53 protein-coding genes (2 of these 53 running past the window's edge) are annotated in these 57,671 nt (G+C 34.9%); 33 read left to right on the top strand and 20 right to left on the bottom strand.

The genetic code is table 11. The features are described from left to right. A protein-coding gene (locus RTY06_RS06215; RefSeq protein WP_312823594.1) for a T9SS type A sorting domain-containing protein crosses the window boundary here: on the top strand, window positions 1-157 show its 3' end. Its footprint begins 530 nt before the window's first position; 157 of the gene's 687 nt are visible here — the last part of the coding sequence; the start codon falls outside the window, past its left edge; it ends in the stop codon at window positions 155-157. 90 nt (window positions 158-247) lie between these two features. Next, entirely contained in the window at window positions 248-1,252 is a 1,005-nt protein-coding gene (locus RTY06_RS06210) for a bifunctional oligoribonuclease/PAP phosphatase NrnA (protein ID WP_312823593.1), read from the top strand. Window positions 1,253-1,491: 239 nt separating this feature from the next. Here the strand turns inward: RTY06_RS06210 and RTY06_RS06205 are convergent, their stop codons facing one another. The 7 genes from RTY06_RS06205 to tilS all read right to left on the bottom strand — a co-directional run bounded on the left by RTY06_RS06205 (window position 1,492) and on the right by tilS (window position 7,806). Beyond that, entirely contained in the window at window positions 1,492-1,854 is a 363-nt protein-coding gene (locus tag RTY06_RS06205; RefSeq protein WP_312823592.1) for a DUF1304 domain-containing protein, read from the bottom strand. 1 nt (window position 1,855) lies between these two features. Further along, complete coding sequence (locus RTY06_RS06200; RefSeq protein WP_312823591.1) at window positions 1,856-2,638, bottom strand: alpha/beta fold hydrolase; 783 nt, start codon at window positions 2,636-2,638, stop codon at window positions 1,856-1,858. A gap of 79 nt (window positions 2,639-2,717) precedes the next feature. Beyond that, complete coding sequence (locus RTY06_RS06195) at window positions 2,718-3,215, bottom strand: hypothetical protein (RefSeq protein ID WP_312823589.1); 498 nt, start codon at window positions 3,213-3,215, stop codon at window positions 2,718-2,720. 76 nt (window positions 3,216-3,291) lie between these two features. Next, a complete protein-coding gene (locus tag RTY06_RS06190) occupies window positions 3,292-3,810 on the bottom strand; it encodes a biopolymer transporter ExbD (RefSeq protein ID WP_312823587.1) in 519 nt (172 codons plus the stop codon). A 138-nt stretch (window positions 3,811-3,948) separates the two neighbouring features. Further along, window positions 3,949-4,326, bottom strand: a complete 378-nt coding sequence (locus tag RTY06_RS06185; RefSeq protein WP_312823585.1) for a hypothetical protein — start codon at window positions 4,324-4,326, stop codon at window positions 3,949-3,951. A 6-nt stretch (window positions 4,327-4,332) separates the two neighbouring features. Beyond that, complete coding sequence (locus RTY06_RS06180; protein ID WP_312823583.1) at window positions 4,333-6,408, bottom strand: cytochrome c biogenesis protein CcdA; 2,076 nt, start codon at window positions 6,406-6,408, stop codon at window positions 4,333-4,335. A gap of 102 nt (window positions 6,409-6,510) precedes the next feature. Then, entirely contained in the window at window positions 6,511-7,806 is a 1,296-nt protein-coding gene (gene tilS / locus RTY06_RS06175) for a tRNA lysidine(34) synthetase TilS (RefSeq protein ID WP_312823581.1), read from the bottom strand. An 84-nt stretch (window positions 7,807-7,890) separates the two neighbouring features. Between tilS and RTY06_RS06170 the strand changes: the two genes are divergently transcribed. From RTY06_RS06170 to RTY06_RS06160, 3 genes are all read left to right on the top strand, one after another. After that, window positions 7,891-8,727, top strand: a complete 837-nt coding sequence (locus RTY06_RS06170) for an OmpA family protein (protein ID WP_312823579.1) — start codon at window positions 7,891-7,893, stop codon at window positions 8,725-8,727. 119 nt (window positions 8,728-8,846) lie between these two features. Then, the gene (locus tag RTY06_RS06165; RefSeq protein WP_312823577.1) at window positions 8,847-9,494 is read left to right on the top strand and encodes an O-methyltransferase; all 648 of its coding nucleotides are present in this window, start codon (window positions 8,847-8,849) and stop codon (window positions 9,492-9,494) included. A gap of 30 nt (window positions 9,495-9,524) precedes the next feature. Next, window positions 9,525-10,241 carry a C40 family peptidase gene (locus tag RTY06_RS06160; RefSeq protein ID WP_312823576.1) on the top strand — a complete coding sequence of 239 codons (717 nt, stop codon included), beginning with the start codon at window positions 9,525-9,527 and terminating at the stop codon, window positions 10,239-10,241. Between the two features lie 49 nt (window positions 10,242-10,290). Here RTY06_RS06160 and RTY06_RS06155 read toward each other — a convergent pair whose 3' ends face one another. The 5 genes from RTY06_RS06155 to RTY06_RS06135 form a co-directional block, all read right to left on the bottom strand. Further along, window positions 10,291-10,548, bottom strand: coding sequence for a hypothetical protein (locus RTY06_RS06155; RefSeq protein WP_312823575.1), 258 nt, complete (start codon window positions 10,546-10,548; stop codon window positions 10,291-10,293). Between the two features lie 26 nt (window positions 10,549-10,574). Continuing rightward, on the bottom strand, window positions 10,575-12,782 hold the full coding sequence (locus RTY06_RS06150; protein ID WP_409450830.1) for a TonB-dependent receptor plug domain-containing protein: 2,208 nt from the start codon (window positions 12,780-12,782) through the stop codon (window positions 10,575-10,577). Between the two features lie 379 nt (window positions 12,783-13,161). Further along, complete coding sequence (gene kdsA / locus RTY06_RS06145; protein WP_116035004.1) at window positions 13,162-13,971, bottom strand: 3-deoxy-8-phosphooctulonate synthase; 810 nt, start codon at window positions 13,969-13,971, stop codon at window positions 13,162-13,164. Between the two features lie 122 nt (window positions 13,972-14,093). Beyond that, a complete protein-coding gene (locus tag RTY06_RS06140) occupies window positions 14,094-14,627 on the bottom strand; it encodes a DUF1697 domain-containing protein (protein WP_312823572.1) in 534 nt (177 codons plus the stop codon). A gap of 148 nt (window positions 14,628-14,775) precedes the next feature. Next, the gene (locus tag RTY06_RS06135; RefSeq protein ID WP_312823571.1) at window positions 14,776-18,261 is read right to left on the bottom strand and encodes a DUF2723 domain-containing protein; all 3,486 of its coding nucleotides are present in this window, start codon (window positions 18,259-18,261) and stop codon (window positions 14,776-14,778) included. 208 nt (window positions 18,262-18,469) lie between these two features. Here RTY06_RS06135 and RTY06_RS06130 point away from each other — a divergent pair, with 208 nt between their 5' ends. The 3 genes from RTY06_RS06130 to RTY06_RS06120 all read left to right on the top strand — a co-directional run bounded on the left by RTY06_RS06130 (window position 18,470) and on the right by RTY06_RS06120 (window position 21,194). Then, window positions 18,470-19,507: a cysteine synthase family protein gene (locus tag RTY06_RS06130; RefSeq protein ID WP_312823570.1), complete on the top strand. Its 1,038-nt coding sequence runs from the start codon at window positions 18,470-18,472 to the stop codon at window positions 19,505-19,507. Between the two features lie 78 nt (window positions 19,508-19,585). Beyond that, complete coding sequence (locus RTY06_RS06125) at window positions 19,586-20,857, top strand: pyridoxal phosphate-dependent aminotransferase family protein (protein ID WP_312823569.1); 1,272 nt, start codon at window positions 19,586-19,588, stop codon at window positions 20,855-20,857. Between the two features lie 103 nt (window positions 20,858-20,960). Further along, the gene (locus RTY06_RS06120) at window positions 20,961-21,194 is read left to right on the top strand and encodes a hypothetical protein (protein WP_312823568.1); all 234 of its coding nucleotides are present in this window, start codon (window positions 20,961-20,963) and stop codon (window positions 21,192-21,194) included. On the opposite strand, the gene RTY06_RS06115 is transcribed toward RTY06_RS06120, so the two are convergent. Both RTY06_RS06115 and RTY06_RS06110 read right to left on the bottom strand, forming a co-directional pair. Next, window positions 21,182-22,063 (bottom strand): leucine-rich repeat domain-containing protein, encoded by an 882-nt coding sequence (locus tag RTY06_RS06115; RefSeq protein ID WP_312823566.1) that lies wholly within the window; start codon window positions 22,061-22,063, stop codon window positions 21,182-21,184. The two genes, RTY06_RS06120 and RTY06_RS06115, sit on opposite strands and share 13 nt — an antisense overlap. A gap of 24 nt (window positions 22,064-22,087) precedes the next feature. Continuing rightward, window positions 22,088-23,623 (bottom strand): serine hydrolase, encoded by a 1,536-nt coding sequence (locus RTY06_RS06110; protein ID WP_312823565.1) that lies wholly within the window; start codon window positions 23,621-23,623, stop codon window positions 22,088-22,090. A gap of 99 nt (window positions 23,624-23,722) precedes the next feature. On the opposite strand from RTY06_RS06110, the gene RTY06_RS06105 reads away from it, so the two are divergent. The 3 genes from RTY06_RS06105 (at window position 23,723) to RTY06_RS06095 (ending at window position 28,848) form a co-directional block, all read left to right on the top strand. Next, window positions 23,723-24,277, top strand: coding sequence for a DNA-3-methyladenine glycosylase I (locus RTY06_RS06105; protein WP_312823564.1), 555 nt, complete (start codon window positions 23,723-23,725; stop codon window positions 24,275-24,277). Window positions 24,278-24,425: 148 nt separating this feature from the next. After that, window positions 24,426-25,784: an orotidine-5'-phosphate decarboxylase gene (gene pyrF, locus RTY06_RS06100; RefSeq protein ID WP_312823562.1), complete on the top strand. Its 1,359-nt coding sequence runs from the start codon at window positions 24,426-24,428 to the stop codon at window positions 25,782-25,784. Window positions 25,785-26,031: 247 nt separating this feature from the next. Further along, window positions 26,032-28,848 (top strand): aminopeptidase, encoded by a 2,817-nt coding sequence (locus RTY06_RS06095; RefSeq protein ID WP_312823561.1) that lies wholly within the window; start codon window positions 26,032-26,034, stop codon window positions 28,846-28,848. A 55-nt stretch (window positions 28,849-28,903) separates the two neighbouring features. Here RTY06_RS06095 and RTY06_RS06090 read toward each other — a convergent pair whose 3' ends face one another. Further along, window positions 28,904-29,668: a T9SS type A sorting domain-containing protein gene (locus tag RTY06_RS06090; RefSeq protein ID WP_312823560.1), complete on the bottom strand. Its 765-nt coding sequence runs from the start codon at window positions 29,666-29,668 to the stop codon at window positions 28,904-28,906. A gap of 303 nt (window positions 29,669-29,971) precedes the next feature. Next, window positions 29,972-30,730: a T9SS type A sorting domain-containing protein gene (locus RTY06_RS06085; protein WP_312823559.1), complete on the bottom strand. Its 759-nt coding sequence runs from the start codon at window positions 30,728-30,730 to the stop codon at window positions 29,972-29,974. 155 nt (window positions 30,731-30,885) lie between these two features. On the opposite strand from RTY06_RS06085, the gene RTY06_RS06080 reads away from it, so the two are divergent. After that, window positions 30,886-34,128, top strand: coding sequence for a hypothetical protein (locus RTY06_RS06080; RefSeq protein WP_409450828.1), 3,243 nt, complete (start codon window positions 30,886-30,888; stop codon window positions 34,126-34,128). A gap of 56 nt (window positions 34,129-34,184) precedes the next feature. Here RTY06_RS06080 and RTY06_RS06075 read toward each other — a convergent pair whose 3' ends face one another. Beyond that, window positions 34,185-35,015 (bottom strand): sulfurtransferase, encoded by an 831-nt coding sequence (locus RTY06_RS06075; protein WP_312823558.1) that lies wholly within the window; start codon window positions 35,013-35,015, stop codon window positions 34,185-34,187. Between the two features lie 95 nt (window positions 35,016-35,110). Here RTY06_RS06075 and RTY06_RS06070 point away from each other — a divergent pair, with 95 nt between their 5' ends. Further along, the gene (locus RTY06_RS06070; RefSeq protein ID WP_312823557.1) at window positions 35,111-36,067 is read left to right on the top strand and encodes an NAD-dependent epimerase/dehydratase family protein; all 957 of its coding nucleotides are present in this window, start codon (window positions 35,111-35,113) and stop codon (window positions 36,065-36,067) included. A 128-nt stretch (window positions 36,068-36,195) separates the two neighbouring features. Beyond that, entirely contained in the window at window positions 36,196-36,903 is a 708-nt protein-coding gene (locus RTY06_RS06065) for a polysaccharide deacetylase (RefSeq protein ID WP_312823556.1), read from the top strand. 176 nt (window positions 36,904-37,079) lie between these two features. On the opposite strand, the gene RTY06_RS06060 is transcribed toward RTY06_RS06065, so the two are convergent. Both RTY06_RS06060 and RTY06_RS06055 read right to left on the bottom strand, forming a co-directional pair. Further along, on the bottom strand, window positions 37,080-38,285 hold the full coding sequence (locus tag RTY06_RS06060) for a metallophosphoesterase (RefSeq protein WP_312823554.1): 1,206 nt from the start codon (window positions 38,283-38,285) through the stop codon (window positions 37,080-37,082). 81 nt (window positions 38,286-38,366) lie between these two features. Continuing rightward, window positions 38,367-39,446: a ketoacyl-ACP synthase III gene (locus tag RTY06_RS06055; protein WP_312823552.1), complete on the bottom strand. Its 1,080-nt coding sequence runs from the start codon at window positions 39,444-39,446 to the stop codon at window positions 38,367-38,369. Window positions 39,447-39,648: 202 nt separating this feature from the next. Between RTY06_RS06055 and RTY06_RS06050 the strand changes: the two genes are divergently transcribed. Next, on the top strand, window positions 39,649-40,245 hold the full coding sequence (locus RTY06_RS06050; protein WP_312823550.1) for a YigZ family protein: 597 nt from the start codon (window positions 39,649-39,651) through the stop codon (window positions 40,243-40,245). A 3-nt stretch (window positions 40,246-40,248) separates the two neighbouring features. Here RTY06_RS06050 and RTY06_RS06045 read toward each other — a convergent pair whose 3' ends face one another. Then, complete coding sequence (locus RTY06_RS06045) at window positions 40,249-40,959, bottom strand: zinc metallopeptidase (protein WP_116034974.1); 711 nt, start codon at window positions 40,957-40,959, stop codon at window positions 40,249-40,251. A 111-nt stretch (window positions 40,960-41,070) separates the two neighbouring features. Between RTY06_RS06045 and RTY06_RS06040 the strand changes: the two genes are divergently transcribed. From RTY06_RS06040 to RTY06_RS05955, 18 genes are all read left to right on the top strand, one after another. Beyond that, window positions 41,071-42,195 carry a GNAT family N-acetyltransferase gene (locus RTY06_RS06040; RefSeq protein WP_312823548.1) on the top strand — a complete coding sequence of 375 codons (1,125 nt, stop codon included), beginning with the start codon at window positions 41,071-41,073 and terminating at the stop codon, window positions 42,193-42,195. A 28-nt stretch (window positions 42,196-42,223) separates the two neighbouring features. Next, a complete protein-coding gene (locus RTY06_RS06035) occupies window positions 42,224-42,448 on the top strand; it encodes a 2TM domain-containing protein (RefSeq protein WP_312823647.1) in 225 nt (74 codons plus the stop codon). Between the two features lie 120 nt (window positions 42,449-42,568). Next, on the top strand, window positions 42,569-42,940 hold the full coding sequence (locus RTY06_RS06030; RefSeq protein WP_312823546.1) for an NADH-quinone oxidoreductase subunit A: 372 nt from the start codon (window positions 42,569-42,571) through the stop codon (window positions 42,938-42,940). Window positions 42,941-43,031: 91 nt separating this feature from the next. After that, window positions 43,032-43,592 (top strand): NADH-quinone oxidoreductase subunit B, encoded by a 561-nt coding sequence (locus RTY06_RS06025; RefSeq protein ID WP_312823545.1) that lies wholly within the window; start codon window positions 43,032-43,034, stop codon window positions 43,590-43,592. Window positions 43,593-43,598: 6 nt separating this feature from the next. Continuing rightward, a complete protein-coding gene (locus RTY06_RS06020) occupies window positions 43,599-44,093 on the top strand; it encodes an NADH-quinone oxidoreductase subunit C (RefSeq protein ID WP_312823544.1) in 495 nt (164 codons plus the stop codon). Window positions 44,094-44,173: 80 nt separating this feature from the next. After that, window positions 44,174-45,397 (top strand): NADH-quinone oxidoreductase subunit D, encoded by a 1,224-nt coding sequence (locus tag RTY06_RS06015; RefSeq protein ID WP_312823542.1) that lies wholly within the window; start codon window positions 44,174-44,176, stop codon window positions 45,395-45,397. Between the two features lie 119 nt (window positions 45,398-45,516). After that, the gene (locus RTY06_RS06010; RefSeq protein WP_312823540.1) at window positions 45,517-46,026 is read left to right on the top strand and encodes an NAD(P)H-dependent oxidoreductase subunit E; all 510 of its coding nucleotides are present in this window, start codon (window positions 45,517-45,519) and stop codon (window positions 46,024-46,026) included. A 10-nt stretch (window positions 46,027-46,036) separates the two neighbouring features. Continuing rightward, window positions 46,037-47,392 (top strand): NADH-quinone oxidoreductase subunit NuoF, encoded by a 1,356-nt coding sequence (gene nuoF / locus RTY06_RS06005; protein WP_312823538.1) that lies wholly within the window; start codon window positions 46,037-46,039, stop codon window positions 47,390-47,392. Window positions 47,393-47,446: 54 nt separating this feature from the next. After that, window positions 47,447-48,295 carry a hypothetical protein gene (locus tag RTY06_RS06000; RefSeq protein ID WP_312823536.1) on the top strand — a complete coding sequence of 283 codons (849 nt, stop codon included), beginning with the start codon at window positions 47,447-47,449 and terminating at the stop codon, window positions 48,293-48,295. 101 nt (window positions 48,296-48,396) lie between these two features. Further along, window positions 48,397-49,416, top strand: a complete 1,020-nt coding sequence (locus RTY06_RS05995) for a 2Fe-2S iron-sulfur cluster-binding protein (protein WP_312823534.1) — start codon at window positions 48,397-48,399, stop codon at window positions 49,414-49,416. Between the two features lie 30 nt (window positions 49,417-49,446). Further along, a complete protein-coding gene (gene nuoH / locus RTY06_RS05990; RefSeq protein ID WP_312823533.1) occupies window positions 49,447-50,508 on the top strand; it encodes an NADH-quinone oxidoreductase subunit NuoH in 1,062 nt (353 codons plus the stop codon). Between the two features lie 77 nt (window positions 50,509-50,585). Continuing rightward, entirely contained in the window at window positions 50,586-51,140 is a 555-nt protein-coding gene (locus tag RTY06_RS05985) for an NADH-quinone oxidoreductase subunit I (protein WP_312823532.1), read from the top strand. Beyond that, window positions 51,140-51,637, top strand: coding sequence for an NADH-quinone oxidoreductase subunit J (locus tag RTY06_RS05980; protein WP_312823531.1), 498 nt, complete (start codon window positions 51,140-51,142; stop codon window positions 51,635-51,637). The genes RTY06_RS05985 and RTY06_RS05980 overlap by 1 nt, the downstream gene beginning before the upstream one ends. A 3-nt stretch (window positions 51,638-51,640) precedes the next feature. After that, the gene (gene nuoK / locus RTY06_RS05975; protein ID WP_312823530.1) at window positions 51,641-51,961 is read left to right on the top strand and encodes an NADH-quinone oxidoreductase subunit NuoK; all 321 of its coding nucleotides are present in this window, start codon (window positions 51,641-51,643) and stop codon (window positions 51,959-51,961) included. 8 nt (window positions 51,962-51,969) lie between these two features. Further along, the gene (gene nuoL / locus RTY06_RS05970; RefSeq protein ID WP_312823529.1) at window positions 51,970-53,883 is read left to right on the top strand and encodes an NADH-quinone oxidoreductase subunit L; all 1,914 of its coding nucleotides are present in this window, start codon (window positions 51,970-51,972) and stop codon (window positions 53,881-53,883) included. Window positions 53,884-53,885: 2 nt separating this feature from the next. Further along, window positions 53,886-55,379, top strand: coding sequence for an NADH-quinone oxidoreductase subunit M (locus tag RTY06_RS05965; protein ID WP_312823528.1), 1,494 nt, complete (start codon window positions 53,886-53,888; stop codon window positions 55,377-55,379). Window positions 55,380-55,529: 150 nt separating this feature from the next. After that, complete coding sequence (locus tag RTY06_RS05960) at window positions 55,530-56,912, top strand: NADH-quinone oxidoreductase subunit N (RefSeq protein WP_312823526.1); 1,383 nt, start codon at window positions 55,530-55,532, stop codon at window positions 56,910-56,912. Between the two features lie 248 nt (window positions 56,913-57,160). After that, window positions 57,161-57,671: the start of a CocE/NonD family hydrolase gene (locus tag RTY06_RS05955; RefSeq protein WP_312823525.1), read on the top strand. Its footprint extends 1,343 nt past the window's final position; the window shows 511 of its 1,854 coding nt (coding positions 1-511); it begins with the start codon at window positions 57,161-57,163; its stop codon lies beyond the right edge, outside the window.

Here is a 57,671-nt window from a genome sequence, read left to right as displayed (position 1 = left end):
CTCCAATATGGAAATCGTGGACAGCTCCGGAAAATTAGTAAAAGCAATTTCGGGCAACAGTTCGGACAAAACAGAAATCAATATCAAAAATCTCACTCCAGGAATTTATTATTTGAAAATTAACGGAGAATTTGTTCAGAAGATTATCAAAAAATAATGATCCATCCATAATAAAAAAATCGGTTCAACTTTGAGCCGATTTTTTTATTTTAAAGTTTTACCTTTGAGACTTTAATTATCATCATTTATGTTTACAGACAAAGAAATTTCAGAAATCAATCATCTCCTCGTTCCGGAAAACAATATCGTTATTGTAACGCATCATAATCCCGACGGAGACGCCATTGGTTCTTCTCTTGGTCTGAAACATTATTTGAAAACAAAAGGAATAAATGCAATTGTAATAACACCAAACGATTTTCCAAAGTTCCTAAAATGGATGCCCGAAGCAAAGCAAATCATTATTGGAGAATATAAAAGAAAAGTGGCTGGTGAAGCTATTTATAATGCTGATGTTATCTTCTGTTTAGATTTTAATTCGCCAACCAGAATCGGGATTCTTGGCGATTGGGTTACCAAGTCAAAAGCTAAAAAAGTTTTGATTGACCATCATCAGATGCCGGAACAATTTGATTACGTCTATTCTGACACCACAGTTCCTGCGACTTGCCAAATGGTTTATCATTTTATCCAGGCCAATAATGATGAAAATCTTGTGAATCTTGATATTGCGCAATGTCTTTATACAGGAATAATGACAGATACGGGTGGCTTCCGATTCCGTTCTACGAGTGCTACAACGCATAGAATTGTTGCTGATTTGATTGAAAAAGGTGCAGATCCAGCAATAATCACGTCAAACACTTGGGATACAAATACAATCTCTCGACTTCATTTACTTTCTCTCGTTCTTAGCCGAATTGAGTTGACTAAAGAAGGAAAAGTAGCAATCCTATGGCTAAAACGTTCTGAACTAAAAGAATATGGTTTTGACAAAGGTGATACAGAAGGTTTCGTAAATTACGGGCTAAGTGTTCTCGGAACCAAAATGGCAGTTTTCTTTATGGAAGATCTTTATGAGGATTTTATTAAGATATCTTTCCGATCAAAAGATTCTGTAGATACCAATCAGTTTGCTAGAAAACACTTCAACGGTGGCGGACACATCAATGCTTCTGGCGGAAAGTATTTCAAATCGATAGAGGAAACTATTTCTGATTTCAAAGAAAAAGTGGAAGCTGAGGATTTTTAATCTAAACAATCTTTCAACAATACAATTGTCATTCTGTGAGAATCTAAGCATTATTTAGATTTTTATTGAATGACATTTTTTTAATGTAAAATCTTCGAATTATTGACAGAACTCATAGCCCCGATAGTAGCGGCATCCTTTTTTGTTATTGCGTTTTCCAAAAAGTTCAACAGATTGCTTCACTATATTCGCAATTACAAAAAAGATATAGCGGATAGCGGGAAATAGCTCCCAAATATTTATCTCAACAAAACAAAAACCAAGGCAATAATGGCTGGTAATGCTTGAACAAAAAAGATTTTTTTAGCAGCAGTAAGTGCGCCGTAAATGCCCGCAACAATAACACATCCAAGGAAAAATACGGCAATATTTCTTGACCAATTCTCGTCACAAATAAACAAACTCCAAATCAGTCCGGCTGATAAAAATCCATTGTAAAGTCCTTGATTAGCAGCCAAACTTTTGGTGGGTTTGAAAAGTTCTGACGGAATTGTTTTAAACGTTTTTTTGCCAAGTGTCTCCCAAGCAAACATCTCCATATAAAGGATGTAAAGATGCTCCAGAGCGACGATTGCAATTAGGATTTTTGAGATAATTTCCATTTTAAAAAACAAGTTTTTTAGGTAAATGATGCAGTAATTCTGTATTAATAATCGAGGCACAAATCTCGGGTTTTTCCCAATGTCCGTTGTGACCGCAATCTAGAACATAAGACTTGATATTGGTTTTGTCGGGAAGATTTTTAATGGTTTTTTCGGAATTGACAGCGGAATCGTGTTTGCCTGATAAAACAAGTATTTTTCCTTCAAAGTTTTCTAAAACCGATTTTCTATCAATACGTTCTATCATTCCTTTTTGCGACGCTAAAACACCTTCAACGGAAGATGTGTAAGCGGTTTCCTTTGCAAGTTTGATTTTCGATTCTAAAATATCGTGTTCATTTGGGTTGAAAAGATTGGGAACGCCCGCGTTGACAAATGCTCTGAGATTTTCTTTGATGATTCTCAGTCCTTTTCTTCTGGTTTCTTTCTTCACTTCGTCATCAGCAAAATAAGTGGAGAAAAACAAAGTAAATGATTTCAAAAGCTCAGGATATTTTTCCGCAAACGCCAAAGAAATATAACCTCCCATAGAGTGTCCCAACAAATGAAATTCTGTCAAGCCCAATTCATCCGTAACTTTTTTGACTTCTTCAGTCATTATTTCAGAAGTTTGTATTTCAGCTACAACTTCTGATTTTCCAAAACCTGGCAAATCAATTTTTATCAGCTTGAACTTCTCTGACAGAAACGGAATCATATCATCCCAAATCGACAGGTTTTCCATAAAACCGTGAAGCAAAACTAAGTTTTCGGAGCCGTTTCCTTGTATTTCGTAATTGAGCATATCGTTTTTATTTGTCTTCGAGAGCCTCAGACTGACAATATTTTTGTCTCTTTAGACTCTCCAATGATTAATGAACTATTTACAATTTGATAATTATCTTGTCTGCAAAACCTGCTTGGTTTACAGATTCGTGCAGTTTGAAAGTTTTTCCGTCATCTTTTGTTGAGAAATTTCTTGTTCCGTTTCGCACATCCAATTTCCCATCATCATAATCGGAAATACTTTGCGAAATCTTTCCGTTAAATTTAAGATTTTTTGAAGAAGTCACTTTTGCAGTTCCTTCGATTTTCACAAAATTACTTCCTGCTTTGTTTTCGCCAGAGATTTTGTATTCGTCTTGACCAGTTTTTGTAAAGCTAATTTTACCACTTCCAGCAATCATATCGTGAGTTAGGCTGTGTGTTCCCGACAAATCTTTAAAAGCTCGACTCACCAAAATACTATCGTTGATTTTGGTTCTTGCGACATTGATGGAATCAATGATTTTTGTGCTATCAACTTTTGGAGAATTAGTTTCCTCAGTCTTTTTACAAGAGATTATTAATAATAAAGTAAGAATCGGAAAAAGCTTTTTCATAGTTTTAAATTTTCCTTACGAAAATAAATAAAAAAGAGCGTCTGATAGACACTCTTTATAAAATATTTGTTATTAATTACAGAACTTTTTTCTGATACAATTCTTTTTCTTTATCGTTCATTTCTGAGATTCCGTAACGTTCGGATTTCGTGATTGCAAGCTCATCCAACATATCTACCAAAGTTTTATATTGCGAATCATCCGCTGGTTTTATGAGAACAGTGAAATTTTCCTTTTTCGGCGCGTTTGCTTTTGCAGATTCGATTGTTTTTGCAACTTGAGCTTTATCAAAAGAAACTTCTTTCAGACTGTTATCATTCAGATTTTTTCGTTCGTCCTGATAATAATAAACTTTGCCTTCTTTACCGAGGATGAATGTAATTGAGTTTCTAAAATCAATGTCTGTTGGAGTATGTGGACCTTTTGCGGGCAATCCTAAATCCATCACATTCGGTTTGGAAAAATTGGTTGAAAATAGAAAAAATGTAATCAGCAGAAATCCTAAATCCACCATTGGAGTCATATCTACTTTGATTCCCATTCTACCGCTTCTTGTTTTTCCATTTGAGCGGTCATTAACTTGTACTTCAGCCATAGCTTTAATTTTTAATAGTTAGTAATAGAAAATAAAAATCCATAACAATTCATCATTATTATGGATTTTTAAATACAAAATTTATTCCTAAAAATTAATTTCATTAAATATTTATCAAATTATATATTCAAAACATAATTATTCTTTTGAAATTTCAATAAATCTATCAGAACACATATAAATTATGATTCCAATTAAAAGAAAAATAATTGATGGAATATAATCAAGGAAATTAAAATACTTAAATCCATCAGCCAAACTTTTCAATATTCCTCCTAAAATAATTAATGTGAATGATCCAATTAAAAATATTCCACTCCAAATTTTAAGTAAAAGCATAATTAATTTATGTTTAATGAAAATTAAAATCAATAAAACTATTTGAATAATAATTGGTGCTACAAGTCTTAATTCAAAATTCAATAAAATCGAATACACATTATAAAGAAGCAAAATTGAAATAAAGACAATGATTCCGCAATAAAAAATCTTGTCTGTGAAAATTGCCTTCTCCATTATACTCTATTTATTCTTAAAATAATCAATACCGCATTTCAGGAATTTTTTAAAATCCTCTTTTGGCATATATCCTGAAACGGGCGAATTAATCACTTTTTGGTCTGGTGTAACCAAAACATAATGCGGTTGGGAATTATTATTGAAATTAACCTGCTGGAACAAGCTCCATTTGTCGCCAATTGTTTTCACTTTCTTCATTTGACCTTCGCCCATATCGATTTTGATTTGTTCGTTTTCAGGCAATTTTTCTTTGTCATCCACATAAACCGAAGCAATGATTAAGTCATTTTGAAGAATCGGTAAAACATCATCCTGACTCCAAACAAACTCCTCCATTTTTCGGCAATTTTCGCAACCGTAACCTGTAAAATCTATCAGAACTGGCTTGTTTTCTTTCTTCGCTACTTCAATCGCTTCGAAGTAATTATGATAAGGCTTCAAACCCAGAATTCCGTCTTCTTCTTTGTGGAAATAACTAACGTTTAACGGAGGCAAAATCCCGCTTAACATTTGTAATTTTGGTTTTTCAGAAGGAATCAATCCTTGAATCAAATATCCAATAAATACAATCCCAAACAAACCAAGAATTCTTCTTGCTAAACTGATTTTCGGTTTCTTATCATCGTGTGGAAATCTGATTTTCCCGAATAAATACACAACCAATCCAATTGCAATGATAATCCAAAGCACAATGAATAATTCTCTTTTCAATAAGAATGTTTTGGAAACCAAATCTGCTTTTGAAAGGAATTTTAAAGCCAAAGCTAACTCGATAAATCCAAGAACAACTTTTACTGTGTTCATCCAACCGCCGGATTTTGGTAAACTTTGCAACGCTTGCGGAAATAAAGCTAACAAGCCAAAAACTAATGCCCAAGCCAATCCAAAACCAGCTAAAGCAAATGTCAATAATGTTGGAACATTAGTCGCTCCAGCAACAACTCCACCTAACAAACTTCCCAAAATAGGACCTGTACAAGAGAATGAAACGATGACCAAAGTCAAAGCCATAAAGAAAATCCCAATCAATCCGCCAGCTTCTTCGGCTTTGGAAGATTTGTTAGCGATTGAACTTGGCAAAGTGATTTCGTAATAACCAAAAAAGCTCAATGCAAAGAATAAAAATATAGCGAAGAAAAATAAGTTAAGCCAAATATTCGTCGAAATCTGATTGAAAATATTTCCCGAAATCCCATCAATAATATGAAACGGAATACTCAATAAAACAAAAATCAACAGAATGAAAAACCCATAGATAAAAGCATCTCGCTTTCCTTTGGCTTTGTCTTTGTTCCCTTTTGTAAAGAATGAGACAGTCAACGGAATCATCGGGAACACGCAAGGTGTTAGCAACGCGATTAGTCCACCCAAGAATCCTAATCCAAGAACTAGCCAATTATCATTTTGAGGTTTTTGTTGCTCAGTTCCGCAATTGGTTAAAGGATTTTTGAAGTCCAAAGAATTAACTTTCAAACCATCTTGTTTTGCAACTGTGGGAACTTGCGTTTCAATATTTGTTGGTTTTAGAACTGTTCCAACTTGTCCGGCAGGAGCAACTTCGTAAACTGTATCTTTTGTTTTCTCAACTTTTTCTTCTTTTGTGACTGCCGTTTTACTTCCTTCAATTTGTTTTTCAAATTCCAGAGTATTAGGAGCTAGACAAACGCGGTCGTTACAAGTCTGATACATTATTTCAGCTGTAATTGTCGCAGGTTTGGAAGCATCTTTCGGTTTGAATTTCTGCTTGAAAACCACTTTATTAGAATAATAAACAATCTGCGCTCCGAAAGCTTCCGAAAACTCATCGTGCTTTTTTCCGATTTCCTGAACTTTTCCAATCAATTGAATTCCTTGTTTTGAAGTGATTTTAAATTCGGTAGGAATCCCTGAATCTGGTGGCAAATCTTGTGAATAAATATGCCATTTATCTTCAATTGTTCCAGTTAAAACAGCCTCATATTCGTCTTTCCCAACAGGATTAACATCGAATTTGAACTTAACCGGATTTTTTATCTGCGCATTGAAAATGGTTATTATAAATAGAAAAAGTGTTGACAACACTAGTTTTAAATCTTTCATTTTATTTAGTTTTAACCACAATAATTCAGGGTCTTTGTCATTCCGTAGGAATCTAAACTTTGCTGAGATTCCTACGGAATGACAAATATTATGGTTTAATAATTATACTTTTAAAGTTAATTCTGTTTCTGAATTATCTGATGAAAATCTTCCGTCTTGACGAAAAGGTAAAACACCTAAAATTTGTTCATCAGCATCACAAAGAAGCCAGATTTTTTGCTTGGCTAAAATAGACAATTTTTCATCCTTAAAAAACTTCGAAATTTTCTTTTTACCAATCATTCCAATAGGAAAAAACACATCACCTTCTTGTTTCTTTCTCAATTTCAGGGGCAATTGGACTTTTGATTGATCAATTTTCCAAAAACAATTACCGAATTCTTGGATTTCTTTTTTAATATTTTCAGGAATAACAATTTCGTTATCAATTATTTCCAATATTACTTCTTCTAAATCCTCACTTCTAATTTCTAACTTCTCTTCAAAAATCAATTCGTTTCTATTGATGATTAATTGAAATCCGGAATTAAAAAAGGAACTTCCTGTTTGTGCAGTCAGAACTTTTTGCATTTCGTTTTCATCTGTAAAACCAAATCTTTTTAAAATCTCATATCGAATCAATTCAGATTCTTCAGAGAATTTACCTTTATCAATAACGACTTGATTTTCCGAAGAATTTATCTTTAGAATTTTAATTTTATTGTCAACAGATTCAATAATAAAATCCTTAGCTTGATTAATATAATTGATGCTTTTTGAAAAATTGTTCAGAAAATCTGGATTGATTTTTTCCAATTCCGGAACAATGTTATGTCGGATTTTATTCCTTAGATAATCTGTTTTTTGATTGGACTTATCTTCACGAAATTTGATTTGATTCTGATTTGCAAAATCATAGATTTCTTCTTTAGAAAAATCAAGAAGCGGACGAATAATTCTGTTTTCATTTTTTGGAATTCCGCTCAGACCTCGGATTCCAGAAGCTTTGGAAAGATTAATTATAAAAGTTTCCAATTGGTCACTCAAATGATGTGCTGTAACCAAAAACTCTAGATTTTCTTGATCTTGGATTTCTCTAAAAAATCGATATCTCAATTCTCTTGCCCAATTCTGAATAGAATTTTCTGGTTGATTATCATTTTCCGAAACTTCATATAAATGGAAAGGAATTTTATGTTTTTCGCAAAAGTCAGAAACTAACTTTTGGTCTAAGTTAGAATCCTCATTACGAAGATGATAGTTGATGTGCGCAATATGAAAATTAAATCCTGAAACCTGAAATAAATCAGCCAAAACCATCGAGTCAACACCTCCACTTACAGCCAAAAGGTATGTTTTTTGTTGTGATTGGCTCAGCAATTGCTCTAGGACATTTTGAAATTTTAATAAACTTAACACAATTTTATAACGATAAACTAAGTTATATCAGCAAAGATACAGTTATTAATTCTTAATTTTGAAACGATTTAAAATCATCATACTATGAAATTATTAAAGATTTTGACAATCACAGCAATGGGACTTTCTCTTGCATCGTGTGTCAGCCAAAAAAAATTCGATGCACTTAATTTGAATTATAAGCAATGTATTGAAGATGCGGGCGAAAGAATGCGTCAAATCCAAGATTTAAAGGGAGAGAACTCTTCTCTTAAAGGTCAAAACGATCTACTTTTAGGACAAAACAACGCTCTTAAATCTAGTTTGGATGCTTGTTTATCTAATGCAGGAAAAGGTTCTGCAAATATTGATAAATTGGTTGGAGAAATCAACGCTTCTAATGCTTACATCAAGCAATTGATTTCCGGAAAAAGCAAAAACGACAGTTTGAATCTTGCTTTATCTAACAAACTAAAACGTTCTCTTGACAACGTTGCAGATCAGGATGTAGATGTGAAAGTATTGAAAGGTGTAGTATTGATTTCATTATCAGACAAGATGCTTTACCAAGTTGGAAAATATGACATCCAGCCAGCTGCAGCAGATGTTTTAGCTAAAGTAGCTAAAGTAATCAACGATTATGACACTTACAGCGTGTTGATTGAAGGTAATACCGATAACACGCCTCTTACAAGTGCTAATGCACCAAGAGACAACTGGGATCTTTCTGCGCTTAGAGCGACTGCAGTTGCGAAAGTTCTACAAACTCAGTTCGGTGTGAATCCTAACAGAATCACAGCTGGTGGTAGAGGCGAATATAATCCTAAGACCACTAATGCTTCAGTTTCTGGTAGATCTGAAAACCGTAGAACGGAAATCATCATTATGCCGAAATTGGATGAATTTATGAAATTGATGGACATTGCTCCGGTTAAGAAATAATTTTAGTCTGATGTCTGATGTCAAAAGTCAGATGTAAACTAAATCTAAAAAATAAAAACCTTGTCAGATTTTGGCAAGGTTTTTTTGTTTATTAAATTTGAACTTTAATCCTTTGAACAATGAGCTACTTCGAAGAAATGGACAAAGAAATGGATCGCTATCTGGAAGAAACAGCTTCCGAAGAACCTGCCATTTTAAAAAAATTAAGAAAAGAAACTTACCAAAAGACCACACAACCACATATGATTTCCGGTTATCTGCAAGGTCGTTTGTTAAGTATTCTGTCGCATATCATCAAGCCAAATAGTGTTTTAGAAATTGGAACTTTTACAGGTTACGCAGCTTTGAGTATGGCTGAAGGATTACCAAAAGACGGTAAAATCTATACAATTGACAAGAATGAAGACCTAGCTTATATTCCTCAAAAATATTTTGCAGAAAGTGATTATAAAGAGCAAATCGAATTCATTTTAGGCGACGCTAAAGAAGAAATCAAGAAACTGGATAAAATTTGGGATTTGATTTTCATTGATGCAGACAAAGAAAGCTATTTGGAATATTTGAAACTCATTAAACCAAATTTACGTTCAGGAAGTATTATTTTGATTGACAACGTTCTTTGGTACGGGAAAGTCCTTGAAAACAATCCAAAAGACAAACAGACCGAGCAAATCAAATTGGTAAACAAAATCATTGCAGAAGATCCGGATTTCGAAAATCTAATCTTACCTTTGCGAGACGGATTACACTTGATTAGAAAGAAATAATTCGTATTTTTAAATTCATAATTGATTGAAATGACAAAAGGCATTTGTAATGTTTCCATTGCTCCGATGAGAGCCGAAAGTTCTGACAAAAGCGAAATTGTATCGCAACTTCTTTACGGAGAATCTGCAGATATCCTTGAGGTTAAAGATAATTGGACGAAAATAAAAACCCATTACGATAACTACGAAGCTTGGATGGACACCAAACAAATCTCTCTTGTTTCGGACGAATTTTTGTCATCAAGAAAAGTCAATCTTGTGAAAGAACCTTTCCAATCTGCAATGTTGGAAAATGGCAGAACTTTGGTTTCTATTGGCTCAGAAGTTTCTTTTGATCCTATTTCTCCAACTCGTGGTGCAAACCTCAGCGAAAGTATTGTAAATTGTGCCAAAGAGTTTCTGAATGTTCCTTATTTATGGGGTGGAAAAAGCTTTTTCGGGATTGATTGTAGCGGTTTCACTCAGATTATTTATAAAATCCACGGTATCAAAATCCCAAGAGACACTTATCAACAAGCTGAAATTGGTGATGCTTTAACTTTTATCGAAGAAGCAAAACCTGGTGATTTGGCATTTTTTGAAAACTCGGAAGGAAGAATCCATCACGTTGGGATTATTTTGGCTGATCAAAAAATTATTCACGCGCACGGAAAAGTGAGAATTGATAGTCTGGATTCATCAGGAATCTTCAATAAAGATCAGAATAAACATACGCATAAGTTGAGATTCATTAGATCTTATTTCTAAATAAAAAAGCTTCCAAATTGGAAGCTTTTCTATATTAAATCAAAATATTTTAAATTAAATTTCTCTTTTTAGCTTCATCAGCCATTTTCCTGTGGGTGATAATATTAGTTATCAAAATTGGAAAAAACGTCAATGGCAAAACCGAAAGTACTCCGAATCCTTTTGCAACTGTAATATATAAACAAGTCGCCAAAAGCAAAACAAAAATCACTGAGAAAGACAGCAAAACCGATTTAGTCAATTTCACATTTTTCAATAATTCTTCATCCGTGAGTTCTGAAGCTGGCTTGATTCCTTTTGACTTCATAGTTTTGGGTTATTAATTTTTTTTAATTAAAGTTTGAATTCCAATTTCACATTGAAGAATCTTCCTGTCAATCTTACCGGAACTGGATAGTACAATTGAGGAGTCGAATTCACATCACTAATCCACTGATTAGCAATCGTATTATTGATATTAAATGCATTGAAAATCTGAACACCCAAAGTCAGTTCTTTGAATTTGCCCCAGAAATTTCCGCTTGCCTTATTATCTTTCTGATCGATGAAAACCTTAGTCAAACCAATATCAACTCTTTTGTAAGCTGGCAAAGTTTTCTGATATCTATAAGCCGCCAAATAATCAGGTAATCCGTTTGAATCAAACAACACTGGTGTTCCAGAAGGCAATCCACTAGCATAAGTCAAAGTCAAATTAACCCTCATACTTGGGAACTTTGGCATATAATCCTGATAGAACATAGAGAATCGGAAACGTTGATCTGTAGGTCTTGGGATATAACCTTTCCCATCTATATTTTCATAAACTCTCGCATAACTCGCAGAGATATAAGAATCGATCCCAGGAACAAATTGCCCGTACAATCTCGCGTCTAAACCGTAAGCATAACCTTCGGCATTATTTTTACCAGAATATCTTACCCTCACATTATCCATATAATACGGAATCAGATTTTCCATCTTTTTGTAGTAAGCTTCGGTGGTTAGTTTGAAATTCCTTTCTTTAATCTGGAATTCATAATCGTTCGCCAGGATAATCTGATAAGATTTTTGAGCCTTGATATCAGAATTGAAAGCTCCTGTCAAATCCTTAATCTCTTTATAAAACGGCGCTTGATAATAAACACCTCCAGCTAATCGGAACAACATATCCATATCCCAATCTGGTTTGATGGCAAATTGCGCTCTTGGACTGAATAAAGTTTCTTTGTTAAAACTCCAGTTCTGAATTCTAGCACCTCCATTGATGAAGATTCTGTTACTTCCCCAATAGAATTTTTTGGAGAATTGTGCATAAGCAGAAACTCTGGTTGTATTAATATCGTTTTGTCCAGCAATGTAATATTTAAGATTAAGTGCAGAGGTATCTAGATTTCCTGGAATTACAAAATCTCTTGGATTGCTGTAACCAATTGAATCTACAAACTGCCACTCATTGGTAAAATCTTTGATCGTTTCTCTTTCGTACTTCACTCCTACTTCGATGTCTGTATTAACATCTGGAGAGAATTTGGTTCTGAATTGTGAACCTGCAACTCTTACTAATAAGTCATTTCTAGCGTGATCTATCTGTCCACCAGCATCATAACCTGCGACTGGATTTCCTTCCTCATCAAAAGCTTCCAGAATATATCCCGAAGCCAAAGAATAATATTCTCTTTCTCTGTTCTGATAAGCAAAATTATCTAAGGAAAAATGCAACTTTTTACTTGGTTTGAAGTTGACACTCACGGTTCCCATGATATTTTTGTACTGATCATCTTCTTGCCCATTGTAGAAGACCGTCAGTTTCAAAGGTCTCAAAACACTTCCAAAATCCACTTCTTTTTCTTTCGGAATCATCTCGTAATCGTTCTTAGCAAAATAACCTAAGAAAGACAAAGACCACTTATCATTGAACTGATAATTAAGATAAGATTGCAAATCAAAATATCTTGGATTGAAGTCTGTATCTTCATTCAAAGTGTTAAGAACAAGGTTTGTATTTCTATAACGTCCAGAAATTAATCCTGTGAATTTTTTATCCTTTGATGCAAAACCAGTAGTCAATCTTCCACCAATCAAACTCGCTTCTCCCGAAACTTCGAATTTCTCTGGTTGTCTATAATAGATGTTCAATGCGGATGACATTTTATCGCCATATCTTGGTTCGAATCCACCAGCCGAAAAGTTGATGGTTGAAACCATATCTGGATTCACGATACTCATCCCTTCCTGCAAAGAGTTTCTGATTAAGAACGGGCGATACAACTCGATATCATTAATATAAATTAAATTCTCATCATAACTTCCACCTCTTACCATATATTGTGAACTCAATTCTGCATTGGAGTTTACAGAAGGTAAAGTTTTTAGCAAACCTTCTACTCCACCTGCCAAGGAAGCCACTTCTCTTGCTTCTTTTGCAGAAATCTCTACCGAAGTAATATCATTGGTTTTGAATTTTGCTTTCTTTTGAAAAACAACCTCCTGAATCTCTGTAGCATTAACTGCGGGTAAAAAGAGGACATTGATTGTTTGAGATTTGGGAGATGTTTTGATAGTTTTAGAAAAACCTTTGAAGTTTTCTTTTTGAACCTCTAAAGTTTGTTCAGAATCCGAAAGTGGAACACGCACAAATCCATTTTTATCGGTCTGATAGGTGTGATTGTTATAAGTTACCTGAGCCTCAGAAACTGGTTCCCCGTCTTCTTCGTTCAGTACTCTTAGATTAATTTGAGAAAAAGCCAATACAGGCAAAAAGAAAAGAATTAAGAGAATATAATTTTTCAATGTTGTAGTTTTTTATCTGAATTTATTTTTAATGCAATCTTGAATGAACAAAAATAGCAATTAATACAAAGAACGAAAGAATATTTGTAAATCTTATACGAAAAACTGAATTTAATAAAAAAGTCCGGCAAAACCGGACTTTCAATTCTTATAATATAGCTTCTCTGATTCTCGTCAGCTTTCCAAGTAAGCCATCTAGTAAATCCAATTTCAGCATATTCGCGCCATCAGATTTGGCTACCGAAGGATCTGGATGCGTTTCGATGAATAACCCATCTGCACCAACTGCAATTCCAGCCTTAGCAATCGTTTCAATCAGTTCTGGTCTTCCGCCTGTAACACCAGAGTTCTGATTCGGCTGTTGAAGTGAATGTGTAACATCCAAAATCACCGGAGAATATTCTCTCATCGTTGGGATTCCACGGAAATCTACTACCAAATCGCTGTAGCCAAAAGTATTACCTCTCTCGATAATCGCTGTTTTATCATTTCCAGAATCTTTCACTTTCTGAACAGCAAACTTCATTGCTTCTGGAGAAAGAAACTGTCCTTTTTTAAGTGTTACAGCTTTTCCTGTTTCTGCCGCTGCAATCAACAAATCGGTTTGTCTAACCAAGAAAGCCGGGATTTGCAACACATCCACATATTCTGCCGCCATAGCCGCGTGAGGAATCTCGTGGATATCTGTAGTCGTAGGAACATTGAAAGTCTCCCCTACTTTTCTAAGGATTTTCAACGCTTTCTCATCGCCAATTCCTGTGAAAGAATCTACTCGGCTTCTGTTCGCTTTTTTGAAACTTCCTTTGAAGATATAAGGAATATTGTATTTATCGGAAAGCTTCACGATATGTTCTGCGATTTGCAAAGCCATTGTTTCATCTTCGATAGCGCAAGGTCCAGCAATTAGGAAAAAATTCTTGGAATCTTTGTGATGAATGTTATCAAGATATTGTATCATTTATTTTTGATTTTATAATTATGAATTTTAGATTTTAAATGTTCTAAAATCAGGATACAAATATACGGAATTAATGCAGGAAAATCTTTTCCAATTCAAACTATCAAAAGGTTTGAGATTATCTATTTCTCAAATTTATTGATGATTTTCTCAAACGTATTAGCATTCCTGCTCGTCATTTTATCTTTGAGACTTTTTTTACCCAAAACCTTACCGAAAGTTGAATTGAGGGTTTGTCCTTTCGGAACTTGCCAATAGAATATCCCATTAATAATTTTCCCTTGCTCACCTTCTTCTTTGGTAGATTTTTCAAATTCCTCGAATAAGGTTTCTTCTACTTTTTCACTGCCGATGAAGATGTAATTATGAAAATTTTCGATAGGAGGAAATGGATCATTTTTGAAGATATCTTTAATCTCTTCTTCCTCTTTAATAAACAAAAAAGCTTCGTAATCAAAATGCTGTGACATTGTTTTTTCTAATATTGTCTTCAGTTCTGTTGAGTTTTTATCAGACTGAAATAAAATATTTCCACTTGCCAACACCGATGAAACATTCTGAACACCTGCTTCCGAAAAGACTTTGCAAACGTCAGCCATTTTCATATTAGTTCCTTTGACATTGACACCGCGGAGGAAAGCACAAAAATTTTTCATAGATGTTAGATGTTAGATGTTAGATGTTAGATGTTAGATGTTAGCAAAATTACATTATAAACTTAGACCAGATGATATTAATTAAAACAAAAACCCTTTCAAAGTTTGAAACTCTGAAAGGGTTGATATTATTTTTGAAGAAAAGTTTTTATTGAGTTACTTTCATCAATTTCTTTGTAATCTCATCCATCTTTTCACCTTCGTAAGTCGTGTCATAGTCCTTCATAATATCGAAAAGATAAGAGTAGAACGATGTTACTTTCTGTACATCATCAGCTTTTTTGTAGGCTTTTTCTTTACCCATCTCCTGCAAATCCTTGATAAATGTATTGAATCTTTTATCAATTACATTCAGAGAGTTGACAAGATATTGGTAGCCTTTTTCTTTCTGTCCAATTTTATTATAAGCATCGGAAACGGCACCAACAACTAGAGAATATTCCATTGGTTTAGTTTTCATCTGTCTTGCAGCATAAACCTGAAATTGGGGTGACAATCTGGTGTAATAATCATATTCCTCGAAGATGCCTTTCTTAAGATCTTCTGCGAGTTTCAATCCTTTTTGCTCTTGTCCTGCAACGATGTAAGCATAAACAATAGAGCTCAAAGATCTTGGATCATTATATTTTGAAACCGGAATTTCTCTGCTTGCTAAATCAAGAACTTCAATCGCTTTTTGCTTTTCACCTTTCAGAACCAAAGCTTCTGCCGCTCTACTTGCAGACGATCTGTAGCCCGCTATATTCTGCGTACAAGTCTCATCAAAATGAGTTTTAAGGTCTTTGAAATTACCCCATTTGTAATTTTTCACAACGTTATAGAGCTCATCCGCATTTACCATTCCAAGCTCACCACTCACAGCTTCTTCTGTTTTCACAGGAACCAATCTGTAACTGAATCCATCAAATTTCAGATAATTGGATAGGAAGAATAGATTGCTTGGATCGTAGATTCCTCCGCTTGAGAAGTTGATTGGGCGTTTCCAATCGAAGTTCGCCAAGATATCCATCATCAAAATATTGTTCTTGAACATGCTGGATCCTTTATAATTAATCACGATTTGCTTCTCTGCTTTTTGAGCTTCTGCTGGCGTGATGATTCCTGCTTTCACAGCGTTGTTAACATTAACAGGAAGAACAAATTTGGAAACCGGCAAGAAGTTGAATTTTTCATAACGTTCTTCTCCAAAAATCATTTTAACGATTTCGTCTTTCTCAGGAGATTTCATTTTCAAGAAATTAACAGCTTCTTTTAAAGTGATTGAATCCTGAGTTAAATATTTTCTAAAAGCAGCAAATTCTGTATCTGGTGCACCTTGATCTTTCAAATTTGCAAAGATGTTAGACCAATCATCCTTGGACATCATATACACTTGATCGTTACTCCCTTCACGATAATCCTCGTGAGCCAATATTGACGGAACTGGCATAGAATCATACGTTCTTCTTTTAACCTGATCAATATTCCAAGGTGTGGAAAGTAACGTAAAGTTGACCACTTTCACATCTCTACGGAACTCTTCAGTTTCCTGAATTGCCCAAACCGGATAGGTATCATTATCTCCATAAACGAACATAATATCGTTTTTCGGAAGTGATTTTAAACTTGAATAAGCATAATCGTAAGCCGCGTATCTATTACTTCTGTCATGAACATTATAATTTTGAAAGCCCATCATCAAAGGGACTCCCAATAATACAACACCAACCAGAATCTGTGCACCTTTGGTTTTTACTTTTTTCTGAAGCAACCAATAGATTGCTGCAACACCTAATCCTATCCAAATCGCAAAAGCGTAGAAGGAACCAACCATTGCGTAATCTCTTTCACGAGGTTCAAACGGTTTCATTCCGGTATAGAACACAATCATTACACTTGTTAAAATGAATAATGATAATATGGAATAGAATCTTCCAAAGTCTCTGTTTAACTGAAAAAAGAACCCAATTAATCCTAATATCAATGGTAACATAAAGAACTTAACAGTACTTTCATTTTTGAATTTCGCAGGCATCTCAGCTTGATCTCCCCAAAGATTATTATCGATAAAAGGAATACCTGTAATGAAGTTTCCATTGGTATTTTCCATGTGTCCTTCCACATCATTTTGTCTTCCAGAATAGTTCCAAAGCAAGTATCTCACAAAGTAGAAATAATTTTGGAACGTGATAAAATAATCAAGATTCTGAGCCAAAGTCGGACGTTGAACATTAATCAATCCGAATTGTTTAGCCTTAAGATAATCATCCATTTTGATGCTTCCGTTCTCATATTTCTGACGAAGCTCGTCGAAGAATTGTTTAGCTTCTGGACTTTCAGAAACTTGCTCATTTCCATAATTAAAAGTGAAATCTGGAGCACCATACATCGAAATGTAATTCGGCATCACCGATTTGTCTTCGCTAAACATTCTTGGAAAAAGACTCACGTGTTCTGGACTGAAAACATAATTAAACTTCTCTCCTACCAAACGATATCTTCCTGTTACAGGATCTTTTTCGTAAGTATCTCCAGTTTTCTGAGTCTTATAACTTCCGTCTTCGTTTTTCTGAATCCCATTCGGGTCAAGATAGGCCGTATAGTTTTGACCATAAATAGTTGGCCAATCTCCATATTGTTCACGGTTATAGTAATCCAACATTCCCAAAGCATTGTCTGGGTCATTAAGGTTCATTGGCGGATTTGCAATTGCTCGTATTGGGATAACCAACCAGCAAGAGAATCCAATCATCATATAAACAACTGACAAAGCAATCGTCTGATAAAGTGATTTCCCAGTTTTTCTTGTATAAGTAATGAACAAATAACAAAGAACTGACAGAATAACAAATGCAAACACAGTCCCAGAGTGGAAAGGCAAACCTAAACCATTCACAAAGAATACTTCAGACTTCCCAAACAAAGTCATAATGACTGGGAAAATAATTTTGAAAACAATGATTAAGATTAATAAAGTCACTGCGTTAGCAATCAAAAACGATTTCCAAGTGAATTTGTAATTTCTCGTGTAATAAATCAGACAAACCGCAGGCAATGCCAACATACACATCATATGCACACCTACAGAAAGCCCAACAATAAAGAACAATAGGATAATCCAACGCTCATTGTCTTTTTCAAGATATTCGTTTTCCCATTTTGTGATGAGCCAGACAATTAACGCAATGAACATACTTGCCATCGCATAAACTTCGCCTTCAACCGCAGAAAACCAAAATGAATCTGAGAAAGTAAAACACAAAGCACCAACCGCTCCAGCAAACAAAGTTGCAATCTCTTCTGCAATTGTAATATTTTCGAATTCTTTATTCAATAATCTTCTTACAAGATGAGTAATTGTCCAGAACAAAAACAAAATCGTAAAAGCACTGAACAAAGCAGACATTGCATTAATCACCAAAGAATAATGTTGTCCATCACCGAAAGCGAACAACGCTACAACAGCTCCAACCAACTGGAAAAGTGCTGCTCCAGGAGCGTGAGTCACCTCCAATTTCACAGCTGAAGAAATATATTCTCCACAATCCCAAAAACTGAAATTAGGCTCTATGGTTGATAAATAAGTGATAAATGCAATTGCAAAAACAACCCATCCGAGAACGGTGTTCCATTGTTTAAAAGTCCAGTTCTTCATATTGTAAAAAGAAATATCGGCGAAATTAACATTTTTGATTTAGTTATCGGTGTTTTTAACAAAAATTAAACTTTATAAATGAGTGAAAACTAACCAAATAATTTGCAATATGTCAGACTTATGTCATATTAATGTCTCAAAACCAAAAACATTGCAATTTTTTTTTTATTTTTGCAGACAGTTTTTGAGAGAAAAAATGATATAAAAAATGATGAATGTACACGATAATATTCTTGGTTTAATTGCCAATACTCCGTTGGTCAAGTTAAATCAAGTTACCAAGGACATTCCTGCGACAGTTTACGCTAAGCTAGAGTCTTATAATCCGGGGCATTCTACAAAAGACAGAATTGCGCTTCACATCATAGAAAATGCGGAGCAGAAAGGACTTATAAAAGAAGGGTCTGTCATTGTAGAAACCACTTCTGGAAACACCGGTTTTTCTATTGCAATGGTTTGTATTGTAAAAGGATATAAATGTATTCTTGCGGTTAGCGACAAAACGAAAGCTGAGAAAATTGCTTATCTAAAAGCATTAGGAGCAACGGTTTACGTTTGCCCAGCTTCTGTTCCTGCAGATGACCCAAGATCTTACTATGAAGTTGCTAAAAGAATTGCGAGCGAAACTCCTAATTCTGTTTACATTAATCAGTATTTCAACGAGTTGAATATTGATGCTCATTACCAAACGACAGGTCCTGAGCTTTGGGAGCAAACAGAAGGCAAAATCACGCACCTTTTCGCTTGTACAGGAACCGGAGGTACACTTTCCGGAACTGCAAAATATCTTAAAGAACAAAATCCTGATATCAAAGTCATTGGTGTAGATGCAGACGGCTCTATCCTGAAAACTTATCACGAGACAGGAACAATTAATAAAACAGAAATTCATCCTTATCAGATTGAAGGTCTCGGGAAAAACTTGATTCCAGGCGCACTTTTATTTGATAAAATTGATGAATACGTAAGAGTTAATGACGAAATGTCAGCTTACAGAACCCGCGAGATTGCTTTGAAAGAAGCTATTATGGGAGGTTACACAACTGGAGCTGTGACTCAAGCTTTGATTCAGTATGCGAATTCTCACAAGTTCAAAGCAGATGATTTGATTGTTTTGATTTTCCCAGACCACGGTTCTCGTTATATTACCAAGGTTTATAGCGATAAATGGATGGAAGAACAAGGTTTCATCAACAATTGTTTCCACAATTACGATGAGGTTTTCAAAACAGAAATCATCAAATAAGTTTAATCACAATATTTATAACCTTTTGTAAATACAAAAGGTTTTTTTAATAAAATCAAAAAATATCAGTTAGAAAAAATGGACATTTTTGAAAGAATAAAACAGAATCCAGGTCCACTAGGACAATTCGCAGATTACGCAGAAGGCTATTATATTTTCCCAAGATTAGAAGGTCCAATTGGCCCGAGAATGAAGTTCCAAGGAAAAGAGGTGATTTTTTGGAGTGCTAATGATTATTTGGGACTTTGTAATCATCCAGAAGTTATAGCAGCCGATGCAAAAGCGGCTGCAGAATACGGAATGTTTTATCCAATGGGCGCAAGAGCAATGTCCGGAGAAACTGAACAGCACTTGCAACTGGAAAGAGAATTGGCAGAATTTGTTCAAAAAGAATCTGCTTATCTTTTGAATTTTGGTTACCAAGGAATGGTTTCTTGTATCGATGCTTTGGTTTCCAGAAATGACGTGATTGTTTATGACGTAGATTCTCACGCTTGTATCGTGGATGGCGTTAGATTACACGCTGGTAAACGTTTTACTTACAGACACAACGATATTGCCAGTCTTGAAAAAAACTTAGAAAGAGCAAAAAAAGTAACCGAAGAAACAGGAGGCGGAATCTTGGTAATTACCGAAGGTGTTTTCGGAATGAGAGGACAACAAGGTAAATTGAAAGAAATTTGTGCTTTGAAAGAAAAATATGGTTTCAGAATTTTGGTGGACGATGCGCACGGATTCGGAACGCTTGGAGCAACAGGTGCTGGAGCTGGAGAAGAGCAAGGATGTCAAGACCAGATTGATGTTTATTTCTCAACATTTGCAAAATCTATGGCTGGTTTCGGAGCTTTCCTTGCTGGAAACAAAGAAATTATCCGTTATTTGAAATTCAACTTGAGGTCTCAAATTTTCGCAAAATCTTTGACGATGCCAATGGTAATTGGAGGTTTGAAGAGATTGGAATTATTGAGATCAAGACCAGAAATCAAAGCTAAACTTTGGGAAAACGTTGAAAAACTACAAGGCGGGCTTAAGAAAATCGGTTATAATCTTGGAGATACCAATACTTGTGTAACACCAGTTTTCATCCAAGGAGGTCCAATGGAAGCAATGATGCTGGCAAGAGATTTGAGAGAAAATTACTTGATTTTCACATCCGTAGTTTCCTATCCTGTTATCCCGAAAGGTATGATTTTGTTGAGATTAATTCCGACTGCCTCTCACACAGATGCTGAAATCAACGAAACTTTGGAAGCTTTTGATTCTATCTACAAAAAATTAGAAACTGGTTATTACAAAAACTTAGCAGACAAACAAGTCGAGGAACAGAATTTACAATTTAAAGAGATTTAATTTTAAATTCAATCATATAATAAACCCTTTCAAAGTTCTAGATTTTGAAAGGGTTTTTCATTTAATAAAAAATTGTAATTTTGATAAAGAAGATTTGAAAAAAATGAAGCCACAAATTATAGAAGACCATAATGGTAACCCAACCGGCGTTTTTATCCCCATCAAAGAATGGGAGGAACTGAAACAGCAATATCCCAGAATTGAGGATAAAAACAGCTTCAAGCTTTCTGATGGGCAAAAAATGATATTGGATAATCAAGACAATTTGCCACTTTCCGAATATCAGGACAATAATGAGTTTGTTGCAGAATTGAAGCAATCAAACTACATAAAATAGTTCTTCAATATTTGCAAAGCTTCATTTTTATAATTTTCGTATTCTTCTAAAAATTGAGATACTTTACTTTCATAATTAGGACTATTTAAACTTAAACTCCTTTTTCCTTTCCCTATAAATTCGATGTATTCCTCCTTTATTTTATAAGTTGGTGTCCATATTGCATTTCCAAAATTTAAACATTTTACGTTTGGAAGTGCAGTTTCAATAAAAGCATATTCTTTACTTTCTAATGTTGCCATTCCTACTTTTATTTGCTTTAAGTTATACAATTTCAAAAATGGTAAAAATGCAGGATAATCAGTTTTGTGTCTTATAAAGCCTAAAGCAAAAACTTCTAAATTTGGTAAATCTTCTAGAAATGAATAATTTTCAATTGGTTGATTCCAATCTAAAGTTCCATCAATTTTTAAATATCTTAATGAATTGATTCCCTTTAAACCATCAAAATTTGATACTTTTCTTAAATTTTCTAAATGCAATGATTTTAATTTCGTAAGTTTTCTTAGTGGAGATAAATATGAAAAACCAGAAACATATTCCAAAACTAACTCTTCCAGATTTGTTAAATTAGAAATAAAATCAATATCATTATTTCTAAAAAATGATATTCTTAATCGCTTAATATTTTGTAGATTTTCTAATGCTTGAACTTGTTCTTTACTCGGTTCATCTAAAGTTATTTCTTCGATGTTAGGAAAATCAAAAATTTGTTTCCAATTTTTGTCAGTTTTGTTTAGAGTAACAATTTTAACCTTTGCTTTATCATTAATATTTTCGTCCAAAGAATAAGAAAACCTTTCTACATTTGGAACAATTGTCCAATAATCATTTTCTCTATCTAAAAAATCGGCAAAATGATGTCTCATTCTTTAACTTAAATTAAATCCATCTTAATTAATTTTCTTCAAATCCAAATCCTCAAAATCAAAACTAAAATCCGTCACATCAGAGATTGGTTTCATTTTCGCAGAAACAGCTTTACCATTTTCATCAAAATTTAAAGTAAAAAAAGCATCCGCATCATAACTTCTGTCATCCCATTTTGCCACAAAAGAATTCGCTGAATATGGAATCAAATCTCCTTTCAGCCTTGGCGAAGATTTAGAAATAATTCTGTAACCTTTGCCTTGTTTAGAAACCTCAACAATCCCGAACCAATCATCTTTGTACCAACCGATGAATTGGTCTTCTTTCAAATCAGATTTGAATTTTGAAGCCTTATCATAAACTTCCTTCTTTTGTTTTGCGAAAGTTTCCTCATTTTTCTTATTTCTGTCGCCATAGAGTTTCAGCCAATCACGATTTTCAACGCCCAGGTAAGCATCTTTCACAGAATTCGTAATTGTAGAAAAAGCCGCGCCAGACTGTTGATTAGTCAAAACAACAATTCCAAGTTTCAAATCCGGAATCAATGTAAAGTGTGTAACAGTTCCTATCAAACCTCCAGAATGCTGAACTTGCAAATAACCTTTCACATCACTCAAAAACCAGCCTAAACCATAACCATAAAAATGGGTATCATAAGGTGAAGTCATCCCAACTTTATCCGGAATCTGAAGACTCCAAAGTTCGTGGGCATTTTTCTCAGAAACCAAACGTTTTCCATCCTTGGTCACAAATCTATTTAGGAGAAAATTCGCCCAAGTTGTCATATCTTGGATGTTGCTCATAATTCCGCCTGCCGCGTTCGCCGTTTCGTTCCAATCGTGAGGAACTGCAATGGCTTTTCCGTCAACCGGAGCGTGCGCATCAATGATATTCTGTGAATTTTTTGCACGATTATAAGAACCGAAACTAGCTGTCATTCCAATAGGTTTCATAATTCTCTGCTCAATAAAATCTGCCCATTGCAAACCAGAAACTCTATGAATCACTTCGCCGGCAACGATGAACATAATATTGTTATAATCCAAAGTCGTACGGAACGGATTTTCTGGTTTAAGGAATCTCACATTGTGAACAATATCATTAACAGTCAGATTTCCGCCTTCTGGAAAAAACATCAAATCGCCTTGTCCCAATCCTAATCCGGCTCTGTGAGTGATTAAGTCTTTTATTGTCACATTCTGAGAAACATAAGGGTCAGCCATTTGAAATTCAGGGATATATTTTGTCACTTTATCATCCCAATTTATTTTACCTTCGTCGGCTAAAATCGCTAAAGCGGTACAAGTAAAACCTTTACTGTTAGAAGCAATTCCTACCAATGTATTATCATCCATCGGCTGATTATTTTTAAGTGAACGAACACCGAAACCTTTCGCATAAATAAGCTTTCCGTCTTTCACTACACCAACAGACATTCCGGGAACGTCAAAGGTTTTAAGAGAATTTTGAATCAGTTCGTCTAATTTTTTTTCTTCAATCTGAGCATTGAAAAAGACAAATGAGAAAAGGAAAAAGGAAAAAGATAATGTTTTGTTCATTTTAAAAAAGCTTTGTACGAAGATAGGAATTTGTAATTTTTAATTGTTAATGATTATGGGTTAATTATCTTTACATTTCAAATTTAATTACAAAAAACAATGTCATATTGCCAAGCTATAGAAACAATGCAACCTGATGAAAGAAAAGCATTGCATAAAAATTACCACGATAATCACTACGGTTTTCCTATTCATAACGATGATGAATTGTTTGGAAGGCTGATTATGGAAATCAATCAGGCTGGATTGAGCTGGGAAACAATTCTGAAAAAAGAAGATTCTTTCCGAAAAGCTTACAGTGATTTCAGTATTGAAAAAATTGCTTCTTATACTGAAAAAGACAGAGAACGTCTATTGTCCGATGCTGGAATTATTAGAAATAAATTAAAAGTAAACGCAGCGATTGAAAACGCAAAAACTATTTTGGAACTGAAAAAGGAATTTGGTTCTTTTGAAAAATGGCTTGAACATCATCACCCGAAAACGAAGGAAGAATGGGTGAAACTATTCAAAAAAACATTTAGATTCACTGGTGGAGAGATTGTCGGTGAGTTTTTGATGAGTATTGGTTTTCTGAAAGGTGCCCATTCTGATAGTTGTAAAATCAATGAAAAGATTTTTGCGACTAATCCCAAGTGGAAAGAAGTCAAATAATGTTAGACACTTCGACTCCGCTCAGTGTGACATCTAATGAATATTATTAAAACATTGTCAGTCTGAGCGGAGTCGAAGACTTTATTATTAGTTGATTTTCTCTGTCTGAAAAATTCGCCTTAAATTTGTAGAAATCTAAAGAAAGTAAATGGAAAGTAAAAAAGAATTCTTCCTCGAGTGCTACAAACTCGGGATAATCAAGTTTGGGCGTTTTACATTGAAAAGCGGGATAGAAAGTCCGTTTTACGTTGATTTGCGACCACTCGCTTCTGATCCAAAAATCCTGAAAAAACTGGCCAATTATCTTTTGGAAATGCTTCCTTTGGATAATTTTGATATCATCTGCGGTGTTCCTTATGCGGCACTTCCGATGGCAACTGCAATGTCTCTTGAAAGTTACATTCCTTTGATTATCAAAAGAAAAGAAGCAAAATCTTACGGAACAAAAAAACTAATTGAAGGTATCTACGAAAAAGGACAAAACTGTCTTTTGGTAGAAGATGTCATCACATCCGGAAAATCTTTGGTTGAAACGATTGATGAAGTAGAAAATGAAGGCATCAAAGTTTCGGACATTGTTGTGGTTCTTGATAGAGAACAAGGCGGAAAAGAAAAATTGGAAGAAAAAGGCTACAAAGTTCATTCGCTTTTCAATATTTCTGAAGTTGTGGAAATTCTGAGAGAAGTGAATTATATCGATGACGAGGAAGTAGCTAGAATCAGAGATTTTGTGAACGGAAATCAAGTTGTTTTTGAAGAAAAGAAACGTTTGTCTTACGAGCAAAAACTTGAAGTTGCAGAACATTCTTTCGCTAAGAAAATCCTTGAAATTGCTATTGCAAAAAAATCAAACCTTATTGCTTCTGCTGATTTTATTACAACAAAAGAGTTATTAGATTTCGCTGATTTTGTTGGACCTCACATTGTGGCGCTGAAAACACACATCGATATTCTGAATGATTTTGATGCCGATGAAACAATTCTTCCGCTTAAAGATTTGGCAACGAAACATAACTTCCTTTTGATGGAAGACCGAAAATTTGCGGATATTGGAAACACTCAGGAATTGCAATTTTCTTACGGAACTTACAAGATTTCGAACTGGGCAGATTTGGTAACTTCTCACGTAATTGGCGGAAGTAAAAGCTTGGATTGCTTTATGAATGTTGGTGTGGTGGCGATTTTGGGAATGTCTTCTCAAGGTACTTTGACAGATTCTCATTATCGTGAAGAAGCAATGAAAGTGATAGAAAATCATCTTAATATCATCGGTTGTGTTGCTCAGAACGAAATTTCAGACAATCTACTCCTTTTCACGCCTGGCGTAAATCTTTCGCTTGCAGGCGATGACAAAGGCCAACAATACAATTCTCCAGAGCACGTGATTAAGAATTACGGAACAGATTTTATCATCGTTGGACGTGGCATTTACAAATCAGACGAACCGGAACAAGAAGCTTTGCGTTATAAAACAGAAGGCTGGAAAGCTTATCAAAGTACATTGTAAATTGTACAAAGTATAAAGTATTTTGGAAACCCTTTCAGAGTTTTGAACTCCGAAAGGGTTTTTCATTTTATCTGTCCGAAGTTTTCAACAATATTCAACATTGTCAGTCTGAGGTGAAGTTTATCCTGAGCTTGTCGAAGGGAAGACAAATAAACACTTCAAAAATCTTCATATTTTTTCCTTTTTTATAAAACATATCTTATTAATTTAGTGAAAAATTAGTAGTTTTAAATACTGATTAATTTTGATGAAGCGTTTTTTTTTGTGTTTAGTTTTATTGTTGACGAATTTCTGGGCAAAGTCTCAGCAAGACAGTATTTTGCTTAATGTAAAACTTAATGAAGACAAAAAATCAATCACGATTGAACAAGTTTTGATTTATCATAATCCTCATCAGAAATCAATTAATAAAATCAAGCTTCTGAATTGGGTTGCGGCTTATCAAAAAAGAAGAACACCTCTATTAAAACGCAAAGTTGAAGACCGCAAAAAAGACCTTTATTTTGCTAAAGACAATCAATTAGGAAAGCTGGAAAATCTCAAATATTCTTACGGAAATACATCTTCGGAAATCCTTAATAAAACTCAGGAAAATATTTTCATTCCGCTTTCCGAACCTTTGGAATCTGGGAAGCGTATTAAACTTAATCTAAAATATCAGATTCAGCTTCCTGACGCCCGTTTTACAGGCTATGGAGTTGATGTCAACAAGATTGTGTTGAAATATTTTTTTCTAGTTCCAGAAACTTACGAAACAGAAAATCAAAGCAATTCTTTTTACCGAGATATCGAAGAAACAGCCAACGCAGGTTCTTTCTGGAAAGTTGATTTTCAAGTGCCACAGAATTGGAAAATCTATTCTAATCTTAATCAGAAATCGGATTTAGCATTTGAAGGACAATCTATCAACGACCCAGAATTTCAATTATCAAATGAAATTTATCCTGAATTTTCAGTAGATATTGACGGACAAAAAATCAATATCCAGTTAGGTTATCAGGTTTCTGAATATCAAAGACAAATCTTAAATTCTGTCTTGAGTAATCATCTGAAATTCATAAAAGCAAGAATCGGAAATCTTCCAAATAAGCTTTTTATCACTCAGAAATTCCTGAATAAAGAAGAGTTTATTGGAATTGATGATATTAAATTCTGGAAATTCAAATACCAATTATTTACAGATTATGAAAAGACAGATCTGGATTATTTTAGCGTGATTTCTAAAAAGATTATGGACGATTATTTCATCACCAATAAAACGAATGACCATTGGCTGAAAAATGGTTTGAAGTCTTATCTCGAAATCCAATATCTAAAAAATTTCTATCCGAATCATCAACTTTTGGGGAATCTTCCAGACAACGCCAAAATATTTGGAATTAAACCTTTGAAATTGTTTCATGCTTCAAAACTGAAACTTTCCGAACGTTATGGATTGGCCTATCATTATATCTCGACTCAGAATCTTGACCAGAAAATTGACACGCCTTTTCATCAATTGAGTAATTTCAATACGACAGCCATCAGTCAATTTGAAATGGGTAATCTTTTGAATTATATCTCGGAATATCAAGGAACGGATTCTTTTGATTTTTCCCTTAAATCTTATTTATCATCTACTTACGGAACCAAGACAACAGGGAAAGATTTTCTTAATAATTTGGATAAATTCACGAGCGGAAAATCGATTTTTCTAAATCAAGTGATGAGTGAAAAGCACAGAATTAATTTTAATTTGAAGAATTTTAAAGAACAAAATCAAGATTATCTTGTTCATATTAAGGACAAAAACGCCACTAATATTCCTCTAAAAATCGAATCTGAAACTAAAAATGACGAAAAGAAAACATATTGGAAAGAGGGAAATTATAAAGTAAAAGATACGCTTTCCATTCCAAAAGAGAATGTCAATAAAATTGTTTTAAATGATAATTATGCTTTTCCAGAAGCTAATTTCCGAGACAATTACCTCTATACAAAAGGCTTGTTTTCTAATACGAAAAAGATAAGGTTCAAACTGGTAAAAGATGTTCAAAATCCAGAATATAATGAGATTTTCCTTACACCGAGATTGACTTTCAATGCTTATGACAAAGTTTTGTTGGGACTTAATTTTAAGAATCAAGGGATTTTTGACCAGAAATTTGATTATTCGTTCACGCCTTATTATAGTACAGGAACTGGAAAACTGACTGGTTCGGGAGCTATTGGCTATTCGATTTTACCTCCAAATAGTTTTTTCAGAAGTTGGAATTTCGCCGTTTCGGGGTCTTATTTTCATTATAATACCAATTTGGCTTATAAGAGATTTGGAGCCGGAACTTCCATTAATTTTAATAAAAATCCAAGAAGTGCGATTGGAAGAAGTTTGTATTTTTCTTACAACTATTATGACAGAGAATTGACTCCGCTGATGATTGAGAATAATCTGTACTCCAAATATAATCTTTGGAACTTAGGCTATTCTTATTCAGACAACCGCTTGATTCACGAGAAATATATCTCGACTAATTTGCAATGGATGGAAGATTTTCAGAAGATTTCTGCGGAAGCTTTTTACCGTTGGGAATTTTCTAAGGATAAGAAAATAAGTTTCCGATGGTTTGCAGGTTATTTTATTAAGAATGAAACCAAAAATGCGTTATTCAATTATGGTTTGTCAAGAGTTTCCAACTATTCTTTTTCTTATGGCTTATTGGGACAAAGTGCAACATCGGGGATTCTTTCTCAGCAATTTATTTTGGCAGAAGGTGGTTTCAAATCGATGTTCAACACATCAGTTAATCAATTTATCACCAGCTTGAATGTAGATTCTCATCTGTGGAAATGGTTCAATCTCTATGCAGATGCAGGTTTTTACAAGAACAAAAACAGAGCAACCCAGTTCATTTGGGATTCTGGAATAAAAGTTAAAGTTGTTCCAGACTTTTTGGAAGTTTATTTCCCAGTAGCTTCTACTTTAGGATTCGAACCCGGATTCAAAAACTATGGTTACAGAATCCGATATACTTTGGTTCTTAATCTTGGAGCATTGATTAATAATCTGAGACGAGGAGTTTATTAAAACAAAAAACCACCGATATTCTCGGTGGTTTTGTATTTAAAAGCTAATGCTCAAATTATTTTTTGATAACTTTTTGAGCTACTTTTTCTCCGTTTACAGAACCTGTAATAATGTAAACACCTTTTGCAAGAGAAGATACATTAAGAGTAGAACCTTCTGTTACTTTAGCAGCTTTTACCACTTGACCAGCTGCGTTGATAATTTGGATATCAGCAGTCTTAGCGAAAGCGATAGACTCTCTAACTACAGTGTTTTTAACTAAACTGAACTTTGATTTAGATAAATCATTAACAGCCATAGTTCCTTTTTCGTAAGCTAAGATATCATCAAAAGAAGCAGTACCTCCATTATACACTCTGAATGCTACATCTAAAGTAGCCGCATCTGCCCCTGCAGGCATTTCTACTGTATACTGAGTCCAAACTGATGCTGATGGAAGATATCCATTATTAGTTCTGAATGCATCTGTTGAAGCATCATCTGTAGTGTACACAGCTGTACCTGCCTGAGATTTATAAACACTCCAAAGTCTAGAATCTGTATCATCACCTGAAGACTTATACCAGAAAGAGATTACATAAGTCTTACCTCCTGTTACTGGAACATTTTGGTAGAAACCTGTAGTAGCTGTAGCAGTATATGTTGCACTGTTATTACCTGTATGAGCTCCTGTAGTAGCAATTGTCGGTGCAGTGTAGCCAGAACCAGTTCCAGCTGCCCAAGGTGCTAAGCCTGATTCAAAACCAGAGTTAACTGTTAAATTTTGAGCTGACACCAAAGATACTGCAGCAATACTTAAAATTGTAAAGATTTTTTTCATAATATGAAAGTTTAAAAATTGTTTTTAATTGTTTATTTAAAGGGTTGCTAAGTTAATAAAAAAATGTATTCCGCAAAATTTTGTTAGTTTTTTAACATTTACGCATTATTAAGATTAGATTACATCAATGATAGAAAATTATTATCTCAAAAAATTAACATTTTTGTATCTCAAAATCTCCTTTTTTTTCTTGCCACAAAAGTAAATATATTAATAAGACCATATGTTAAGCCTACTTTAAATAATAAAAAATAACGCATCGTTTGACAGATGCGTTATGAGGCTTAACTTTGATAAGTTCTTCTATTTTTTAATGATCTTTTGAGAAATCGCTTGTCCGTTTAAAAGACTTGTTACTATATAAGTTCCTTTCGGCAAAGCAGAAACATCTAATCTAGAGTTTTCAGTAACCTCAGCCGTTTTCACTATTTGACCAGTTATATTATAAACCGACACCTTTGTAGTAGTATCAAAGATCAATTCGTTTGAAACGATGGTATTTTTCACTAAGTTAGCTTTTCCTTTTGTAGCATCTACAACCGCCATAGTTTCATAAGCAGTCCAAGATACATCATCTATAGTTACCTGTTTGTTTCCATTAGCTGTACCTGTTGGATAAGAAATTTTGATTTTAACTGATCCTGACTTATTAACAGTAGTTGTAGAAGTTAAAACTGTAGTATCTTCTCCAGCAGCACCAAAAGTTGGAGTAACTGTTGTTTGAACACCATCAATAAAAACTGCTAAAACTCTTGTATTAGTTCCACCAGTGAAAGCTTTTCTATACTTGAATGTAAAAGAACCAACACCATTAGGAATTGTAAATTCTACAGAACTAGGTTCATCAGCCCTTCTTAACATAAGCCCTTTACCCGTAATTGCGTAATCACCTTCGTCACGAGAATGAGTGTATGCAACAGTAACACCCGACGTTTGTCCTGCAAAAGTACCATCTGCATAGGTTCCTGTTAATGATGTCGGAGCAGAGAAATCCTCAGATCCTTGCGCATTAATCGTTGCAGTTAAAGCTACTGCCGCTAGTAAAGAATAGATTTTTTTCATAATTTAAAAATTTAAAATTGTTATTGTTTTGTTTGCTATTCCAAATATAAAACTTTATGTTGTATTATACTTTTTAACAGTGGTTTCACGTTTTAAATAATTGTTAATTCGTGTGATAGCCTATTATCGTTAATTTTGGAGCGTACATCAATCGGGTGAAAAAGAATATCTACCTTTTGCTATTTTTCTCTTATTTTCTGGCATCAACCACTGTTAATGCACAGATTTTCAGTTGGAAAAACCCCAATATTCCACAAGATTCTCTCAAAAAAGATAGCATAGTAGTTTCTAAGATCAATCAGGATTTTTTCACCAAAGACACGCTTGACTTCATCAAAAAACAAAATCGCGTGATTTATGACGAAGAAGTTCTAGTAAAAAACGATAAGAAAAGAATCCTCGGAGAACTCAACTCCAAAGGTTCTATCATCCGAGGAATTACTTTTGGAAATAATCAAGGCTCCTCTGTGCAAAGTTCTATGGATATGCAAATTTCCGGAAAACTAAGTCCAGATGTTTCTATCTTAGCTTCCATTTCGGATCATAACCTACCTGTTCAAGCGGATGGATATACACAGACTTTGCAGGAATTTGACAAAATCTATCTTCAGCTTAACATCAAAAACCATAGCATCATCCGCGCCGGTCATCTGGATTTGAATGATGAAACGACTTATTTCGGACGTTATCAAAGACGAAGTATGGGTTTACAGTTTCTAACGAATTGGGAGCAGAACGGTAACAAAACTTCTGTAGATGTTTCTGGTGGTGTCGCCCGAAGCGAATTCTTTAGGATGCGTTTCCAAGGTATTGAAGGCAACCAAGGTCCTTATCGATTAACCGGAAAAAACGGAGAACTGTTCATCACGATTATCTCAGGTTCGGAACAGGTTTACATTGATGGCGTATTGATGAAACGTGGCGAAAATCAGGATTATACCATTAATTATAATACAGGCGAAATCACATTCACGAGTTTCCGCCCAATCTATAAGCAGAACTTCATCAATGTTTCATACAATTACACCAATCGAAATTACACCCGATTTCTCATCACAGGAAATATCAAACATCAGCGAGAAAGACTGAAAGCGGGATTCAGTTGGTTTATGGAGAATGATAATAAGAATGCTCCACTATCACTCAATCTTAGCGAAGAAGACCAGCAACAATTGGTGAATGCAGGTAATGATCCTACTTTGATGTACTCTCAGTCCGGCGTGGAAACAGAATACGACGTGAATAAAATCTTGTACAAAAGAGTATTCTCTGGCGATTCTTATTATTATGAATTCTCTACAGATCAAACACAGACGCTCTATCAGGTTTCCTTTACGTATTTCGGAAGCGGAAAAGGTGATTATCAATTGCAACAATCTACAAACAACGGCCGTGTTTTCCAATATGTAGGAACGGGATTAGGAGATTATCTCTCGGTAAGAAAATTACCTGCGCCAGAAAAGTCTCAGGTTTACTCTGCCAATGTAGAATATGCTCTGAATGAAGGTGTGATTGGTACAGATCTCTCGTTGAGTAATTACGACCTTAACGCTTTCTCATCAAAAGATAATGAGCAGAATATTGGTTACGCAGCAAGAATTTACGCTAATAAAACCTTCAAAAAGAATACTTGGACAGGAACTCCAATGGTGGAATATCAAGTGATTCAAAAAAACTTCCATATTCTTGATAGAATTAATAATGTAGATTTCTGGAGAGATTTTAACTTGACCAATGAGTTCAGTCAGATTACTCAGAACAGATTTATATTTTCTTTCCTTAATGATTTTAACAAGACTTCAAAAATCAATTACAAATTGAATTATCTTGAAGAAACAAACACCTACAAAAGCATCAAAAATGACATCGATGCTGTATGGAAAATCGGAAAGTTCAACAATCTTGCAGCTGTTTCTTATCTTGATACCAAATCAACTGACCTTAATACAAATTTCATCAGAGGTGCGGTTTCTACTGAATTAGCAAGCAAAAAAGGAAGCTGGATGTTGGGTGGTTCAATGGAACATAATGAGAAAAAATACAATGCAACACAATTGCTGGATGTGACGAGTTTTAGCTGGAAAGAGGTTTTCATTCAGAAAAAAATTTCGGACACTGCTAGAACTAAACTATTAACAAAAATTTATCTTCGAAGCAATGACTCCGTTCAAGATAATCGTCTGCAAAAGATGAACAACATTCTTGGGATTCAGGCTGAAAGTCAAATTATTAAAACCGAAAAAACTCAATTATCAACGTTAATTCATTACAGGAAGTTCTTTTATGAAAATCAGACTTTAGCAAATGACCAGAATCAGGATTTTTTAGTTGGAAACATCTTGTATAACCAGCAATTATTCAAAAACGGAATGCGACTTCAATTTTTCTACGAGCTTGGAAATGGTCAGGAAGCGCAACGAGAATTCCAATACATCAAAGTAACCGATGGACAAGGCGTTTACAAATGGACGGATTATAACAATGATGGCGTTCAGCAATTAGACGAGTTCGAAGTAGCAGAGTATGCAGATTTGGCGCAGTACATTAGAGTTTATACGAATAGCGTGAATTATTTAGCTTCTAACAAAAACAAATTACAAGTAGCTTTGTTTGTAAATCCTTCAGTTATTATCAGCTCTGAGAATGTTTTCTTGAAACGTTGGAACTTCAATTTATCTTTACTTTCTCAGAATTCTTATATGAAAGGTAGCAAGGTTTTGGTTTGGAATCCTTTCGAAAAACAAGCTGACCAGTTGCTGAGAACTCAGAATATTTTGGCTTCAGCTTTATTCAATTCTAATGATAAATCCGGCTGGAACGGTAGTTATCGATATACAGATAATGATAATTTGGTAAATGCTAATTTCAGTAACGAAGTACATTCTCAGAAATCTCATTTTATGAATGTTGGCTATTATTTCACTAAGGCTTTCCGTGCAGATTGGGAAAATATGTTGCAGAATGTAACCAATAGTTCACAAGTTTACAACACCCGAAATTACCTTCTCCAAAACTGGGAAACAAAGCCAAAAGCAACTTACAAACTCACAGAAACCCTTCAAACCGAATTATTTGGAGCACTTCGTCAGAAAAAAAGAACCGACGGTGAAGAACTTTTGAAAACCTACGAAATCTCAGGAACACTCCAATGGGAGAAAGCCAAAACATCCATTAGAGCTAATTTTTCTTTCATCAATAATCATTTTATAGGAAACAGCTACAGCATTGTCGGAAATCAAATGCTAGAAGGCTTGAAAGCCGGGAAAAACCAAGTCTGGACTTTATATATTCAACAAGCTATCAATTCATTCATTCAACTCAATGTAAATTACGAAGGTCGAAATTCCGGCGACAGAACCATCCACATCGGAAGTATGCAAATCCGCGCAAGCTTCTAGAATAATGATTAATTGTTAATTATAAATGGTAACAATTAATCATTAGCAATTGACAATTAAATTTCGTTTCTACTCCACTCGCTCCAGCTTCCGACGTAAAGATTCGGGATTTCAAGACCTGCATAATCCAAAGCCAAAAGAGAATGACAAGCCGTTACGCCACTTCCGCAATGGAACGTGATTTTGCTTTTATCATATTGATTAAACAATTCAGAATATAGATTTCTAAGTGTTTCAGGAGATTTAAACAAACCATTTTCATCCAGATTATCTGAGAAAGGAAAATTCTTGGCATTTGGGATATGTCCTGCTACTAAATCAATTGGTTCTGTAATCCCTTGATAACGCTGAGATTCTCTTACATCAACAATCACAGCATCTGAATCTTGAGTGGCATTTTTCACATCTTCAATCCAAATCTGTGGCAATTGCCAATCTTTGTAATCAGAAATATATTCAGTTTTTGGATACGAATTTTCTCCAGAACTTAAAGGATAACTTTGACTCTCCGCAAATTGTAAACCGCCATTCAAAACCTGAACATTGTTGTGACCAACTGCTTTCAACATCCACCAAAATCTCGCGCCTGCATTGGCTCCATTTTTATCATCATAGATTACAACGTGAGAATCTTTATCAATTCCTAATTTCCCTAAAGTCTTGATAAAATTTTCAAACTTCGGAAGCGGATGACGACCTCGATTTTTTGGATTATCTATTTCTGCTAAGTCAGAATTAAGATCTACATAAACGGCATTTTTGAGATGTTTCTTTTCGAATTCAGTTTTTGAATCTGGTCCAGTTCTCACATCAAAGATTCGAAGATTGGGATTTTTGGACAGTTGCAAAAATTCATTAATTTGTATAATTGGTGATTGTTTATTCATTTTATGAAATTAATAAAAAAATTATTGGAATTCTTTTTGATTCTCAATCCCAAATTTAATTAGATTTGCCAATCAATAAAAGTAAAAATGAAACTATGACAGAAAAAATCCTAATCACAGGCGCACTTGGCCAAATCGGAACAGAGTTAACCGTTAGATTATCAGAAATATATGGTAAAGAAAACGTTATCGCATCCGGATTGGACAAGTGGAAAGAAGGCATCACCGAAGCTGGCTATTATGAGAGACTTGATGTAACTAATTTTCAAGCTGTTACAGAAGTTATCAAAGAACATAATATTACAACAGTATATCATTTAGCTTCACTTTTATCAGGAACATCAGAAAAACAACCACTTTTTGCTTGGAAACTCAACCTTGATCCGTTGATTCATCTTTGTGAATTAGCAAAAGAAGGAACACTGAAGAAGATTTTCTGGCCAAGTTCAATCGCCGTTTTTGGAAAAGGAATCCCGAAAGAAAATGTGGGACAAGAAGTTGTTCTTAATCCAACAACCGTTTACGGAATCTCAAAAATGGCAGGTGAAAAATGGTGCGAATATTACTTCGAAAAATATGGTGTTGACATCAGAAGTATTCGTTATCCCGGTCTGATTTCTTGGAAAGCTCCGGCCGGTGGAGGAACTACAGATTATGCTGTTGAGATATTTTATGAGGCAGTAGAAAATGGAAAATACACAAGTTTCATTAGCGAAAATACAGCAATGCCAATGCTCTATATGGACGACGCAATTGAGGCAACAATTAAGCTGATGACAGCTCCAAAAGAAGAGGTAAAAATCCGTTACTCATACAATCTTGGAGGAATGAGTTTTACACCAAAAGAACTAGCATCAGAAATTAAAAAAACTATTCCGGATTTTGAGATAAAATATGAACCGGATTTCCGTCAGGCGATTGCAGATTCTTGGCCTGCAAGTATAGATGATTCTGCCGCTAAACAAGATTGGGGATTGGATTACAAGTTCGATATTTCATCAATGTCAATAGATATGATAAATAATCTTAAGAAAAAACTTAACAAAGAGTAAAATCTAAACTATCAGTTTTAGTTAAATTAATTTTAACATTTGATTTTTAATTCATTAAAAAATTCATCTCAATTATAATTTAAGTGGTTTTATTGACTTTCAACATATCATTATCGGAAAATAAGGCTTTGAAAACTAAAAACATTTCAGAATCTGAATTGATAACTTCTATCGAAGAAAAAGTTAACTCTACCCTACTCTTGTTGGAGCTTCACGAATTTCAAGCTACATTTTTCATTGACATTGCTCTTGCTGAAGGACTAAAAAAATCCATAAAAAGCATTTCATTTGCGGGTCATGAAATCTCATTTTATAATAGCAATTCTGACCTGCAAACCATAGAAAAAGTGAAGCAAAATTTGGAAGATTTTTTACAAAAACCAATCAGAGGTTTGAGGCAAAAATACCACCAGATTTCTTACTCGGAAATCAAGAAATTAGACTTCAACTACATCTCCAATATCGAGGAATCGAGAATCAATTTTCTATGGCGAAAGTTGACCGCAAAAACCGAAATTCATATTGAAAATGATTTGACAATTGTTCCGGAAAGCCAGTCGCCTTATTCTCAACTTCCGTTCAATGATTATGTCCTTCAAGTGACTCCGATGAAGTATTATGAAAGTATGCTTTTGGAAAGCTTGAAGAACAATGAGTATGTAATGATCTATGCCAACATTTGGCAATTATATGATTCCGAAGACATGCCAATTGAGATTCCTTTTTATAAAAAAATAAACATCGGCAGAAAATTCGAAGACCGACTTGAAAAGCTATTTCAATTCATTGATGAAAATGAAATAGCAGTTTCGAGAATGAAAGATTATTTGTTTTAACTAAAAAATATTAGATTAAAAATTTATCAAATAAAAAGAATTATTTTTCAATTATTAATAATTCTTATAGAATAAGGTTAGGTAACGAAAAACATATAGCGACCTTACGGAAACCATACAGAAAAGCCTGTTATCATCGATTGGATAAACAGGCTTTTTTATTATTAAAAAGATAATTAACTCAATTCAAAAACTGTGATTTCTGGCAACACTCCTACTCTACCAGGATAACCAATAACTCCAAATCCGCGGTTGACATAGAGATATTTATCTCCATTTTGATAAAGGTCTGCCCATTTTGGGTATTTGTATTTCACAGGCGACCATTTGAAGTTTTTCAGGTCAATTCCGAACTGCATTCCGTGCGTATGCCCGGAAAGTGTTAATTGTATGTCTTTCGGATGATTCTTTACGACAGCATCAAAATGTGAAGGATCGTGAGACATCAGGATTTTACAAGCTTCAGTTGGTACATTTTGCGTTGCTTTATCCAAATCTCCAAATTGTGGAAACGGTGGAATTCCCCAGTTTTCCACACCAAGAATGTATAATTTCTCACCATTTCTTTCAATGATTCTGTGTTCATTTCTGAGCATTTCGAAGCCTGCTTTCCGCTCGTTTTCTATAAGTTTCGGAATATTATTCTTTTGCTCATCGATATTTTTCCAAACGCCATATTCGCCATAATCGTGGTTTCCTAAAACCGCCAATTTCCCGTCTTTTCCTTTAATCTGAGAAAACAAATCAATGAATGGAACAAACTCATCCGCATAATTGTTCACCATATCTCCGGTAAATAAAACCAAATCTGCATTTTGATTATTAATCAAATCAATAGCGTGTTGCAAATGTTTAGGATTTTGGAAACTTCCGCTATGAACATCAGAAATCTGAACGATTTTATAGCCTTTGAAACTTTCCGGTAAGTTTTTCAGCTTAAGTCTCACAACTCTCGCTCTATGACGGTATTTTCCAAAGATAATTCCATCCAGAACAATTCCTGCTAAAATAGCTCCGGAACCAAGTCCAACTAAGCTTATAAACTTCCTTCTCGAAGGATAATTATGATTTTCTGTCGCCACATAATTGTAACCGAAATTCAGAAGTCTGATTAAATCCTCAATCAAAAGGAAAACAGCAATCAAAAGCTTTGGCAACACAAAAATCAAAATCATAGAAAACACGATTTGAAGTTTGAGATATTTGTGTGAAGCCTTATCAAAAGTAAGAATTGAATAAAACAAAAACACATAAATCAGAATCGTCGGGATCCAATAGATAAATCTACCATTCTGATTGGTATAAACCGTTTTAAAAGCCAGATAAACGTAAGCTTCCAGCAGTAGAAAAACTCCCAGAAGAAATAAAATTGTCTTTTGCATATTGTGATAAAAAACAAAAGGAATAAAAATTTATTCCTTTTAGTATGATGACGTTTAAAATTTATATTTACTTTAAATGATTTATATTTTCCCTTCCGGAAACTTATAAACCACACAATTGATGTTCATCCCTGCTCCAACCGACGTGAAAATAATATGAGAACCCGGCGTGAATTGCTGACCTTCCATCTTTCCTTTTCTGATTAAATCAAACAAAGTAGGAACCGTCGCAACCGAAGAATTCCCAAATTCCTGAATCGTCATCGGAGAAATCGCGTGGTCGTAATCCTTTTGCCCATATAACTTGAACAATCTTCCAATCATTGCGTAATCCATTTTTGCATTCGCCTGATGAATCAGGATTTTTCCAATATCAGAAATATCAAGACCAGCTTTATCAATCGTCGCCTTTATGGCATCAGGAACGTTTTTAAGAGCGTATTCATAGATTTTACGACCTCTCATTCTGATGAATAATTGAGTTTGGTCGTGCTCAAGATTCAATGAAGGGCCATTTTCCAAATAGCATAATTCCTCGCCGTTATCGCAAAGTGTATTATCTGCTAAAACTCCAACTGTAGAATCTTCAGTCGCTGTTACAACAACTGCTCCGGCGCCATCCGCAAAAATCATTTTGTTTCTATCGTAAGGATCAGTCACTCTACTTAGAGTTTCTCCACCAACAACCAAAACAGTTTTTGCTTTTCCAGCTTTTATCATTGTATCAGCCAAAATAAGAGACTCAACCCAACCCGGACATCCGAAAATCATATCATAATTGATACAATCTCTTCTTTTGATTCCTAATTTTCCTTTTAACCTTGCAGAAAGGGACGGCATAAAATTCGGAATTCCGTTAACATCAACTTCACCAAAATTGGTTGCGAAAATGATGTAATCAATCTCTTCTTTATCAATACCCGCATCTTCGATAGCCTCTAAAGAAGCCCTGTGAGCCAAATCTGAGTTAAAATCTTCCGGATTAGCATATCTCCTTCTTTCTATCTCTGTAATCTCAACAAATTTGCTGATAATCTCCTCAGTTGATTTTTCAATCAATTGATTATTATCATCATAGAATATTGCATCTTTGAAATGAGAACCATCTACTATGTTTTCCGGAACATAACTTCCAGAGCCAATGATTAATGTATTAGGCATTGAATTTTAAAAATTTGATTGCAAAATTACATAAAATTTAATTCATCAAATTTTATTTTTTTAAGCATTTTTTAAGAGAGTAATATCAGTCAACTCAAAATCATCATAAAAAACACAAATACAGTAACAAAACATCATTTTTTCGAGTTATTAATAAATTTATTTAATTTAAAATTCTCTCGAAAATCTTTACTTTTGACGAATGTTTGAATTCCAAACCATAGAAAAACCGATTGAAGACACCCTACTCAAAGAGAAAGGAAGCAAGTTCATTGGTTTCGCCTATCCAGTCAATTCTGAAGCCGAAATCAAGGATAGATTAAATCATCTCTATGAAATCCACCCTAAAGCAACACATCATTGTTATGCGTACAGACTTGGAATCAATGGAGAAAATTACAGAGCCAATGATGACGGAGAACCTTCTGGAAGTGCTGGTTTACCAATCTACAATCAGCTTCTTGCTCATCAGATAACCAATGTTTTGGTTGTTGTCATCCGATATTACGGAGGAACAAAACTAGGCGTTGGCGGATTGGTAAAAACCTATAAAGAATCTGCAAAATTCACTTTGGAAGAAGCAGAAATCATCACCAAAAAATTAGAATCCGAAATTGAAATAAGATTCAAATTTTCTCATCAAAATCAGATTTTCACGCTTCTGAATAAATATGATGCGAAAATCTTAGATTTCGATGCGCAGGAAATTTGCATCATTAGAGCCAACATCAAAACCGCTAAAAAAGAAAACATCTCAAACGAATTGTCTGAGATGCTTTTGGAATTTAATATTTCATAACTTTTAATCCCTTCTATTTCCCATAAGCATTGATGCAAAATAAATAAGCTGCGCTAATGAACCCAACGCTGCAACAACATACGTTCTCGCCGCCCATTTAAGCGAATCTTCCGCTCCTTCATATTCTTCCGAAGTTACAGTTCCGGTGGATTTCAGCCATTGTAATGCGCGATTACTAGCATCATATTCTACAGGAAGAGTTACAAATGCGAACAAAGTAGTTATAGCAAAAAGAATAACGCCAATAGCTAAAACTGTAGTGTTTCCGTTCGGGTTGTCGATACTTCTTGTCGCTGCCATTATGGCAATACCTGCGAACAAAACAAATTGCAAAAGATTAGAACTAATATTCACAATCGGAACCATTTTTGATCTCAATTGCAACATAGAATAACCGACAGCGTGCTGAACTGCGTGTCCGCATTCGTGAGCTGCAACTGCCGCTGCCGCCGCATTTCTCTGCATATAAACAGCTTCGGAAAGATTAACGGTTTTATTTTCAGGATTATAATGGTCTGTCAATTGCCCCGGAACCGAAACCACTTGAACATCCATAATCCCGTTATCTCTCAACATTTTTTCTGCCACTTCTTTTCCGGACATTCCGTTTCTGAGGTGGACTTTAGAATAATATTCGAATTTGGATTTCAATCTGGAAGAAACTATCCAGCTTATAAGCATTGAAACTCCAATAATTAAGTAATAACCTGTCATTATTTTGAAAATTTACATTAAAATAAATTATGCAATTTTATAGAAAAATTATGCCAAAGCATTGCTTTTTTCGGCTTAAAAACTATATTTGCCCTATTGATTAGCAAGAATATGGAAAATGTCATTATAAAGCAAGTTGTTACAGAAAACGACCTGACAAACTTCATCAAATTCCCAATGGAATTATACAAAAACAACCCGAATTTTGTCCCGCCATTGATTAATGAAGAAAAAAACATTTGGAACAAAGATGAAAATCCAGCTTTGTTATATTCTGTTGCAAAACAATTTTTAGCTTATAAAAACAACAAAATCGTTGGCAGAATTGCTGTGATGATTAATAATAAAGAAGCTCAGGAATTAGGAATTAAAAAAGTAAGATTCGGGTGGATTGATTTTATTGATGACGAGGAAGTTTCTAAAGCTTTAATTAATGAAGCTATTAAATATGCCAAGGAAAATCAAATCAATAAAATTGAAGGTCCAATGGGATTCACCAATCTTGACAAAGCAGGAATGCTGATTTTCGGATTTGATAAATTAGCAACGATGATTGGAATTTACAACTTCGATTATTACCCTAGACATCTTGAAAAATTAGGTTTAGCAAAAGAAAAAGAATGGGTAGAATTTGAGTTGCAGTTCCCTGATGTTTTGCCTGAAAAAATTGAAAAATTCAGCGCTTTGATTGCTCAGAAATATAAATTGAGAACGTTGAAATTTAATAATAAAAAAGAGATTCTTCCTTATGTTGAACCAATGTTCAAGCTATTGGATGAAACTTACAAATCACTTTCTACATATACACCAATCACAGACGAGCAAATTAAAACTTATAAAGAGAAATATTTCAGTTTTATAGATAAGGATTACATCACTTGTGTTGCGGATGAAAATAATGAGTTGGTTGCATTTGCGATTACAATGCCTTCTTATTCCAAAGCTTTGCAGAAAGCAAAAGGTAAACTTTTCCCATTCGGTTGGTGGCATTTTTTACAAGCCGGAAAGAAAAACGACAGAGCCAATTTTTACCTTATCGGAATTCATCCGGAATATCAAAGACGTGGCGTAACGTCAATGATTTTCAAAGCGATTCAAATGAATTTGAAAAGTAAAGGAATCAAATTTTTGGAAACCAATCCGGAATTGGAAGAAAATAAAAACGTGCAGGTTCTTTGGCAGGATTATCATCCGGTTCATCATAAAAGCAGAAGAACTTATTCATTGGAGTTTTAATCGTTAAACAATTGTTTAACAAAAATAAATTAATAATCAAGAATTTAATCTAAAAAAGCAAAAAAGATTGAAAAAGCAACTATACATCTATGCCGTTCTAATTATCTTGTTTGTAGCCTACAATTTCTACAAACCAATCGAAGATGAGAGAACCGATACAGTGATCAACATATTGTTTGCCAGCGTATTATTCCTATACATTGCATATATTGCTTATCTCGTTCTCAAGAAAATCGGAAAGAAAGAGAAGTAGATCCTTATTTATAACAATTCTAAATTTTCAAAAACAGACTTTTGTCTCCTCTTCATAAGGGCGATAATTTACTATATTAAATCTTTATTTAGTATTTTTGCATAGTTAAATTTAGACTTTATGAATTTACCAGAAAATTATATTCCTATACTAATTCAAGCGGCAGTTGGCCTTGGATTCGTAGCCGTTTCTTTGCTTGGAGCGCATTATTTGGGTCCAAAACAAAAGAAAGGAAATTCTGTAAAAAACCAAAGCTGGGAATGCGGTGTAGCTGTTGAAGGAAACGCAAGAACACCTTTTTCAATCAAATACTTTTTGACTGCGGTTTTGTTTGTACTATTCGATATAGAAATCGTATTTTTTTATCCTTATGCTGTTAACTTCAGAGAATTTGGAATGGAAGGCTTTTTAGCGGTTCTTACATTCGTAGCTATTTTCTTTGTGGCGTTTTTCTATGTTTGGAAACGTGGTGCATTGGATTGGGATAAATAAAGAATTATAACTTTTAAATTAAAATTTTAGATATTGGTTTTGAATTTGAATTAATTTAAAATCTAAAGTTTAAAATCTAAAATCAAATAAAATGTCAGATAAAAAACCAGTAATAATAACAGATGCGCCAGCTCCTGAAGGATATGAAGGAGAAGGATTTTTCGCAACTAAACTGAGCAGTGTAATCGGGATGGCAAGAAAGTTCTCACTTTGGCCTTTACCTTTTGCAACTTCTTGTTGTGGTATCGAATTTATGGCGACATTGAATCCAACCTATGATGCTTCAAGATTCGGAATGGAAAGAAACTCTTTCTCTCCAAGACAAGCGGATATGTTGATGGTTTGTGGAACTATTTCTAAGAAATTAGGACCAGTTTTGAAAGAAGTTTACACCCAGATGGCCGAGCCAAAATGGGTAGTTGCTGTTGGAGCTTGTGCTTCCAGCGGTGGTATTTTTGATACTTATTCTGTTTTGCAGGGGATTGATAAAATCATTCCTGTTGACGTTTATGTTCCTGGCTGTCCGCCAAGACCTGAGCAAATCATCGAAGGGGTAATGCAGGTTCAGGCTTTGGCAGAAAGCGAAAGCATCAGAAGAAGAGATACGCCTGAATATCAGCATTTATTAGATTCTTACAATATTAGCAACTAAGAGAAAATGACGAACGAATTTGTATTAGAAGCTATCACAAGAGAGTTCCTGGAATCTGTAATTTCAAGTTCAGAACCTTATGGAATGTTAACGATTGAAATCAAAAAAGATGATATCAAGAAAGTGATTCATTACTTGAAGGATTCAACTTTAGAATTCAATTTCCTGACTGACATCTGCGGAATCCACTATCCTGAAACACCTGAAAAAGAAATCGGAGTCGTTTACCACTTGCATAATTTGGTAGCGAATGTCAGATTGCGTCTTAAAATCTTTATGACAAGAGAAAACATCGAGGTTGATTCTCTTGTAGAATTGTATGCTGGAGCAAACTGGATGGAAAGAGAAACTTATGATTTCTACGGAATTAAATTCAAAGGACATCCTGATTTGAGACCAATCCTTAATATGGAAGACCTTGGATATCATCCAATGCTGAAGGAATATCGTTTGGAAGACGGAACAAGAACTGACAAGAACGATAGTATGTTCGGAAGATAGGACAAATTTGAAATTGATTATTTGAAATTTGAAATAATTCAAATCTCAAACTTCAAATCTCAAACCTCAAATAAATTATTATGAAAGATAACTCATTATCTAATATACTTAACCAATACGACAGTAAGGAACAAATCGACGGACAATTGTACACGTTGAACCTTGGACCTACTCACCCTGCGACTCACGGGATTTTCCAGAACGTTCTTACAATGGACGGAGAAAGAATTCTCCACGCAGAGCAGACTGTTGGTTATATCCATAGAGCTTTTGAAAAGATTTCTGAAAGAAGAAATTTTGCTCAAATTACTACTCTTACAGACCGTATGAACTATTGTTCTGCTCCAATCAACAACCTTGGTTGGCATATGACAGTAGAAAAACTGATTGGTGTCAAAGTTCCAAAACGTGTAGATTATATGCGTGTTATTTTGATGGAATTAGCAAGAATCGGTGACCATTTGATTTGTAATGGTGTAACAGGTATGGACTCTGGAGCAATTACAGGTCTTACTTATATGTTCATCGAAAGAGAGCGTATCTATGATATGTACGAGCAAATCTGTGGTGCGAGAATGACAACCAATATGGGAAGAATCGGAGGATTCGAAAGAGATTTCACACCGAAGTTCCACGAGTTATTGAAAGATTTCTTAAAAACTTTTCCAGAGAGATTCCAAGAGTTCTGTAACCTTTTGGAAAGAAACAGAATCTTTATGGACAGAACGATTGGCGCAGGAGCAATTTCAGCAGAGAGAGCTTTGAGCTATGGTTTCACAGGTCCAAATCTACGTGCAGCGGGTGTTGATTATGATGTTAGAGTTGCGCAGCCTTATTCTTCTTATGAAGATTTTGATTTTATTATTCCTGTAGGAACTGCTGGAGATACTTACGACCGTTTTATGGTTCGTCAGCAGGAGATTTGGGAATCGTTGAAAATCATTAACCAAGCTTACGACAATCTGCCAGAAGGTCCTTTCCACGCAGATGTTCCGGAATTTTATCTTCCTGAAAAAGCAGACGTTTATCAAAAAATGGAAGCTTTGATTTACCATTTCAAAATTGTAATGGGAGAAACAGATGTTCCTAAAGGCGAAGTTTACCACGCTGTTGAAGGTGGAAATGGAGAATTAGGATTCTATCTTGTAAGTGATGGTGGAAGAACTCCTTACAGACTGCACTTCAGAAGACCTTGTTTCATCTATTATCAAGCGTATCCAGAAATGATTCAGGGTTCTGTAATCTCTGATGCGATTGTTACGATGTGTAGTATGAATATTATTGCGGGAGAATTAGACGCATAGAAAGACATTAAGAAAAAAGATGAAAGATAAAAGACTTTCATCCCAAAATAAAAATTGAATTTAGAATTCAGAATTGCGAGTCTTAACTCTTTGTTCTTGGTTCTTTAATCTTAAATAAAATGAGCGAAACAATTGCTTTTAAACCTGAAAGCTTAGCACAGGTTCATAAAATTATCGCAAGATATCCGGAAGGAAGACAAAAGTCTGCTCTTATTCCTGTTTTGCATTTGGCACAAAAAGAATTTGATGGTTGGCTGGCTGTTCCGGTAATGGATTATGTTGCAGAATTATTGAGTATCACGCCTATTGAAGTATATGAAGTGGCAACTTTCTATACAATGTTCAATATGAAACCGGTTGGGAAATATGTTTTGGAGGTTTGCAGAACCGGTCCTTGTATGCTGAACGGAAGTGATAATATTCTTGACCATATCCGAAAGAAATTAAATATCAAAGACGGAGGAACTTCTGAAGACGGATTATTCACTTTGAAACCTGCTGAATGTCTTGGAGCGTGTGGATATGCACCAATGATGCAGTTGGGGAAATTCTTTCACGAAAATTTAACAATAGAAAAAGTTGACGAGATTCTTGACCTTTGTAGACAAGGAGCCATCGCTTTAGATTAATATTAAAGAAATGGGTAAAAAACTTTTACTTAAAAATGCACATATAGAGGGAATTCGTTATTTCGAGACTTATCGTAAGCACGGTGGTTACGAAGCCGCGGAAAAAGCTCTTAAAATGAAACCTGAAGAAATCTTGGAAGAGGTTAAGACTTCCGGACTTCGTGGTCGTGGTGGCGCAGGTTTCCCGACTGGAATGAAGTGGAGTTTTCTTGCAAAACCAGAAGGCGTTCCAAGACACTTGGTTGTAAATGCTGACGAATCTGAACCAGGTACTTTCAAAGATAGATATCTAATGGAGTTTCTTCCTCATCTTTTGATTGAAGGAATGTTAATTTCATCTTACACTTTAGGTTCCAATACATCCTATATATATATCAGAGGAGAATATTCTTGGATTCCGGATATTTTGGAAGAAGCAATCGATGAGGCGAAAGCAGCAGGATTTCTTGGAAAAAATATCTTAGGAACAGGTTTCGATTTGGAAATTTATGTTCAAAGAGGTGGTGGAGCTTACATCTGTGGAGAAGAAACTGCATTGCTTGAATCCCTTGAAGGGCGACGAGGAAACCCTAGATTGAAACCACCTTTCCCGGCTGTAAAAGGACTTTGGGAAAGACCAACGGTTGTTAATAATGTTGAATCTATTGCTGCAGTTGTTCCAATCATCGAAATTGGTGGTGCTGAATATGCTAAAATCGGTGTTGGAAGGTCAACAGGAACTAAATTGATTTCTGCTTGTGGTAACATTAACAAACCAGGCGTTTATGAAATCGATATGACGATTACGGTTGAGGAATTCATTTATTCTGATGAATATTGTGGTGGAATCCCGAATGGTAAAAAGCTGAAAGCTTGTATTCCTGGAGGAAGTTCTGTTCCAATTGTTCCAGCAAACTTATTACTGAAAACAATCAATGGCGAACCAAGATATATGAATTATGAATCTTTGGCTGACGGTGGTTTTGCTACCGGAACGATGATGGGTTCAGGAGGATTTATTGTTTTGGATGAAGACCAGTGCGTTGTTAATCATACAATGACTTTAGCAAGGTTCTACAATCACGAGAGTTGTGGACAATGTACACCTTGCCGTGAAGGAACGGGTTGGATGTACAAAATCTTGAAAAAAATAGAAAAAGGAGAAGGTAAAATGGAAGATATTGATTTGCTTTGGGACATCCAGAGAAAAATCGAAGGTAATACTATTTGTCCTCTTGGAGACGCAGCAGCTTGGCCAGTTGCAGCAGCTATTAGACACTTCAGAGATGAGTTCGAATGGCACGTTAACAATCCTGAGTTGAGCCAAACTCAAAATTACGGAATAGCAAATTATGCAGACCCTATTCCTGTTGTAAGTAGTAATTAAAAATAATAAAGTCTATATAGATTTTTATAGACGTTTTTTCGAGTAGAAAAAATAATGAAGAAGTTCTTTGAATTAGTTTTTGTATTTTTTGTAGGAACAACAATGTTGTTTGGACAAAATCAAGACACAGTTGATAATTCCGGATATAACCAGTCTAAGTTTTCCAAAGGAACAATGTTCGTCTATTGGGGTTGGAACAGAGCCGGATTTAGTAAGTCTGATATCAGATTTAAAGGAAATGGATACGACTTTACATTGAATAATGTAGTAGCTCACGACAGACCTTCGGAATTGAGTATGGCTTACATTGATCCAACCAGACTTTCGATTCCACAATTCAATTTTAGATTGGCTTATTTTATTAAGGATAATCTAGCTCTTGTAATTGCACAAGATCATATGAAATATGTGATGGATCAGAATCAGACTGTAAATATTGATGGGCATATTTCAGACCCAACTTATGCGGGAATGGTTAAAAATGGTCAGGTTAATTTGTTAGATGAACAATTTTTGACATTTGAACATACCGATGGGCTTAATTATATCAATATAGGTCTGGAAAAATACAAAAACGTATTATCCAAAAAAGATTTTAATCTATTTTGGGCTTACGGAGGCGGTATTGGCGCTCTGATGCCTAAAAGTAATGTTAAACTTTTTGGAAATGAAAGAAGTGACAGATACCATTTAGCAGGATTCGGATTGGATGCAAGAACTAGTATTAATGCTGTTTTCTGGAATCATTGGATGGCGAGAGTAGAAGGAAAGTTCGGTTATATTAATATGCCGGATATCAAAACAACTCTTAATAATAAACCTGATAAAGCCAGTCAGGACTTCGTATTCTACCAAATCAATTTTGGAATCGGATACGTATTTAATAGAAAAATAAAAAATTAAGATAGTTTAAAAATATCTTAGAAAATAAATAGAATTGACATAAGATTTGGAACAAAGATTTTCATCTAAAATCTAAAATCTAAAATCTAAAATCTTGAAATATGAGCGAAGAAGTCAAAAAATTTAAAGTAACCATAGACGGACAAACTACCGAAGTTTTGCCTGGTACTTCTATCTTGGAAGCGGCAAGACAAATCGGAGGAAAATCTGTTCCACCTGCAATGTGCTATTACAGCAAATTGGAAACAAGTGGAGGTAGATGTAGAACTTGTCTTGTAGAGGTTTCTAAAGGTTCTGAAGCGGATCCTAGACCAATGCCAAAATTGGTTGCTAGCTGTAGAACCGGTGTTATGGACGGAATGGAAGTGAAAAACTTGACTTCTGAGAAAGCACAAGAAGGTAGAAAAGCGGTTACCGAATTCCTTTTGGTGAACCACCCGTTGGATTGTCCTATCTGTGACCAGGCCGGAGAATGTCATCTTCAGGATCTTGGATATGAGCACGGCGTAGAAAATACCAGAACTGAGTTCGAAAGAAATACTTACGATGCAGACGACATCGGTCCAAACATCAAACTGAATATGAACCGTTGCATCCTTTGCGCAAGATGCGTATTGGCTGCCAATCAGTTGACTGAAAAAAGAGAACACGGAATTCTTTACAGAGGAGATCACGCAGAGATTTCAACAATGTTAAACAAAGCTTTAGACAATGATTTCATCGGAAACGTAATTGATGTTTGTCCGGTTGGAGCTTTGACTGATAGAACAGCGAGATTTGCAAGCAGAGTTTGGTTTACTAAACCTTACAATGCCACTTGTACTTGTACAAAATGTAGTGGAAAAGCGGTTCTTTGGATGAAAGGTGATGAAGTGGTAAGAGTAACGGCAAGAAAAGACCAATACGGAGAAGTTGAAGAGTGGATCTGTGACGAGTGTCGTTTCCACAAAAAAGATACTTCACTTTGGAACATCGAAGGACCAAGACACATCGACAGACATTCTGTAATTTCTCTTAACCATTACGAGAAAAAAACAGATAGCTACAATGTTTTGGAAAATGCGGAAGCAAAAGAAATTGGTTTCATTGATGAAATCGAAATTAAAAAGAACGAAAACTAAATCAATTGGTTTTTTTAAACCTTTTTTATAATGGAATTAATCACTTTTAAAATTATACTTGTTCTTGCCTTGTTTTTGTTGGCTCTTACAATTGCTGCCTATTCTACTTGGGCAGAAAGAAAAGTTGCCGCAGTAATGCAGGACAGAATTGGACCTAGCAAAGCCGGGCCTTTCGGATTGTTGCAACCGTTGGCTGATGGTGGAAAATTTTTCTTTAAAGAAGACTTCACTCCTGCGAATGCAGAACGATTTCTTTTCATCTTAGGACCATCTTTGGTAATGTTCATTTCCTTGATTACCGGAGCTGTGATTCCTTGGGGAAAAACATTGAACATTGGCGGAACATCTTTTGATCTTCAGGTTGCAAACATAGATATTGGTGTTCTTTACATCATCGGTATGGCTTCTATCGGCGTTTACGGAATTATGATTGGAGGTTGGGCTTCGAATAATAAATACTCATTAATTGGAGCCATCCGTGCTTCTTCACAGATGATTTCTTACGAATTGGCGATGGGTTTAGCCTTGCTTTCTATCATTATGATGACCGGAAGTCTGGATCTTAAAGTTATTTCTGAAACTCAGGCTACAGGAAAACTTTGGGGATTGATAGCGTTGGATGGAATGAACTGGAATATCTTCTACCAGCCTTTAGCATTTTTGATTTTTATCATTGCTGCTTTGGCAGAAACCAACCGTCACCCTTTTGACCTACCAGAATGTGAATCTGAATTGGTAACAGGTTATTCTACAGAATACTCTTCTATGAAACTAGGATTGTATATGTTTGGAGAATATGTGAATATGTTTATCTCTAATGCCTTTATGGTAGCACTTTTCTTCGGAGGTTACAACTTCCCTGGAATAGAATGGGTTACTCAGAATTGGGGAGAAAACGCTGCAGGAATCTTAAGCATTGTTGCATTTTTATCAAAAACCATTATTGGAATCTTGATCTTTATGTGGATCAGATGGACACTTCCGAGATTCAGATATGACCAATTGATGCACCTTGGATGGAAAACTTTGATTCCATTAGCATTAGTAAACTTGATGATAACAGGTGCTGTAATTTTAGCATTCGGAAATTAAAACAAATTAATTTTAAATTTAAATTTTGAAATTTGAAATTGTCTCAAACTTCAAATCTCAAATAAAAAAATTAAATAATGAAACTTACTAACAGATCAAAAGTTGTTTCGAACAAGGAAATGACCCTTGCAGAAAAAATCTACCTCCCGGCGATTTTCAAAGGAATGGGGATTACCCTGAAGCACGCTGTCAGAAATATTGTAAAAGGACCACCAATTTATCCTTATCCGGAAGTGGACAAACCCAGAGCAAAAATCTGGAGAGGCCAGCACGTTCTGAAAAGAGATGAGGAAGGAAGAGAAAGATGTACCGCTTGCGGACTTTGTGCTGTTGCCTGTCCTGCAGAAGCGATTACAATGACGGCTGCTGAAAGAATTAAAGAAGAAAAACACCTTTACAGAGAAGAAAAATATGCCGAGATCTATGAGATCAATATGCTAAGATGTATCTTCTGCGGAATGTGTGAAGAAGCTTGTCCTAAATCTGCTATTTATCTTACAGACAGATTGGTAGATGTAGAACAAAACAGAAACTCTTTTGTGTACGGAAAAGATAAGTTAGTTGAAAAAATAAACGAAAGGATTGATATCACATCCAGACAGTCCGAAAAACAAAAAAATGCAGTAAAGTAATGGATCAGATTTTATTTTTCTTTGTAGCATTTTTAGCCATTGCAAGTGCCGTTTATTTTGTCTTTGCAAGAAATCCTCTATATGCTATCCTTTCCCTGATTGTGACGATGTTTTCAATCGCTGGAATGTATATTCTTTTGAATGCTCAGTTTTTGGGTATCGTTCAGATCATTGTATATGCCGGAGCAATTATGGTTCTTTTCCTTTATATATTAATGATGCTTAATCTTAATAAAGAGGATGAAAGTAAAAAAGCGAATCTTCCAAAATTCATTGGAGTTTTCTCAGCTAGCATTCTTTTCATCGGGATGTTGGGAGCTTATAAAGGTCTTAGCGGAAAAACAACCGTAACAAATAACATAGACCAATCTGTGGGATTGACAAAGAATCTTGGAAGATTATTGTTTAACGAATATGTATTACCATTCGAATTGGCTTCTATCCTGATTTTAGCAGGAATTGTAGGAGCAGTTCTAATTGGTAAAAAAGATTTATAGAATATGAATACATTTATACAACAAGTTTCTCTGGAATATTTCATTATTCTAAGTACAATTCTTTTTTGTCTTGGAGTATTAGGAGTTTTGATCCGCAAAAACGCTATTGTGATTTTGGGATGTGTAGAATTGATGCTTAATTCTGTCAATCTTTTATTGGCTGCATTTTCGGCTTACAATGGAGATGGTCACGGTCAGCTTTTGGTTTTCTTCATAATGGTGGTTGCCGCAGCGGAAGTAGCTGTAGGATTAGCAATCATCGCAATGATGTACAGAAATACCAAATCTGTTGATGTAAGTATTTTTAATAAATTAAGAGGATAATAAAAGGAATGGAAAATTTAGTTTACGCGATTGTACTTTTACCTTTAGTTGGATTTCTTATCAATGGACTTTTTGGAAAGAACCTTCCGAAAATAGTTGTTGGAAGTCTGGCAACATTGGTAGTTTTCGCTTCGTTTGTTATCACAACAAGTTTATTTTTAGGATTTGATAAAGAAAGTGCACCTGTTGTTATCAAAGCTTTCGAATGGTTTAGAGTGAACGGGATTCAGGTTAATTTTGGTTTCCAAATTGACCAATTATCATTGATGATGGTAATGATTATTACAGGAATCGGTTCATTGATTCACCTCTACTCTATCGGTTATATGAGCCACGACAAAGGTTTCTATAAGTTTTTCACTTACTTGAATCTTTTCATCTTCTCGATGTTGCTTTTGGTTTTAGGAAGCAATTATCTGATTCTTTTTATTGGTTGGGAAGGTGTAGGACTTTGTTCTTATTTATTAATTGGATTCTGGTACACCAACGAGGAATACGGAAAAGCTGCAAGAAAAGCTTTCATTATGAACCGTATTGGTGACCTTGGTTTGTTGATTGGAATTTTCGCAATCGCAGCCAATGTTAACGCTATCGATTATCTTTCTGTCGCTCAAAATGCTTCAAGCTTTGAATTAGACGGAACAACAATTATATTCATCACAGCAAGTTTATTCATCGGAGCAACTGGTAAATCTGCTCAAGTTCCATTATACACTTGGTTACCTGATGCGATGGCTGGACCAACACCAGTTTCTGCATTGATTCACGCTGCAACGATGGTTACAGCAGGTATTTATTTAGTAGTAAGAAGTAATTTCTTATTCACTTTAGCTCCAACAGTTCAGGACGGGATTTTATTAATCGGATTCTTAACTGCAGCTTTAGCAGGTTTCTACGCACTTCGTCAAAATGATATTAAAAAAGTATTGGCATATTCTACAGTTTCTCAGCTTGGATTTATGTTCATCGCTTTGGGATTAGGTGCTTATACAACAGCAATGTTCCACGTAATGACGCACGCTTTTTTCAAAGCTTTGTTATTCTTAGGAGCAGGTTCTGTCATCCACGCAATGAGCAACGAACAAGATATGCGTTTTATGGGTGGACTTAAAAAGTATATTCCAATTACTCATATTACATTCTTAATCGGAACATTGGCAATCTCTGGTTTTCCTTTACTTTCAGGGATGATTTCTAAGGATGAGATTTTGGTTGCAGCTTACGCTAAAAACCCGATTTACTGGGTAATGTTATTCATATTAGCAGCTATTACAGCAACTTATATGTTTAGATTGTATTATTTAACTTTCCACGGACAATTCAGAGGAACTGAAGAGCAAAAACATCATTTGCACGAGAGCCCTGTGAATATGACTTTGCCACTAATTGTTTTGGCTGTTCTTTCAGTAGTTGGAGGTTTTATTAATCTTCCTCACTTCATCGGACACGGTCATTATGCTAAATTAATGGAATGGTTGAAGCCTGTCTTAACAGAAGAAAGTTTCAAACAAATGGAAAATACGCTTTCCGGAGTTGATTTCAATACAGAGATGATTCTTTTAGGCGCAACGATATTGATGTTCTTCACAGTTTGGTTTTTCGTTAAGAATACTTATGTTAAGAAACAGAAAAAAGCACTTCCGGAAGAGCAATATTCCGGTTGGGAAAAATTGTCTGCTAAGAAATTATTCATCGATGAGATTTATAATGCCTGCATCGTAAGACCAATTGAAGAAGCCGGAAAAGCAGCTGCAATGTTTGATAAAGCTGTTCTTGACCCGATTGTGAATTTCATCGGATTAGGAGCGCAAGACTCCGGACGAGCTGCAAAACGTCTTCAGAACGGAAACGTGGAAAACTATGTGTTGATAATGTCATTAGCCATAGGAATTGTACTGATTGTTAACTTTTTATTGAAATAATAATGTCCTGTTTACTATTAACATTATTACTTTTACCTCTCGTAGGTTCGGGTTTACTATTTTTCTGGAAGAATCCTTCTAGTAAATATATCGCATTGGCTTTTGCTCTTGCAGAGATGTTCATCGCATTCTATATCTTAGGAAATTTCGATTTCCACCCGACTGTAGATGCGCCACTGCAATATGAAATCACTTATCCGTGGTCGAACTACATAAAAAGTAGTATCAATTTCGGAATTGACGGAATGAGTATGCTGATGGTTCTATTGACCAACATCTTAGTTCCATTGATTATCCTTTCTTCTTATAATGAGAGCAAAGGTTATCCTAATTCTTTCTATGCATTGATATTATTGATGCAATTCGGATTGTTAGGTGTTTTCACTTCATTGGACGGATTGTTATTCTACATCTTCTGGGAAGTAACATTGATTCCAATCTGGTTAATCGCCGGAATCTGGGGGCAAGAAGACAAGCGAATCAAATTCACGACAAAATTCTTTGTTTATACATTCGTAGGGTCGTTGTTTATGTTAATCGGTTTGATTTACGTTTACAATCACGCTGCATCGTTTGCTCTGACAGATCTTTACAATGCTGACCTTAATATCAATGAACAAACGGTAATCTTCTGGTTTATTTTCTTTGCTTTCGCAGTGAAATTACCGGTATTTCCTTTCCATACTTGGCAGCCTGATACTTATACTTATTCTCCAACTCAAGGTTCGATGTTGTTATCAGGAATTATGTTGAAAATGGCAGTTTATGGAGTAATGAGATATCTGCTTCCTATCACGCCATTAGCAATCGGAGGAATTTCAGGAGAAATCGTGATTATTCTTTCTGTAATCGGAATCATTTATGGTGCTTTAATCGCTTTGATTTCTACAGATACCAAACGATTGATTGCTTATTCTTCTCTATCTCACGTTGGATTAATTGTAGCAGGTATTTTTGCTTCTGCAGTTGTTACGATGAGAGTTGGTTTAGACTTCGAAGGTGCTCAAGGTGCGATGATTCAAAGTTTTGCTCACGGTATCAATGTAGTTGGATTGTTCTATTGTGCAGATATTCTTTATAAAAGATTTAAAACAAGAGATATTCGTCAAATGGGAGGTTTAGCAAAAGTTGCTCCTAAATTCGCAATCTTGTTTATGATTATCTTGCTTGGTGCAACGGGAGTTCCATTAACCAACGGATTCATCGGAGAATTTATCTTACTGAAATCAGTTTTCACCTATAATATATTAATGGCTGTTTTAGCTGGTTTGACATTGATTCTTGCTGCAGCTTATATGTTGAGATTCTATGGAAAAGCAATGTTCGGTAAAGGCGATGAAGCTGTTTTGGCAACTACAAAAGATATCAGCAGTGTTGAGTTTACAGTTTTGGCAAGTTTAGCCGTTTTTGTAATTGTTTTAGGTGTTTATCCACAACCGGTTATAGAAATGGTGACGAGCTCTGTGAGATTCATTTATGCATCAATGATTAATTAAAAAAGGCTTCGACAGGCTCAGCCTGATAAAAAAATGTGTCACACTGAGCTTGACGAAGTGTTTCAAAATAAATAATCGAATTAAAAATTAGAAAGAGACGATGAAAATTGAGAATATCAAATTTCTAATCTCAAATCTCAAACATATATTATGAGTGTTTTAATAGTTTTATTCCTTACAGCAATTCTGGTATTATTCTCAGGAGTTTTTGAGAAAGGAAAATATGCGAGATATATCGGAATCTTAGGATTAATCGTTGGTCTGGGAATCAGTTTTCTTCCGGAATGTGAGTTTTTCGCTCAGTACAAATCGATGTATGACTACAGCTACAATGCAGCTCTCTTCACAAAAGTATCGATTGTTGTCACTACTTTACTATTCTTTTTGGGAGGATTTGCATTCAGCAATCACAGAAGTCATCAGTCAGAATTGTATGCATTGATGTTATTTGCACTTTGTGGCGGAATCGTATTATTCGGATTCCAAAACTTGGTAACATTATTCATCGGGATAGAAATCTTGTCCATTCCTTTGTATGTAATGGCGGGCGCTAATAAAACCGACCTTCGTTCAACGGAAGCTTCTATGAAATACTTCTTGATGGGAGCATTCGCAACAGGATTTCTTTTGTTTGGAGTAGCTTTGGTTTACGGAAGTGCAGGAAGTTTTGACCTTTATGCGATTCACGATTTTGCTTACAACAATCCAAAGAATTTAATGTTGATTATGGGAGCTATATTGATGTTGTCTGCATTAGCATTCAAAGTATCATTAGCACCTTTCCATATGTGGAGTCCAGATGTTTATCAAGGAGCACCTTCTTTGATTACAGCATTTATGGCTTCGGTTGTTAAGATTTCTGGTTTCTTTGCTTTGTTCAAATTAATGACGATTGCTTTCGGTGGAATTGCCGGAGATTGGATTAATATATTAGGCGTTTTCATTATCCTGACTTTGCTTTTAGCCAACGTAATGGGATTGGTACAAACCAACGCCAAAAGAATGTTGGCCTACTCTTCCGTTTCTCACGCAGGTTACATTTCATTAATATTTTTCGGAATCAATAACTTCTCAACTTATATTTTAGGTTACTATCTTTTCGCATACTCATTAGCAACAGTTGGAGTTTTCATCAGTTTGATTTGGGTTGAGAAAATTAAAAAAGAAACTTCTATTCCAGCCTTCAATGGTCTTGGAAAAAAAGAACCAATCTTAGCCGTAGTTTCTACAATCTCTATGCTTTCAATGGCAGGGATTCCTTTGACAGCAGGTTTCATTGGAAAATTAGGAATCTTCAATCAAGCAATTGGCGGACATTATGAATTCTTAGTTCTGATTGCAGTTCTAGGTTCAGCATTGAGTATCGCTTATTATCTAAGATTAATTATAGCAATGTTCTTCTACAAAGAACACACATTCACAGCAGCAGAAACTTCTACTATTACTTACAAGATTGTTTCTGTAGTGATTATTGTAGCATTGGTTGCAATGGGAATCGTTCCAGATTTGTTTGCTAAACTATTCGGATTGTAACAATTCGACAAAATAAAATATAAACCTGATTCATTTGAGTCAGGTTTTTTTATGAATTATTTGGGCGCCTTAATCCGTCTTCCGCTCCCAATCTTTTCACTTCACTTCGTTGCGTAAAAAGGATTTCCGCTCAAGCCGGGTCGCAGATTCCAGCACAAAACAAACATTCACTATAATAATAAACTTTTATTTAATTTTTCACTGTCAATTCCTTCAAAAAACTTAATTTTATTCAAAATTATTTATCAATGAAGAGATTATTAATGTTTTTCTGTTTTGTAACAGTTAGTTTAGGTTTTGCACAAACCAATTCTGTTGAAGAAAACTACACAAAAAAGGAAGTTTACATCCCGATGCGAGACGGAACTAAATTGTTCACCATCATTTATACTCCAAAAGATATTTCAAAAAGTAATAAGTATCCGTTCATTATGAACAGAACTTGTTACAGCATCGCACCTTACGGAGAAACTAATTTCAGAAAGAAACTAAGCCCCAACAAATTCATTGAAAATGAAAAATACATCTTCGTTTTCCAAGACGTTCGCGGAAGATATATGAGCGAAGGCACTTTCACGAATATGACGCCGCAAGTGGATCACAAAACAAAAAAAGATGTAGACGAAAGCACCGATACTTATGACACAGTTGACTGGTTGGTGAAAAATGTTCAGAACAACAACGGAAAAGTTGGTCAATATGGAACATCTTATCCAGGTTTTTACACAGCTGTAGGAACTTTAGCAAATCACCCTGCTT

It is taken from the genome of Epilithonimonas sp. (genome assembly GCF_032055105.1).
Classification (GTDB): Bacteria; Bacteroidota; Bacteroidia; order Flavobacteriales; family Weeksellaceae; genus Epilithonimonas.
The sequence above is the reverse complement of the archived record's forward strand: the minus strand, read 5'-3'. Positions and strand labels throughout refer to the sequence as shown.

What these genes read in the sequence shown, in the direction of transcription:
- RTY06_RS06010 (WP_312823540.1), top strand. Translation starts at nt 45,517, where the DNA reads ATGAGCGAAACAATTGCTTTTAAACCTGAAAGCTTAGCACAGGTTCAT.
- RTY06_RS06040 (WP_312823548.1), top strand. Translation starts at nt 41,071, where the DNA reads ATGGAAAATGTCATTATAAAGCAAGTTGTTACAGAAAACGACCTGACA.
- RTY06_RS06200 (WP_312823591.1), bottom strand. Translation starts at nt 2,638, where the DNA reads ATGCTCAATTACGAAATACAAGGAAACGGCTCCGAAAACTTAGTTTTG.
- RTY06_RS06085 (WP_312823559.1), bottom strand. Translation starts at nt 30,730, where the DNA reads ATGAAAAAAATCTATTCTTTACTAGCGGCAGTAGCTTTAACTGCAACG.
- RTY06_RS06135 (WP_312823571.1), bottom strand. Translation starts at nt 18,261, where the DNA reads ATGAAGAACTGGACTTTTAAACAATGGAACACCGTTCTCGGATGGGTT.
- RTY06_RS06020 (WP_312823544.1), top strand. Translation starts at nt 43,599, where the DNA reads ATGACGAACGAATTTGTATTAGAAGCTATCACAAGAGAGTTCCTGGAA.
- RTY06_RS05985 (WP_312823532.1), top strand. Translation starts at nt 50,586, where the DNA reads ATGAAACTTACTAACAGATCAAAAGTTGTTTCGAACAAGGAAATGACC.
- RTY06_RS06140 (WP_312823572.1), bottom strand. Translation starts at nt 14,627, where the DNA reads ATGAAAAATTTTTGTGCTTTCCTCCGCGGTGTCAATGTCAAAGGAACT.
- RTY06_RS06090 (WP_312823560.1), bottom strand. Translation starts at nt 29,668, where the DNA reads ATGAAAAAAATCTTTACAATTTTAAGTATTGCTGCAGTATCTTTGGTG.
- RTY06_RS06055 (WP_312823552.1), bottom strand. Translation starts at nt 39,446, where the DNA reads ATGCCTAATACATTAATCATTGGCTCTGGAAGTTATGTTCCGGAAAAC.
- RTY06_RS06095 (WP_312823561.1), top strand. Translation starts at nt 26,032, where the DNA reads ATGAAGCGTTTTTTTTTGTGTTTAGTTTTATTGTTGACGAATTTCTGG.
- RTY06_RS06195 (WP_312823589.1), bottom strand. Translation starts at nt 3,215, where the DNA reads ATGAAAAAGCTTTTTCCGATTCTTACTTTATTATTAATAATCTCTTGT.
- RTY06_RS06205 (WP_312823592.1), bottom strand. Translation starts at nt 1,854, where the DNA reads ATGGAAATTATCTCAAAAATCCTAATTGCAATCGTCGCTCTGGAGCAT.
- nuoF (WP_312823538.1), top strand. Translation starts at nt 46,037, where the DNA reads ATGGGTAAAAAACTTTTACTTAAAAATGCACATATAGAGGGAATTCGT.
- kdsA (WP_116035004.1), bottom strand. Translation starts at nt 13,971, where the DNA reads ATGATACAATATCTTGATAACATTCATCACAAAGATTCCAAGAATTTT.
- RTY06_RS06125 (WP_312823569.1), top strand. Translation starts at nt 19,586, where the DNA reads ATGGACATTTTTGAAAGAATAAAACAGAATCCAGGTCCACTAGGACAA.
- RTY06_RS06210 (WP_312823593.1), top strand. Translation starts at nt 248, where the DNA reads ATGTTTACAGACAAAGAAATTTCAGAAATCAATCATCTCCTCGTTCCG.
- RTY06_RS06060 (WP_312823554.1), bottom strand. Translation starts at nt 38,285, where the DNA reads ATGCAAAAGACAATTTTATTTCTTCTGGGAGTTTTTCTACTGCTGGAA.
- RTY06_RS06160 (WP_312823576.1), top strand. Translation starts at nt 9,525, where the DNA reads ATGACAAAAGGCATTTGTAATGTTTCCATTGCTCCGATGAGAGCCGAA.
- RTY06_RS06105 (WP_312823564.1), top strand. Translation starts at nt 23,723, where the DNA reads ATGTCATATTGCCAAGCTATAGAAACAATGCAACCTGATGAAAGAAAA.
- RTY06_RS06070 (WP_312823557.1), top strand. Translation starts at nt 35,111, where the DNA reads ATGACAGAAAAAATCCTAATCACAGGCGCACTTGGCCAAATCGGAACA.
- RTY06_RS05965 (WP_312823528.1), top strand. Translation starts at nt 53,886, where the DNA reads ATGTCCTGTTTACTATTAACATTATTACTTTTACCTCTCGTAGGTTCG.
- RTY06_RS06180 (WP_312823583.1), bottom strand. Translation starts at nt 6,408, where the DNA reads ATGAAAGATTTAAAACTAGTGTTGTCAACACTTTTTCTATTTATAATA.
- RTY06_RS06075 (WP_312823558.1), bottom strand. Translation starts at nt 35,015, where the DNA reads ATGAATAAACAATCACCAATTATACAAATTAATGAATTTTTGCAACTG.
- RTY06_RS06050 (WP_312823550.1), top strand. Translation starts at nt 39,649, where the DNA reads ATGTTTGAATTCCAAACCATAGAAAAACCGATTGAAGACACCCTACTC.
- nuoH (WP_312823533.1), top strand. Translation starts at nt 49,447, where the DNA reads ATGGAATTAATCACTTTTAAAATTATACTTGTTCTTGCCTTGTTTTTG.
- RTY06_RS06170 (WP_312823579.1), top strand. Translation starts at nt 7,891, where the DNA reads ATGAAATTATTAAAGATTTTGACAATCACAGCAATGGGACTTTCTCTT.
- RTY06_RS06000 (WP_312823536.1), top strand. Translation starts at nt 47,447, where the DNA reads ATGAAGAAGTTCTTTGAATTAGTTTTTGTATTTTTTGTAGGAACAACA.
- RTY06_RS06155 (WP_312823575.1), bottom strand. Translation starts at nt 10,548, where the DNA reads ATGAAGTCAAAAGGAATCAAGCCAGCTTCAGAACTCACGGATGAAGAA.
- RTY06_RS06115 (WP_312823566.1), bottom strand. Translation starts at nt 22,063, where the DNA reads ATGAGACATCATTTTGCCGATTTTTTAGATAGAGAAAATGATTATTGG.
- RTY06_RS06030 (WP_312823546.1), top strand. Translation starts at nt 42,569, where the DNA reads ATGAATTTACCAGAAAATTATATTCCTATACTAATTCAAGCGGCAGTT.
- RTY06_RS06045 (WP_116034974.1), bottom strand. Translation starts at nt 40,959, where the DNA reads ATGACAGGTTATTACTTAATTATTGGAGTTTCAATGCTTATAAGCTGG.
- RTY06_RS06165 (WP_312823577.1), top strand. Translation starts at nt 8,847, where the DNA reads ATGAGCTACTTCGAAGAAATGGACAAAGAAATGGATCGCTATCTGGAA.
- RTY06_RS06015 (WP_312823542.1), top strand. Translation starts at nt 44,174, where the DNA reads ATGAAAGATAACTCATTATCTAATATACTTAACCAATACGACAGTAAG.
- RTY06_RS06120 (WP_312823568.1), top strand. Translation starts at nt 20,961, where the DNA reads ATGAAGCCACAAATTATAGAAGACCATAATGGTAACCCAACCGGCGTT.
- RTY06_RS06130 (WP_312823570.1), top strand. Translation starts at nt 18,470, where the DNA reads ATGATGAATGTACACGATAATATTCTTGGTTTAATTGCCAATACTCCG.
- RTY06_RS05980 (WP_312823531.1), top strand. Translation starts at nt 51,140, where the DNA reads ATGGATCAGATTTTATTTTTCTTTGTAGCATTTTTAGCCATTGCAAGT.
- RTY06_RS06190 (WP_312823587.1), bottom strand. Translation starts at nt 3,810, where the DNA reads ATGGCTGAAGTACAAGTTAATGACCGCTCAAATGGAAAAACAAGAAGC.
- nuoK (WP_312823530.1), top strand. Translation starts at nt 51,641, where the DNA reads ATGAATACATTTATACAACAAGTTTCTCTGGAATATTTCATTATTCTA.
- pyrF (WP_312823562.1), top strand. Translation starts at nt 24,426, where the DNA reads ATGGAAAGTAAAAAAGAATTCTTCCTCGAGTGCTACAAACTCGGGATA.
- RTY06_RS05960 (WP_312823526.1), top strand. Translation starts at nt 55,530, where the DNA reads ATGAGTGTTTTAATAGTTTTATTCCTTACAGCAATTCTGGTATTATTC.
- RTY06_RS06110 (WP_312823565.1), bottom strand. Translation starts at nt 23,623, where the DNA reads ATGAACAAAACATTATCTTTTTCCTTTTTCCTTTTCTCATTTGTCTTT.
- nuoL (WP_312823529.1), top strand. Translation starts at nt 51,970, where the DNA reads ATGGAAAATTTAGTTTACGCGATTGTACTTTTACCTTTAGTTGGATTT.
- RTY06_RS06025 (WP_312823545.1), top strand. Translation starts at nt 43,032, where the DNA reads ATGTCAGATAAAAAACCAGTAATAATAACAGATGCGCCAGCTCCTGAA.
- RTY06_RS05995 (WP_312823534.1), top strand. Translation starts at nt 48,397, where the DNA reads ATGAGCGAAGAAGTCAAAAAATTTAAAGTAACCATAGACGGACAAACT.
- RTY06_RS06185 (WP_312823585.1), bottom strand. Translation starts at nt 4,326, where the DNA reads ATGGAGAAGGCAATTTTCACAGACAAGATTTTTTATTGCGGAATCATT.